The organism is Oceanobacillus polygoni (assembly GCF_008304605.1).
In the GTDB taxonomy this organism is placed as follows: Bacteria; Bacillota; Bacilli; order Bacillales; family Amphibacillaceae; genus Oceanobacillus; species Oceanobacillus polygoni.
The window spans coordinates 57672-115342 of the sequence record NZ_PIJY01000001.1 but is presented as its reverse complement, the minus strand read 5'-3'; the positions used below and the strand labels follow the sequence as shown (position 1 = coordinate 115342).

Annotated in this window: 60 protein-coding genes and 1 riboswitch (1 of these 61 only partly in view); of the genes, 42 read left to right on the top strand and 18 right to left on the bottom strand. The window is 36.9% G+C overall.

All coding sequences use genetic code 11. The annotated features are described in order from the left end of the window. The 6 genes from F1560_RS00600 to fosM form a co-directional block, all read left to right on the top strand. Nucleotides 1-265: the final stretch of an AraC family transcriptional regulator gene (locus tag F1560_RS00600; protein ID WP_149472739.1), read on the top strand. The gene continues 512 nt to the left of window position 1, outside the view; the window shows 265 of its 777 coding nt (coding positions 513-777); its start codon lies beyond the left edge, outside the window; it ends in the stop codon at nt 263-265. A gap of 41 nt (nt 266-306) precedes the next feature. After that, nucleotides 307-1269, top strand: coding sequence for an MBL fold metallo-hydrolase (locus F1560_RS00595; RefSeq protein WP_149472738.1), 963 nt, complete (start codon nt 307-309; stop codon nt 1267-1269). Between the two features lie 84 nt (nt 1270-1353). Next, on the top strand, nt 1354-1740 hold the full coding sequence (locus tag F1560_RS00590; RefSeq protein WP_149472737.1) for an FAS1-like dehydratase domain-containing protein: 387 nt from the start codon (nt 1354-1356) through the stop codon (nt 1738-1740). 295 nt (nt 1741-2035) lie between these two features. Further along, nucleotides 2036-2800, top strand: a complete 765-nt coding sequence (locus F1560_RS00585; RefSeq protein ID WP_149472736.1) for a class I SAM-dependent methyltransferase — start codon at nt 2036-2038, stop codon at nt 2798-2800. A gap of 50 nt (nt 2801-2850) precedes the next feature. Further along, nucleotides 2851-3549: a Type 1 glutamine amidotransferase-like domain-containing protein gene (locus F1560_RS00580; RefSeq protein ID WP_149472735.1), complete on the top strand. Its 699-nt coding sequence runs from the start codon at nt 2851-2853 to the stop codon at nt 3547-3549. Between the two features lie 350 nt (nt 3550-3899). Beyond that, nucleotides 3900-4322 (top strand): FosM family fosfomycin resistance protein, encoded by a 423-nt coding sequence (gene fosM, locus F1560_RS00575; RefSeq protein ID WP_149472734.1) that lies wholly within the window; start codon nt 3900-3902, stop codon nt 4320-4322. 155 nt (nt 4323-4477) lie between these two features. Here fosM and F1560_RS00570 read toward each other — a convergent pair whose 3' ends face one another. Next, nucleotides 4478-4933: a YfmQ family protein gene (locus tag F1560_RS00570; RefSeq protein WP_149472733.1), complete on the bottom strand. Its 456-nt coding sequence runs from the start codon at nt 4931-4933 to the stop codon at nt 4478-4480. Between the two features lie 208 nt (nt 4934-5141). Between F1560_RS00570 and F1560_RS00565 the strand changes: the two genes are divergently transcribed. From F1560_RS00565 to F1560_RS00555, 3 genes are all read left to right on the top strand, one after another. Then, nucleotides 5142-5846, top strand: a complete 705-nt coding sequence (locus F1560_RS00565) for a hypothetical protein (protein WP_149472732.1) — start codon at nt 5142-5144, stop codon at nt 5844-5846. 58 nt (nt 5847-5904) lie between these two features. After that, nucleotides 5905-6561 carry an HAD family hydrolase gene (locus F1560_RS00560; protein WP_149472731.1) on the top strand — a complete coding sequence of 219 codons (657 nt, stop codon included), beginning with the start codon at nt 5905-5907 and terminating at the stop codon, nt 6559-6561. A 98-nt stretch (nt 6562-6659) separates the two neighbouring features. Beyond that, nucleotides 6660-7448 (top strand): GNAT family N-acetyltransferase, encoded by a 789-nt coding sequence (locus tag F1560_RS00555; protein WP_149472730.1) that lies wholly within the window; start codon nt 6660-6662, stop codon nt 7446-7448. 71 nt (nt 7449-7519) lie between these two features. Here F1560_RS00555 and F1560_RS00550 read toward each other — a convergent pair whose 3' ends face one another. Then, on the bottom strand, nt 7520-7993 hold the full coding sequence (locus F1560_RS00550; RefSeq protein WP_149472729.1) for a hypothetical protein: 474 nt from the start codon (nt 7991-7993) through the stop codon (nt 7520-7522). Nucleotides 7994-8415: 422 nt separating this feature from the next. On the opposite strand from F1560_RS00550, the gene F1560_RS00545 reads away from it, so the two are divergent. Together F1560_RS00545 and F1560_RS00540 are read left to right on the top strand one after the other, a co-directional pair. Then, on the top strand, nt 8416-9267 hold the full coding sequence (locus tag F1560_RS00545) for an AraC family transcriptional regulator (protein WP_187773588.1): 852 nt from the start codon (nt 8416-8418) through the stop codon (nt 9265-9267). Nucleotides 9268-9320: 53 nt separating this feature from the next. Further along, the gene (locus tag F1560_RS00540; protein ID WP_149472728.1) at nt 9321-9662 is read left to right on the top strand and encodes a VOC family protein; all 342 of its coding nucleotides are present in this window, start codon (nt 9321-9323) and stop codon (nt 9660-9662) included. A gap of 54 nt (nt 9663-9716) precedes the next feature. Here the strand turns inward: F1560_RS00540 and ymzB are convergent, their stop codons facing one another. Continuing rightward, nucleotides 9717-10067, bottom strand: a complete 351-nt coding sequence (gene ymzB / locus F1560_RS00535; RefSeq protein WP_149472727.1) for a protein YmzB — start codon at nt 10065-10067, stop codon at nt 9717-9719. 198 nt (nt 10068-10265) lie between these two features. Between ymzB and F1560_RS00530 the strand changes: the two genes are divergently transcribed. The 3 genes from F1560_RS00530 (at nt 10266) to F1560_RS00520 (ending at nt 12737) form a co-directional block, all read left to right on the top strand. Continuing rightward, nucleotides 10266-11090, top strand: a complete 825-nt coding sequence (locus tag F1560_RS00530) for a TIM barrel protein (protein WP_149472726.1) — start codon at nt 10266-10268, stop codon at nt 11088-11090. 101 nt (nt 11091-11191) lie between these two features. Beyond that, nucleotides 11192-12106: a VOC family protein gene (locus F1560_RS00525; protein WP_149472725.1), complete on the top strand. Its 915-nt coding sequence runs from the start codon at nt 11192-11194 to the stop codon at nt 12104-12106. A 169-nt stretch (nt 12107-12275) separates the two neighbouring features. Then, nucleotides 12276-12737 carry a VOC family protein gene (locus F1560_RS00520; RefSeq protein ID WP_149472724.1) on the top strand — a complete coding sequence of 154 codons (462 nt, stop codon included), beginning with the start codon at nt 12276-12278 and terminating at the stop codon, nt 12735-12737. A gap of 57 nt (nt 12738-12794) precedes the next feature. Here the strand turns inward: F1560_RS00520 and F1560_RS00515 are convergent, their stop codons facing one another. After that, nucleotides 12795-13943 (bottom strand): NADH-dependent flavin oxidoreductase, encoded by a 1149-nt coding sequence (locus F1560_RS00515; RefSeq protein ID WP_149472723.1) that lies wholly within the window; start codon nt 13941-13943, stop codon nt 12795-12797. A 21-nt stretch (nt 13944-13964) separates the two neighbouring features. Next, on the bottom strand, nt 13965-14720 hold the full coding sequence (locus F1560_RS00510) for an IclR family transcriptional regulator (RefSeq protein ID WP_281292615.1): 756 nt from the start codon (nt 14718-14720) through the stop codon (nt 13965-13967). Between the two features lie 153 nt (nt 14721-14873). Between F1560_RS00510 and F1560_RS00505 the strand changes: the two genes are divergently transcribed. Further along, nucleotides 14874-15818, top strand: a complete 945-nt coding sequence (locus tag F1560_RS00505; RefSeq protein WP_149472721.1) for an aldo/keto reductase — start codon at nt 14874-14876, stop codon at nt 15816-15818. A gap of 94 nt (nt 15819-15912) precedes the next feature. Here the strand turns inward: F1560_RS00505 and F1560_RS00500 are convergent, their stop codons facing one another. Then, nucleotides 15913-16236: a winged helix-turn-helix transcriptional regulator gene (locus tag F1560_RS00500; RefSeq protein ID WP_149472720.1), complete on the bottom strand. Its 324-nt coding sequence runs from the start codon at nt 16234-16236 to the stop codon at nt 15913-15915. 266 nt (nt 16237-16502) lie between these two features. Here F1560_RS00500 and F1560_RS00495 point away from each other — a divergent pair, with 266 nt between their 5' ends. The 4 genes from F1560_RS00495 to F1560_RS00480 all read left to right on the top strand — a co-directional run bounded on the left by F1560_RS00495 (nt 16503) and on the right by F1560_RS00480 (nt 20514). Then, nucleotides 16503-17354 (top strand): VOC family protein, encoded by an 852-nt coding sequence (locus F1560_RS00495; RefSeq protein WP_149472719.1) that lies wholly within the window; start codon nt 16503-16505, stop codon nt 17352-17354. Nucleotides 17355-17369: 15 nt separating this feature from the next. Further along, nucleotides 17370-18416 (top strand): LLM class flavin-dependent oxidoreductase, encoded by a 1047-nt coding sequence (locus F1560_RS00490; RefSeq protein ID WP_149472718.1) that lies wholly within the window; start codon nt 17370-17372, stop codon nt 18414-18416. Between the two features lie 309 nt (nt 18417-18725). Beyond that, a complete protein-coding gene (locus F1560_RS00485) occupies nt 18726-19679 on the top strand; it encodes a WD40/YVTN/BNR-like repeat-containing protein (RefSeq protein WP_187773586.1) in 954 nt (317 codons plus the stop codon). Next, entirely contained in the window at nt 19660-20514 is an 855-nt protein-coding gene (locus F1560_RS00480) for a hypothetical protein (RefSeq protein ID WP_149472717.1), read from the top strand. The genes F1560_RS00485 and F1560_RS00480 overlap by 20 nt, the downstream gene beginning before the upstream one ends. 128 nt (nt 20515-20642) lie before the next feature. On the opposite strand, the gene F1560_RS00475 is transcribed toward F1560_RS00480, so the two are convergent. Further along, nucleotides 20643-21680 carry a YheC/YheD family protein gene (locus tag F1560_RS00475; RefSeq protein ID WP_149472716.1) on the bottom strand — a complete coding sequence of 346 codons (1038 nt, stop codon included), beginning with the start codon at nt 21678-21680 and terminating at the stop codon, nt 20643-20645. A gap of 509 nt (nt 21681-22189) precedes the next feature. Between F1560_RS00475 and F1560_RS00470 the strand changes: the two genes are divergently transcribed. Beyond that, the gene (locus F1560_RS00470; protein WP_149472715.1) at nt 22190-22405 is read left to right on the top strand and encodes a DUF2187 family protein; all 216 of its coding nucleotides are present in this window, start codon (nt 22190-22192) and stop codon (nt 22403-22405) included. A gap of 56 nt (nt 22406-22461) precedes the next feature. On the opposite strand, the gene F1560_RS00465 is transcribed toward F1560_RS00470, so the two are convergent. Continuing rightward, nucleotides 22462-23376: a LysR family transcriptional regulator gene (locus F1560_RS00465; RefSeq protein WP_149472714.1), complete on the bottom strand. Its 915-nt coding sequence runs from the start codon at nt 23374-23376 to the stop codon at nt 22462-22464. 115 nt (nt 23377-23491) lie between these two features. Here F1560_RS00465 and F1560_RS00460 point away from each other — a divergent pair, with 115 nt between their 5' ends. Both F1560_RS00460 and F1560_RS00455 read left to right on the top strand, forming a co-directional pair. After that, nucleotides 23492-24682 (top strand): coenzyme F420-0:L-glutamate ligase, encoded by a 1191-nt coding sequence (locus F1560_RS00460; protein ID WP_149472713.1) that lies wholly within the window; start codon nt 23492-23494, stop codon nt 24680-24682. A gap of 195 nt (nt 24683-24877) precedes the next feature. Then, entirely contained in the window at nt 24878-25219 is a 342-nt protein-coding gene (locus tag F1560_RS00455) for a zinc ribbon domain-containing protein YjdM (RefSeq protein ID WP_149472712.1), read from the top strand. A gap of 81 nt (nt 25220-25300) precedes the next feature. On the opposite strand, the gene F1560_RS00450 is transcribed toward F1560_RS00455, so the two are convergent. After that, on the bottom strand, nt 25301-26284 hold the full coding sequence (locus F1560_RS00450; protein ID WP_149472711.1) for a bile acid:sodium symporter family protein: 984 nt from the start codon (nt 26282-26284) through the stop codon (nt 25301-25303). Nucleotides 26285-26463: 179 nt separating this feature from the next. Further along, a riboswitch (PreQ1 riboswitch) is annotated at nt 26464-26510 on the top strand. Nucleotides 26511-26608: 98 nt separating this feature from the next. Between F1560_RS00450 and queF the strand changes: the two genes are divergently transcribed. The 3 genes from queF to F1560_RS00435 all read left to right on the top strand — a co-directional run bounded on the left by queF (nt 26609) and on the right by F1560_RS00435 (nt 28775). Next, on the top strand, nt 26609-27097 hold the full coding sequence (gene queF / locus F1560_RS00445) for a preQ(1) synthase (RefSeq protein WP_149472710.1): 489 nt from the start codon (nt 26609-26611) through the stop codon (nt 27095-27097). Between the two features lie 322 nt (nt 27098-27419). Continuing rightward, nucleotides 27420-27635: a hypothetical protein gene (locus F1560_RS00440; protein ID WP_149472709.1), complete on the top strand. Its 216-nt coding sequence runs from the start codon at nt 27420-27422 to the stop codon at nt 27633-27635. 42 nt (nt 27636-27677) lie between these two features. After that, nucleotides 27678-28775, top strand: coding sequence for a hypothetical protein (locus F1560_RS00435; RefSeq protein WP_149472708.1), 1098 nt, complete (start codon nt 27678-27680; stop codon nt 28773-28775). A 112-nt stretch (nt 28776-28887) separates the two neighbouring features. On the opposite strand, the gene F1560_RS00430 is transcribed toward F1560_RS00435, so the two are convergent. Continuing rightward, on the bottom strand, nt 28888-29172 hold the full coding sequence (locus F1560_RS00430) for a hypothetical protein (protein WP_149472707.1): 285 nt from the start codon (nt 29170-29172) through the stop codon (nt 28888-28890). A gap of 223 nt (nt 29173-29395) precedes the next feature. Here F1560_RS00430 and F1560_RS00425 point away from each other — a divergent pair, with 223 nt between their 5' ends. The 7 genes from F1560_RS00425 to F1560_RS00395 all read left to right on the top strand — a co-directional run bounded on the left by F1560_RS00425 (nt 29396) and on the right by F1560_RS00395 (nt 36372). Next, on the top strand, nt 29396-29806 hold the full coding sequence (locus tag F1560_RS00425; RefSeq protein ID WP_187773585.1) for a MarR family winged helix-turn-helix transcriptional regulator: 411 nt from the start codon (nt 29396-29398) through the stop codon (nt 29804-29806). Nucleotides 29807-29823: 17 nt separating this feature from the next. Continuing rightward, nucleotides 29824-31041, top strand: a complete 1218-nt coding sequence (locus F1560_RS00420) for an MFS transporter (protein ID WP_149472705.1) — start codon at nt 29824-29826, stop codon at nt 31039-31041. A gap of 113 nt (nt 31042-31154) precedes the next feature. Further along, nucleotides 31155-31700 carry a DUF4269 domain-containing protein gene (locus tag F1560_RS00415; protein WP_149472704.1) on the top strand — a complete coding sequence of 182 codons (546 nt, stop codon included), beginning with the start codon at nt 31155-31157 and terminating at the stop codon, nt 31698-31700. After that, nucleotides 31685-32122, top strand: coding sequence for a GNAT family N-acetyltransferase (locus tag F1560_RS00410; RefSeq protein ID WP_149472703.1), 438 nt, complete (start codon nt 31685-31687; stop codon nt 32120-32122). The genes F1560_RS00415 and F1560_RS00410 overlap by 16 nt, the downstream gene beginning before the upstream one ends. A 427-nt stretch (nt 32123-32549) precedes the next feature. Beyond that, a complete protein-coding gene (locus tag F1560_RS00405; RefSeq protein WP_149472702.1) occupies nt 32550-34013 on the top strand; it encodes an ABC transporter permease in 1464 nt (487 codons plus the stop codon). Nucleotides 34014-34190: 177 nt separating this feature from the next. Then, nucleotides 34191-34862 (top strand): ABC transporter ATP-binding protein, encoded by a 672-nt coding sequence (locus F1560_RS00400; RefSeq protein WP_210095935.1) that lies wholly within the window; start codon nt 34191-34193, stop codon nt 34860-34862. After that, nucleotides 34855-36372 (top strand): PASTA domain-containing protein, encoded by a 1518-nt coding sequence (locus F1560_RS00395; protein ID WP_149472700.1) that lies wholly within the window; start codon nt 34855-34857, stop codon nt 36370-36372. Before F1560_RS00400 ends, F1560_RS00395 begins: the two co-directional genes overlap by 8 nt. Before the next feature lie 154 nt (nt 36373-36526). Here the strand turns inward: F1560_RS00395 and pdxT are convergent, their stop codons facing one another. Continuing rightward, nucleotides 36527-37120 carry a pyridoxal 5'-phosphate synthase glutaminase subunit PdxT gene (gene pdxT / locus F1560_RS00390; protein ID WP_245347790.1) on the bottom strand — a complete coding sequence of 198 codons (594 nt, stop codon included), beginning with the start codon at nt 37118-37120 and terminating at the stop codon, nt 36527-36529. Between the two features lie 24 nt (nt 37121-37144). Further along, complete coding sequence (gene pdxS, locus F1560_RS00385; RefSeq protein WP_149472698.1) at nt 37145-38026, bottom strand: pyridoxal 5'-phosphate synthase lyase subunit PdxS; 882 nt, start codon at nt 38024-38026, stop codon at nt 37145-37147. 120 nt (nt 38027-38146) lie between these two features. On the opposite strand from pdxS, the gene pdxR reads away from it, so the two are divergent. The 3 genes from pdxR to F1560_RS00370 all read left to right on the top strand — a co-directional run bounded on the left by pdxR (nt 38147) and on the right by F1560_RS00370 (nt 41175). Then, nucleotides 38147-39544 (top strand): MocR-like pyridoxine biosynthesis transcription factor PdxR, encoded by a 1398-nt coding sequence (gene pdxR, locus F1560_RS00380; RefSeq protein ID WP_149472697.1) that lies wholly within the window; start codon nt 38147-38149, stop codon nt 39542-39544. Nucleotides 39545-39742: 198 nt separating this feature from the next. Then, nucleotides 39743-40087 carry a hypothetical protein gene (locus tag F1560_RS00375; RefSeq protein ID WP_210095934.1) on the top strand — a complete coding sequence of 115 codons (345 nt, stop codon included), beginning with the start codon at nt 39743-39745 and terminating at the stop codon, nt 40085-40087. A gap of 104 nt (nt 40088-40191) precedes the next feature. Next, the gene (locus F1560_RS00370) at nt 40192-41175 is read left to right on the top strand and encodes a ketoacyl-ACP synthase III (protein WP_245347789.1); all 984 of its coding nucleotides are present in this window, start codon (nt 40192-40194) and stop codon (nt 41173-41175) included. A gap of 52 nt (nt 41176-41227) precedes the next feature. Here the strand turns inward: F1560_RS00370 and F1560_RS00365 are convergent, their stop codons facing one another. The 3 genes from F1560_RS00365 to F1560_RS00355 are packed head-to-tail and all read right to left on the bottom strand — an operon-like array spanning nt 41228 to nt 44796. Next, nucleotides 41228-43114, bottom strand: a complete 1887-nt coding sequence (locus tag F1560_RS00365; protein WP_149472694.1) for a PTS fructose transporter subunit IIABC — start codon at nt 43112-43114, stop codon at nt 41228-41230. A gap of 24 nt (nt 43115-43138) precedes the next feature. Next, complete coding sequence (gene pfkB, locus F1560_RS00360; protein ID WP_149472693.1) at nt 43139-44050, bottom strand: 1-phosphofructokinase; 912 nt, start codon at nt 44048-44050, stop codon at nt 43139-43141. Then, nucleotides 44047-44796 (bottom strand): DeoR/GlpR family DNA-binding transcription regulator, encoded by a 750-nt coding sequence (locus F1560_RS00355; RefSeq protein WP_210095933.1) that lies wholly within the window; start codon nt 44794-44796, stop codon nt 44047-44049. The genes pfkB and F1560_RS00355 overlap by 4 nt, the downstream gene beginning before the upstream one ends. A gap of 389 nt (nt 44797-45185) precedes the next feature. Here F1560_RS00355 and F1560_RS00350 point away from each other — a divergent pair, with 389 nt between their 5' ends. Together F1560_RS00350 and F1560_RS00345 are read left to right on the top strand one after the other, a co-directional pair. Then, the gene (locus F1560_RS00350; protein ID WP_149472691.1) at nt 45186-46214 is read left to right on the top strand and encodes a PTS sugar transporter subunit IIC; all 1029 of its coding nucleotides are present in this window, start codon (nt 45186-45188) and stop codon (nt 46212-46214) included. 219 nt (nt 46215-46433) lie between these two features. Beyond that, nucleotides 46434-48101 (top strand): ribonuclease J, encoded by a 1668-nt coding sequence (locus F1560_RS00345; protein ID WP_149472690.1) that lies wholly within the window; start codon nt 46434-46436, stop codon nt 48099-48101. 206 nt (nt 48102-48307) lie between these two features. Here F1560_RS00345 and F1560_RS00340 read toward each other — a convergent pair whose 3' ends face one another. After that, entirely contained in the window at nt 48308-50002 is a 1695-nt protein-coding gene (locus F1560_RS00340; protein ID WP_149472689.1) for a methyl-accepting chemotaxis protein, read from the bottom strand. A 221-nt stretch (nt 50003-50223) separates the two neighbouring features. Here F1560_RS00340 and F1560_RS00335 point away from each other — a divergent pair, with 221 nt between their 5' ends. The 3 genes from F1560_RS00335 (at nt 50224) to F1560_RS00325 (ending at nt 51821) form a co-directional block, all read left to right on the top strand. Continuing rightward, nucleotides 50224-50502 (top strand): GNAT family N-acetyltransferase, encoded by a 279-nt coding sequence (locus F1560_RS00335; protein ID WP_149472688.1) that lies wholly within the window; start codon nt 50224-50226, stop codon nt 50500-50502. Between the two features lie 4 nt (nt 50503-50506). After that, on the top strand, nt 50507-50737 hold the full coding sequence (locus F1560_RS00330) for an excisionase family DNA-binding protein (RefSeq protein WP_149472687.1): 231 nt from the start codon (nt 50507-50509) through the stop codon (nt 50735-50737). Between the two features lie 175 nt (nt 50738-50912). Further along, the gene (locus F1560_RS00325) at nt 50913-51821 is read left to right on the top strand and encodes an RluA family pseudouridine synthase (RefSeq protein ID WP_149472686.1); all 909 of its coding nucleotides are present in this window, start codon (nt 50913-50915) and stop codon (nt 51819-51821) included. A gap of 36 nt (nt 51822-51857) precedes the next feature. Here F1560_RS00325 and F1560_RS00320 read toward each other — a convergent pair whose 3' ends face one another. Next, on the bottom strand, nt 51858-52844 hold the full coding sequence (locus tag F1560_RS00320; RefSeq protein WP_149472685.1) for a DmpA family aminopeptidase: 987 nt from the start codon (nt 52842-52844) through the stop codon (nt 51858-51860). Nucleotides 52845-52993: 149 nt separating this feature from the next. On the opposite strand from F1560_RS00320, the gene F1560_RS00315 reads away from it, so the two are divergent. After that, a complete protein-coding gene (locus F1560_RS00315; RefSeq protein ID WP_149472684.1) occupies nt 52994-53491 on the top strand; it encodes a peroxiredoxin family protein in 498 nt (165 codons plus the stop codon). Between the two features lie 380 nt (nt 53492-53871). Continuing rightward, nucleotides 53872-55749 carry an ABC-F family ATP-binding cassette domain-containing protein gene (locus F1560_RS00305; RefSeq protein ID WP_149472683.1) on the top strand — a complete coding sequence of 626 codons (1878 nt, stop codon included), beginning with the start codon at nt 53872-53874 and terminating at the stop codon, nt 55747-55749. Between the two features lie 66 nt (nt 55750-55815). On the opposite strand, the gene F1560_RS00300 is transcribed toward F1560_RS00305, so the two are convergent. Continuing rightward, on the bottom strand, nt 55816-57534 hold the full coding sequence (locus tag F1560_RS00300; protein ID WP_149472682.1) for a DNA-binding protein: 1719 nt from the start codon (nt 57532-57534) through the stop codon (nt 55816-55818). Nucleotides 57535-57671 lie beyond the last annotated feature (137 nt).

The window sequence follows — 57671 nt, the reverse complement described above, 5'->3', positions numbered from 1 at the left end:
TGTACTTAAACTTGAGGCGATTAGCAGTGAGCTAGATCTATCAAAATTTCAGTTTATCAGGTTGTTCAAATCTCATACGGGAATAACGCCATACCAATACTTTCTTAATTGCAAGATTGAACGTGCTAAGCAGCTAATAGATAAAAAACGAGATATTTATGCAGCAGTAGCTGAATGTAGTTTTGTTGATCTAACACATTTAAACAAGCACTTTAAAAGTGTATATGGAATAACAGCATTTGAGTATATGTCTTATTTAAAATGAAGGGTTTTTATACATCACCTAAATTTCAGGAGGATGAAGTTATGAAACATCCTAAAATTATTTTCTATGAGCGAAAATTCCCAAGTGCAAATATGATTCTTATCAAAGATCAACTTCCAATCCTTGTTGATACAGGATTTGGAAGTGAGGCAAAAGAAACAGAGCAAATCATTAAAGATGCAGGCATTTCCCCAGAAGGATTACATTTGATAGTGAACACGCATTATCATAGTGATCATGTAGGAGGTAATTCTTATCTTCAAAAAAAATTTAGAGTAAAGATTGCTGCTCATAGATGGGAAGCAAATTTAATTAATACTCGTGATCCTGAAGCTTGCAGTGCTGAATGGTTAGATCAGCCTGTAGAACCTTACGAAGTTGATTTGCTACTTTCTGATAACGATGAAATTTGTACAGGAAACAGAAGCTTTCAAGTCTTGCATACACCAGGTCACACGCTGGGACACATTTCTTTATATGAACCTGAAGAGGAGATATTCATTTGTGGCGATCTTTTTCACAGTCAAGATGTCGGCTGGTTGAACATCTTTAGGGAGGGTGTTTCATCCATTCAGCGCTCTTTAGAAAGTGTAGAGCGGGTGGCCAAGCTTAATATCAGGCAGGTATATTCCGGGCATGGACCACAAATAAAGGACCCGATACGTTCCATACATACAGCAAGAAAACGACTTGAAAAGTGGCTCAAAAATCCAGATAAAGTTTCATGGCATGCTTGCAAAAGGATTTTTGCATTTACATTAATGATGAAAAATGGATTGCAAAAAGATGAAATTGATCATTACTTATTAAATTGTGGCTGGTTACAAGATTTTTCGCGATACAGTTTCAAGCTTCAGGCTGAAGAATTTATCCCAATACTAGTTGATGAAATGATTCGTTCTGGAGCAGCAAGCTGGTATAATAATTACTTAATTGTTACAGCTCCTTATACGGTCCCACAGAAGGAATGGATGGATAAGGACATCAAGCCGAAAGATTGGTAAGCTAAGTTTTTTATAAATCGCTATTTCTATTTACGGGTTATTTTCGGATTATACCATCAAATAATGGCTTAGGGGGAATTTTAATTGAATTTAAAAGTTGGAGATATCATTCGATTTGAACGGGCATTTACGAAGGAAGATGTAGGACTGTTTACGAAAATGTCCATGGACGAAGGGGAACACCATACGCATCCCGATGAGTTAGGGAGACTTGTTGTTCAAGGACTGTTAACCGCTACATTACCAACAAAGGTTGGTGGAGATTACAATGTACTCGCTCGCACCATGAATTTTGAGTTTTTCAGGCCTGTTTTTACAGGAGATACAATAAAGTGTGCCGTAACGATTGAAAAGCTGGAAAAGAAAGATACAAATCGAATGTCGATTATGGCTACCTTCCAATGTTTGAATCAAAATGAGAAACAAGTATTAGGTGGAAATTTTGCTGGAGTAATTTTAACGGAGGATTAGTCGGGGATCAACCAAAGTAATCAATTATTAGTCCGAACGCATCCTATTTCGAATTCATATCCAATAAAATCTCAGGTCTCTTTGATAAGAGTCTGGGATTTTTTATGTTAATAAATATTTTGAAAATATGGTAAAATAAACTTGATTTATGACGATATTGAAATAGTGCACTTAAATAAAACAGAAAAGTTAATCAGACAGGGGGAGGTTACAATTAAACTTGTGGTAAATCGTAAAGTTTAATTGCCATATTAACGTAATCAATAGATGCTAGAAAAGAAAGGAGAACAATAATATGCTAGGTTACTATAATAAAATTTCTTCAGAAGTATACGATATAGACAAATACATAGGTCTTTCATTTGGAGATGTGGAATTTTATAGCGATAGATTAACAACTTGTAAGGGGAACATACTTGAACCAGGTGTAGGGACTGGTAGAATTCTTATTCCGCTTTTAGAAAAGGGGGTGCATGTTGATGGCTTTGATGTTTCCGAAGAAATGCTAAAAATATGTCGTACTAACTGTGAAAAGAGAGGGGTAGTCCCTAAAAAACTATTTAAAGGGAACATGGAGTCAGTTTCATTAGATACACAGTATGAAGCGATCATTGTGCCAACTGGAACATTTCTGCTATTACATAGAAGGGAAGATTCAATAAAGGCATTAAAAAACTTCTATAATCATCTTGCTAATGGAGGTAGGCTAATTTTAGATATCTTTTTACAAACAGATTTGGCGATTGATAAAGTTTCTACAAAAACTTGGGAATCTACTAATGATTATATTATCACATTAGAGAGTAAAGTAGTTGAAGTTGACTATATCAACCAATATTCAATATCTCATCATCGCTACGAAAAATGGAGTAACGGTGAACTCATACAAACAGAATTGGAACGATTTCCACTTCGTTGGTATGGAATTGAAGAATTTAAAATGCTTCTGGAACAAATTGGGTTCAAAGATATAATAATATCTGCGGATTATAAGTACGGAGAATACCCAACTAAATCAAGTCAAATAATTACATTTGAAGCTGTTGTTGATAAGGGGTAACACTTTTAAATTTTGTATGATTTTACCAACAAAGGAATGAGGTTAAATAGATGGGACAATTGATCGCACTTGGAGGTGGTGGATTTTCAATGGAACCAGAAAATCCATTGTTAGATTTATATGTGCTTCAGCAATCAGGCAAGATAAATCCAAAGATTTGCTTCATTCCTACTGCAAGTGGAGACTCAGATAACTATATATCAAGATATTATAACTTCTTTAATAAACAAATTTGTAAGCCATCACATCTTTCATTGTTTAAACCACAAACTAGAGACCTGGAGAGCTTTCTATTAGAGAAAGATATAATTTATGTTGGTGGTGGTAACACCAAAAATTTACTGATTTTATGGAAAGAATGGGGCTTAGACAAGATAATAAAAAGGGCATGGGAACAAGAGATACTATTAGCTGGTATCAGTGCAGGTGCAATTTGTTGGTTTGAAGAAGGGGTTACTGATTCATTTGGAGATGGACTTGAGCCATTGAAGTGTCTAGGCTTCCTAAAAGGTAGCAATTGCCCTCATTATGATGGAGAAATAAATAGAAGGCCTACCTATCAGAAACTTATAGCTGAACGTAAAATAAAACCTGGTATTGCTGTTGATGATGGTGTTGCACTTCATTATATTGACGGGGAATTAAATGAAATCGTTAGTTCAAGACCTAAAGCAAAAGCTTATAAAGTCTATTTTGATAAGGAAATAAAAGAGGTAGAATTGGAGACCAAATTTTTAGGTGCTCATTAATGAATAGGTAGGAGGAGGGGAAGATGAAAAAATACATAAACAAAGTGAATATAATTATATTTTTATTGGGATTTATAACGTATTTTATAATTTCTACGATAGTAAAACTAATATGGTAAGATTTTTTGAAACGTAAAAATTAATATGTTGTTTCAGAGAATGTGTTTCAAGGTTCATTCTTATAGAAGCAGGAAGGCAACAGGGATTTTATTTCATAGAAAAACAGCAGAAAAGAAATTAACAAAAGATGCAACAAAAGGACTTGGATTACTGGGTATGATAAAAAACTCAAAAGATATTTTAAGAATGATGAAGTAAGTTGAACGAAGAGTTTTTCGGGAGTGATAAGGATGTCGATAAAAGGTCTAAATCATTTTTTGTTTTCCGTTTCTGATTTAGAAAATTCTATTTTGTTTTATCAAAAAGTATTTGATGCGAAGCTGTTAGTAAAGGGAAGAAGCACTGCCTACTTTGATTTAAATGGAATGTGGCTTGCTCTCAATGAAGAGAAAGATATACCCCGTAATGAAAAAAACCACTCTTACACACATATTGCTTTTTCAATTGAAGAACAGGAATTCAATAAGATGTGCGACAAGCTAAAAAGATTAAATGTAAACATATTGTCAGGTCGACCAAGAGATGAGCGAGATAAAAAGTCTATTTATTTTACGGATCCAGATGGGCATAAATTTGAGTTTCATACAGGTACATTACAAGATAGATTAGCTTACTATAAGCAAGAGAAAATACATATGGAATTTTTTGAGTGAATGGGTTTGTTATTTAGATTAACTACTAGGGGGGAGAAATATAAGAAAGTTTTTGGTGGTAAATAATAATAAGATAGAACTCTTTCAAAAAGGGGAGCTCCCATTCTCCCCTAAAATAAAAAGCCCAAAAGTGTACTGACTATATCAGTTTTATCTTACGCTGTTTCATTTATCCGGTATGAAGTAGCAAACTGTTGTATATACAAAGATCTAAGGTTATAAGATGCAACTTTCTTTTTCTGCTGCTTGACAATAAAAATGTGGTCATCCTTATTGTCATTATAAACAAAGAAATTAATTTCCTTGTTTCGTCTTTTTACGTTGATAATAAACGGAATAACCTCAGTATCTGGATTTAGATATAATTCTTCATTTCCCTGGAATATAGGATTGCGATTTAGGAACTGGGCTTCATTAAAGTAGTTCGTAAATCTATCTTTTTCTTCCGCTTGTAACGGATTCCCGTTAATTGTTACAGTAATATCTTTTGAATCAAGTTTTGGGTGCAGTTCAAATTTACTTAAGAACCATCCAACCAGAGCACTTGGGGGACACGTTAAAAATTTTAAAATTGCTCCAACTACTATAACAAGAATAGTCGTCCATATCATTTCATATCAACTCCTTAATTAATATATGGTTACTTAATCTACCAACAGGTTCGTTTAAAACATTAGATTAAGGGTATCACAAAATATCGATTTTAAGTTTGACAAACTTTTAACATTTAATTCGAAAGTAAAAGTTAGTCTAACTAAGCCTGTCTGCAGATTGAGGTATATAATGTTTTATGTTGGGATGGAAGAAAGGAATGAGTGAATGAAGCATGTAACAAAGATTCTTTATGACAATGCAGCTCTATTAGTATTGGTTCTATTACTTGTTGGGTGTTCGGACAAAGAAGTAGATTCGGGTTCGAAAGAGAGTTCCTCAGCTGCGGTCCGAGTAGAAGCAACTGCCGAGATAGAAGAAAGTCATCAAGTAGAAGAGTATTCAGAAGAAGAGCTGTTGACAGAAGTAGATGAGGTCACAACGGGTGCTCCAATTGAAATTGAAACAGCTTCAGAAGAAACTAGCAACGAGAATTCAACTATTACAACTGGCAGTGAAGTAGAAAATCCATTGTCGAAATATTCCTCTGCGGAAATCGAGTATGCTCGAGTTTGGTTGCAGCTTGGTCCAAATCAAGAAATAGATGAATTGAATGTCTTACATATTCCAGCTGGTGAACCACTTAATCCTGATGATGATACCGACGTCAGCTATCCAGAGGGTGTCATCCAGCTCAGTGGCTCTCGCTTAGTTGATGGATCAGTAACTTATAGCGGTAATGGGGATGGCACAATTAATGTATATCATGTTCCATTACGTTGGTATGGTGGATTCGCTCCTCCTGATGATTTGGAAAAGGATGAGATTATAGAAGAAATGGAGAATATTATTGAAAATACGGAACTAGTGTACATTGACACAGGTACGGATGAGAAAATCATTGATTTAATCGAGGTATTAAGTATTCATTAATTTACAACAGTATAATTGCTTGAAAGTAATCAGTAATTGTAATGGGAGAGAGAAACATATGTCGAAATCAATAATCTTTGATATGGATGGAACGCTTTTTCAAACAGATAGAATATTAGAGTTATCTCTTGAAGACACGTTTAACTATTTACGAGCACTGAATAAATGGGATGGGGAAACCCCTATTGATAAATATCGGGAAATTATGGGTGTACCTTTACCGGAAGTATGGGAAACACTGCTGCCTGACCATTCCATAGAGGTAAGAGAACAAACGGATGTTTATTTCTTGGAAAAATTAATCGAAAATATTAATAATGGGAAAGGTGCTTTATATCCTAATGTTATAGAAGTTTTCAGTTGTTTGAAAAAGAGTAACTGGTCCATTTTTGTAGCGAGTAATGGGTTAAAGGAATACTTAAAAGCAATTATAAGCTATTATCATTTAGATAATTGGGTTACTGAAACATTTAGTATTCAACAAATAAAATCATTGAATAAGTCAGACCTTGTGCAAGATATTGTAAAAAAATATGATATTTCCAATGCAGCAGTAGTAGGAGATCGTCTATCAGATATAAAAGCGGCGAAAGAAAATGGATTAGTTGCAATTGGTTGTAATTTTGATTTTGCACAACAAGATGAATTGACCAAGGCTGATTTTGTTATCGATGACTTAATAGAACTAAAAGAGGTTTTACCTAAAATATTCTAAGGTCCCGGCTACTACATAGAAGAACAAGTATAGATAGCCACTTGTTCTTCTTTTTCTATTTTTTATAGTGGTAAACCTAAATAAAGGATTTGTTGTAGATGAAAGTGTTAAAAAAGACAGAATATCATCTCGTTCTACCTGTGTTAATAGGGAATTCTAGAAGGTGCCCAACATTTGCTTATTCTGTTGTGGAAAACATAATCCCTGGAATTGTGTATGCAGATGATCAATCTCAACCGAGAACAGTTTTAATTGGAACTAAAAATGGTATATATTTTGTTGTTGGTAATGAACGCAACGCTACATTTAATGATGCATTCTTCGCTTTGTACAAACAGCATACCCGGGAAAGTGCAAGATTCACTTTGTTTTCAGCTTCAAGAAATTGGGACAGGGTCATATATAACCTTCTCGAAGAAAAAATAATTCAAATGAAAAGAAGTTCATTTGAATTTAATCCAAGAAATTACCCAGATATGAAAAATCAGTTGTCTAGTGAATTTATGATCAGAGAAATTAACCAAGAGACCATTAAAATGAGTTCTAATTTTAGTAAAAGTTATTATGATCAGTATTGGAATGGGATACCAAACTTTTTGAAATATGGATTCGGTTTTTGTGTGATAAATAATGATGGGGAATTAGTAAGTGAGTGTACTTCTATTTTTACCGGTCAATCCTTTGCAGAAATTGATATAGTGACACAGAATCAATATGCTGGAAAAGGCTTCGCTTTTATTTTAGGAAAGTTATTTATTGATAAGTGTTTGGAAAGAGGATTAACACCTAGTTGGGATTGTGATGTGAATAATATTAGCTCTATAAAATTGGCTGCTAAGCTAGGGTTTGTTAATCCAGTTGAGTACTCGATATTTGTTGGAAAGTAAATGTATATCAGTGAGTCAAAGATGAATTAATCTGAGAGAAATGGTTTATTAAAGATAACTCTCCATTTCTCTCAAAATGATTCTTCATTTAAAAACGTTTCATCATTTTCTGGCTTTTGATATAAATTAATTCGCTCTTGAACATTATCATTTTCATTAGGGTCCCACCACTCAACAATCATGTAAATATCACTTAATTCATCGAAATCAATGTGTTGGTCACCCTCTAATGTTCCGGTCGTTTGCTCTCTAATATCTGCGCGTCCAGAGACTGAACCAGCATGAATACTATGATCTTCGCCACTAAAAACTGCATATGTATTAAAGCTAAAGGAATCTGTAATATATTCATTTTCTTCCTTCATTATCAGCCTTCCATTTCCGATTTTCACTTCATTAGGAGTTAACATTATTTCATAATCAGTCAATTTCCAAGTTTCACTCTCACCTAACAGGGATAAATAATAATTCGTTTCTGTTTGCTGATCATGACATGCGGATAATATGAATAACAAAGGTAGCAAACAAAATAAAATCTTCTTCACCGAAGGAATCCTCACTTTCTTTCCTAATCATTTTTTTTAAATCCGTATTGGTAATCTATACATTGAATATAGTTTAAATCATTTCGTAAAATCATTCCCAAAATTCTATTTTTACTATAACATAATTTTAAGGGAAAACATGGAAAAGTATGATGAGTAACTTAGTAATAGATTGTTATAAGTTGACTTTAGGGATATTCTTAATAATATTTTAATTCAGACCGAAGAGATTAGAAAACTTCGGAAAAAAGGTACAGATAAGTAAAATTGGCTCTTGATTAAGATAAAGAATCAAGTGATAAGAAGCAATTTGGACTCTATCTTGTGTTGTACTAAATAATCAAACCGACTAAAATGAGCATAAAAAGTCGGGTGTAACGTGAATCCTCCTGTTATGTTATAAGTGAAAGGAAGGTTGGATAGTGGATATGTTAAAAGGGATGAACGATTCATTAAGCTATATTGAAGATAATTTGGATAGTCATATCGATTTAGAAGAAGTAGCAAAAAGAGCTTATTGTTCGGAGCACCATTTTAAACGACTTTTTTCGCTTCTTTCCGGAATTACAATATCAGAATACATTCGTAGACGGCGATTAACACTGGCAGCTTTGGATTTGAAGGATCAGCATGTAAAAGTGATTGATATTGCAATTAAATATGGATATCAATCTCCAGATGCCTTTTCCAGAGCTTTTCAAGGTTTCCATGGTGTCATTCCAAGCTTAGCTAGAAATCCAGAACAGAACTTGAAAGCATATCCAAGAATGTCCTTTCAATTAACGATTCAAGGAGGAGTCGAAATGAACTATCGTATTGTTGAAAAAGAACCGTTTCAAGTTGTAGGTGTTAAGTATTCCGTTGAGATGGCGGATGGAGAACTTTCGCCTGCATATGAAGATATGATAACTGCAATCAGTGACAGCAAGATGAACGAATTGGAGTCCATGTCTGATACGGAGGAACGTTATGGTATTGTACATGTATCAGTGAATTACAATGAAAGTGCTGAAGGAAAGGCAACTTTTGACCAGTATATAGGAGCAATTACAACGAAGGAAGTAACGGATGCGTATTCAACATTAGAAATCCCTTCGCTTTTATGGGCGATTTTTGAAGTGGATGGCGATTGGCAGCAAATTGAAGAACACTGGCAAAGAATATATTCGGAGTGGTTACCTTCATCCTCTTATGAATTGGCAGAAGGTCCTGAAATGTTAGCTAGCAAAGATCGAAAGAGTGAAATCTGGATTTCTGTTAAGAAAAAAGATTGATTTCTACTAGGTAGTCGATAAATGAGTAATCTATCTTCAATTAGAGGTGCTGTATGATATTAAAACATTTAAATCTAACCGTTACGGATGTTGAAGCTTCAAGGCAGTTTTTAGAAACCTATTTTGACATGACTTGTGTAAACAGCCGTGGCAAAGGGTTTGCTGCTATGTTTGACGACGATCAGTTTGTCTTAACACTGATGAAGGGAAAGAATGTTCAGTATCCGAAAACTTTTCATATTGGCTTCCCGCAGGAAAGCAGAGACAAAGTTGACCAAATTAATAAATGTTTGAAAGATGATGGTTATGCAGTAGATCCACCTATTGAATCCCATGGTTACACCTTTTATGTTGAAGCTCCAGGTGGATTTACAATCGAAGTTTTGTCAGAGTAATGTTATTTAGCAACAACACTAAAAGGGCTAATTTCAAGCCCTTTTTACTGTCTATTACGCCAATTCGATTTTATAAACTCCACGATCAGTTGTAATAACAAATGTCTCCCCATTAAATTCATATAGGGAATTATCCTGCAAGGGGATTTCATAATTGGATGATGGAAGTGGTACATTACTCATGGTAGTTAGCGTTCCAATTTGTCCGTCTCCGTTTAAAAGTAAACTATGCTTCGGTACATAATCATCAATTCTGCGCAAATTCTGGTCATAGGAAATGCTCTGCAGATGCAGTACTGTTTGATCGATATCATCCATTTCATGCTTTGTAACTTTAATCGTTCTTCCGCTCCACTGCTGAATGAAAGTGTTAAACTCTTCAACAGATAAAAATTCATGATCCATAGAACCCCTCCTGACTATAAATTCTCCTAACTTCAACGGAAATATACAGAGAGGATTTTTGTATTGTTATTCATATGAAATTATCTTTATATTTAGTATAATTAAAACCGAATACAGCTCTAATGCTAGCCTAATAGTTTTAGCATTTTTTCTTGTTTCAGAAAAGATAATAATATTGGAGGGGAGAGCGAACATAAAATGCATCATCATATAGGACTTTCTGGAAGTACAATTATGACAGATCCTGAAAAATTCCCTTTATTATTCAATAAGGATAATGTAAGTCATATTGAAATTGGCGAATTTCCGAGCAAAGCTTCCTTTCATAATTTCGTAGAGCTGTTGGATAAGGAAAATGTAACATTTGGACTGCATTCTCCATTGTACAGAAATCAAAGTAAATATGATTTGCTGGAAAAGGTAAATTACGAACCGGAACAGGCTTGGAGACAGTTTGAATCAGAAGTTAAATATATGTCCCAATTAGGTGCAGCGTATATTTTAGTCCACTTTCCTTATTTTAAAGAAGAAAAAGATATAGATACTACTGAAATTATTGAAGACGGATTAAAAAAATTGTATCAACTACAAGAAAGATATTCCATACCAATTGTGTGCGAACCGAAATTAGGCCTTAACAGATCAGCGTTTGGGATTAAAGCTCTTGATGATTTTCCAATGGAAATTTGGGAGAAGTATGGAATAAAGCTTTGCATTGATATTGGGGATTACTTATTGGCGACTGGCGATGAAGCAGTGGGTTATATTGATAAGTGGAAAAAACATATAAAGGTAGTTCATTTACACAATGTAGAGTTTTACAATGATAAATATATCTGGGTGCCGGTTCATCCGTCTCAGGAAAATGACAATTCACATTTTAAGGTCAGGGATTTAATTTATAAGCTATCGACAAATCCGGGTGTGTTTTTTATTTTTGAGCATACACCACATACGAATCCAACAGATACCTTTGTCAATGAGGGAATTAATTGGGTGAAGGATATAATAGGTGGTGGCTAACCAAATTATGTTATAGCGATTGCTTTCTCTATTAAGTGCATGAAATAAAGTAGGAAGCTATTGATTGAACTTGTTAAGTAAGTTTAAAGGGAGGAATAACCATGACAAAAACAAATCAAATCATTGTTCCACATTTATGGTATGACAAAGAGGCAAGTGATGCGGCAGCATTTTATACGTCCATTTTTCCAGATTCAAAAATAACGAATGCAACAACAGTTCAAGACACACCATCAGGCGATGCCAAAGTAGTTCCTTTTCAGTTATGGGGACAGAAATTCATGGCTATAAATGGAGGGCCGTATTTTAAATTCAATCCGTCGGTGTCTTTTTTTGTTAATTTTGACCCATCACGAGAAAAGGATGCGAGTGAAAAATTAGAAGAGGCGTGGAATAAATTATCCGAAGGTGGAACAGTATTAATGCCGCTTGATACGTATCCGTTTAGTGAAAAGTATGGCTGGATTCAAGATAAGTATGGTTTGTCTTGGCAGTTAATCCTAACAAATCCAGAAGGTGAGGAGCGGCCTACGATTGTGCCTTCACTAATGTTTACAGGTGAACAATATGGAAAGGCGGAAGAAGCCATTCATTTTTATTTATCGGTGTTTGAGCATGCTAAACAAGGTCTGATTGTGCACTATCCTCAAGGGATGGAGCCTGATAAAGAGGGAGCAGTCATGTTTAGTGACTTCATGCTTGAGAATTATTGGTTTGCTGCAATGGAAAGTGCGAGAGCCCATGAATACAATTTTAACGAAGCGATTTCATTTATGGTTTATTGTGACACACAAGAAGAGGTTGATTACTATTGGGACAAGCTGTCTGCGGTTTCTGAAGCCGAGCAATGTGGCTGGCTAAAAGACAAGTATGGATTATCGTGGCAAATTGTCCCAAGTGACATGGCTAAAATGATGCAGAATAGCAATCCAGAACAACGAGCGAGAGTTACTCAGGCATTTCTTAAAATGAAAAAAATTAACCTTGCGGAGTTGCAGAAAGCATATAAGGGGTAGGTCGAGGAGATTCTGTACCTAGAATTTGGTACATTCATAAAGAAACAAAGTGATATTGGTTATACAGCAAGATGGCAGTCTTGTTTTTTAAAAAATTGAAGCTAGAGCAGAACAATGGTATGAAAGCTAATTGCGAAAAAGACAAGGAACAAGAGGAGAACAACTTATAATGATTAAAGGATTATACGAAGCGCATTTGCCAGTGAGTAATTTAAAAAGGTCAATTGAATTTTACGAAAATCTAGGTTTGGAGCTTGACCATATTGTTGAAGAGAGGCTGGCATTCTTATGGATTGAAAAAGATAAAAGCTGGCTAGGATTATGGGAATCAGAAAACGTACAGCTAGAATACCATCCTTCAATAAGACATATTGCATTCCAAGTTTCATTGGAGGACCTAAAAAAGTCAGTTGGCTGGCTGCAAAGTAAAGGGTGTGAACCAAGGGAGGCATTTGGTTTTAAACCAGTAGAGCCGTTCGTAATGGCGCATGATAGCTACGCTCATGCTAAGATCCATTTCAATGATCCGGATGGGAATAGCTTGGAACTAATATGCAAACTAGAAAATCCTAAAAAAATAACAAAGCGTATGTATTTAAGTGAATGGGAAGAATTGAATGCCCATGCATAGTATTATTTTATAACAAAGTAGCTATGAAGCTACTTTGTTATAAGCCTAATGAAAAAGTTAATACATGCTTTCCTCTATTTCTTTAACCGGAAACCAGCCTTTAACTTCTAAAATTAATTTCCACAACGGTGTTGGGATGACTGCGTTTTGTTGATCATTTTCTGTTAAGTGATGAATAATCGTGTCTCCTTTATCAGCATCCGCTTTTTCAACCCAGTGTGGGTCAATGACAATAGCTCTTCCAAGCGCAACAAAGTCTGTTTTTCCTTTTTCTAACACAAGTGCAGCATCATCCGGTGTATGAACGTTACCGACACCAATTACTGGTACACGCCCGTCAACGTATTCGGCAATTAATTCGGTACGTGATTTCTCACTTACAATGCCACGGCGGGATTTTGCCCATGCATTCGTCGTTGCAATATGTAGATAATCAAGGTCTGCTTGAATTAACGCATCTAATAAAGCAAAGGTTTCCTTCATGGTGATTCCTGGCGTTTCTGGTTCTTCCGGTGAAAAACGATAACCGATTAGGAATGGTTTAGTTGCATGTTTTTGGACGACTTGTTTTACTTCTTCGATTAATTTTAATGCGAATAGGTGGCGATCTTTAAATTCGTCTGTTCTTAGGTTAGAATGTGGTGAAACGAATTGTTGGAGTAAGTAACCTGTTGCTCCATGCAGTTCAACACCATCAAATCCAGCCTCAATTGCACGGCGTGTTGCCTCACCAAAATCTGCGATAATTTCATATACTTCTTCTGTTGTTAATGCGCGTGGTACTTGCTCGATACTATAGAATCCACGATCTCCAAGAGGTGGAACTGCGCTGGCACTCACAGTTTCACCATTTGGAGTAAGTCTTGGTACTGCTAAACGGCCTCCATGGTAAAGTTGAACAATCCCTTTTGCTCCCCCAGCATGGATAACTTCAGCAAGCTTCGTAAGACCATCAATTGTCCCATCGTGATCGATACCCATTTGGCCATCAAAGCCCTTACCATTTTTAGATACATAGGCACAAGCAGTAATAATCGTACCTATTCCATTTGCTCGTTCTTGATAATAATCCAGCTCCTCTTGTGAAACATAGTCATTGCTATCTGCGGAAAAAGTCGTCATTGGTGCCATCATCAGACGATTTCTTACGTGGAGACCATTTTTAAATGTAAAATCTTGAAATAAATGTTGCTCGTTGCGTTTCATGTTATTCCTCCGTTACATAAATTAATGTATATTATCTAAAGCCTCTATTTCCTGTGTTATTGCCTTACTACCGACATTTAATTTTGTAGCAATTTGTTTGACGCTGCTACGTGGTAGTTGAGTTGTTGGTGCCGCAATAGCTAATGCAGCAATGACTTTCTTATTGCAAAATACTGGTACAGCAACGCAACGGAGACCAACAGCTCGTTCTTCGTCATCAAAGGCGTATCCATCTTCATGTATCGCCTTTAAATGATAACGAAATAATTGGGAGTCTTGAAACGTATTGACTGTTGCAGGTTCCAGTGACATTTTATCGAGTAAGGAGGTTAATTTGACCTCATCTAAATGTGCTAAAATTACTTTACCTAAAGCAGATTGATGTAATTTAGAGCGGTTACCCATTTCGTCGTCTGCTGATTGCTGGAAAGGAGCATGTAATACCTGGGTCATAACTAAGTCGGTACCATCTACTTTTCCTAAATACGTACTCATTTGCAGGTTTTCCGCTGCTTGGTAAATGGAACGTAACGATGTCCAGCCCTTTGAGGGACGTTTTTCAGATTCACCAAGAAATATCTTTGGATTAAAGAAATACGCTGTTTGAATTTTATAGATATATTTCATTTCTTCTAAGGTCGTTAATAATCGGAATGCTGTAGACTTACTTAAATGAAGCTTCTTCATCACCTCGGCTAAAGTAATTCCTTCATTTTGTTTAACCAGTTCTAATACGAGAAGTCCTTTTCTTAATGTGGAAACTTGATTTTGTGCGATTTCATCACCCCGTCTTTTGTAGTATAGGTGTTTTGATAGTTTACTACAAAATAATCATAGTGAGTTTCATTATTTGAAACTTTACCGAGTGTATTTGTAGTTTTTACATGCAGAAATTATGCTATAGCTACTCAAATACAAGGAGGAAAAAACATGAATTATACAAAGCTAAAGAAATCAAATTTGGAAATATCGGCCATTGGACTTGGTACAAATGCAGTTGGTGGTCATAATTTATTCCAAAATTTAAACGAACAAGATGGAAAAGATTTAGTAAGGGAAGCACTTAACCTTGGGGTAACATTTATTGATACTGCTGACATTTACGGTCTTGGCCGTTCGGAAGAATTAGTTGGTGAAGTATTAAAAGAATTTGAACGTGATGATTTTATTATTGCAACAAAGGGAGCACAAAATTTTACGAATTTGGATGATGTGAAAGCTGATAATCGACCAGAATACTTGAGAGAAGCGGTTGAAAAAAGTTTACAAAGGTTGCAATTAGACTATGTAGACTTATATTATTTGCACTTCCCAGATAATAAAACGCCTTTTTCCGAATCAATTGGTGAATTAGCTCGTCTAAAGGAAGAAGGGAAAATTCGTTCGATTGGGGTTTCAAATCTATCAATTGAGCAGTTAAAAGAAGCGGATGCCCATGGTGACATTTCTGTCTTGCAATCACCATACAATATGTTAGATCGATCATCTGAGGAAGAATTATTGCCATACACAAGAGAAAATAACATTTCTTTCATTCCATATGGTCCACTAGCATTTGGATTATTAGGTGGAGGATTTACAAAAGAGACTAAATTAGATGCTGCGGATTGGCGTAATTCTATTCCTTTATTCCAAGGCGAACAGTATATTCAAACACTTGATAAAGTAGATGAATTAAACAAGGTTGCTGCACGTAAGAATACAACTTTGCCGAATTTAGCACTAGCATGGCTGCTTGCTCAGGAAGGTGTAGATGCAGTAATTCCAGGTGGTAAACGCAAAGAGCGAATTCGCGAAAATGTTAAAGCAAGTGACATTCGATTATCGAAGGAAGAGCTGCAAGCAATCGGCGAAATTTTAAATAAAAACGAGTAAATAAAAACGAGTAAAGATAAAAGGGTTGTCCTCCAAAATCAGTCAACATGATTTTGGAGGACAACCCTTCCTCGTTAACTGGATATTCAAGCAGTCATACCTCAGATTCGGATTGAAACCAATCTTGTGACCAGTTCTCGATCGTTCGCAATATCGGTTCCATTGAACGTCCTTTTTCTGTTAAAGAGTATTCAATAATCACTGGTGTATCTGGAATAACTTCACGTTTCACGATTTCTTGCCTTTCTAAATCCTTTAAACGGTCGGATAATACTTTACCACTTATGCCGATAGCTGATTGGATTTCACTAAACCGTTGTGTTCCTAGTAATAATTGATAAACTACTAATGCCGTCCACCTTTGACTTAACAATGAGATGGCTTTTTCAAACTTTGGACAGATTGTCGGTTGTGCCAATTATGTTCACCTCGCTTATTTTAAAGTATAACATAAAAAGTTATCTTGTTATAATTATAAAATTTATTACTTGACAATATTTAATTCAAATAATAAACTTAGTTACATAAAGTAATCTAGTGAAAAAGATTAAATAAATGAATAAATTAGAACTAGAGAAGGTTATGGTTAGAATTATCAATGTTTCATTCTAAACAGCAGACGAAGAATTAGGCTTATTTTAGCAAATAAACTATTTAATTGAAATAAAAACGAGGAGGATGATTATGGGGTTCCACACTAAACCAACGACATTCGTTGGTCATGTCAACATAAAGGTAGAAAATTTAGCAAGGTCTTTACAGTATTATCAAGAAATAATTGGTTTCGATATATTAGAACAAACAGCTCATACAGCAAAACTGACAACAGACGGGAAGACGAGCATTTTATCACTTACGCAACCAGAAGATGTTATTCCAAAACAAGGAAGAACGACTGGGTTGTATCATTTTGCACTGCTATTGCCTGCAAAAAAGGATTTGGCTAATATTGTTGTGCATTTTTCTGAAAAAGGTATTCGTTTCGGTTCATCAGATCATCTTGTAAGTGAAGCATTGTATTTACATGATCCTGATGGAAACGAGATTGAAATCTATATTGATCGTGATCCATCAGAGTGGAGCTGGACTGGTGAAGAAGTTGCAATGGCAGTAGATCCATTGGATTTTGACAGGTTATTAAAGAATCGTGTACCAGGTGAAGCATGGGAAGGAATGCCTAAAGAAACACTGATGGGACATATTCATTTACATGTTTCCGAACTGGAAAAGACAGAGGAATTTTATGTGAAAGGTCTTGGATTTGATGTTGTGAATCGCTATGGAAGACAGGCACTATTCCTTTCAAAAGACAAATACCATCATCATATCGGAGTCAATACATGGAATGGAGTTGGAGCACCGAAGCCAGCTGAAAACAGTGTAGGTATGGAATCATATACACTTGTTTTACCGAATGAAGAAGCGATTAATGAAACAGTCGCTAACTTGGAGAAAATCGGTGTTGCGGTAACAGAAGAAGCAGGAAGAAGAATGACGTATGATCCGTCCGGAAATCGGATTGAGTTAACGATCTAAGAGGTGGAAGAGGCATTGTCAACGTTAAAAGAAAATGGAATTGAAATCGGGATTTACACACTTGCGGATATAGGTCCAGATCCAGTAACGGGAAAAACAATTGGTATGAAGCAACGAATAGATGAAATGATTGAGGCAGCAAAACTGGCGGAAGAAGCCGGTCTAGCTATCTTTGGGGTAGGGGAACATCATCGATTAGATTATGCAGTCTCCTCGCCAGCTGTGGTATTAGCTGCGATTGCTAATGCGACAAATCGGATTCGATTAACGAGCGCTACTAGCGTTATCAGTACACTTGACCCTGTTCGCTTATTTGAAGACTTTGCTACATTGGATTTAATTTCAAATGGTCGTGCAGAAATTTTAGCTGGTCGAGGAGCTTTTATCGAATCTTTCCCCTTATTTGGTTATGATACAAATGATTATAATGAGCTGTTTAGCGAACATATGGATCTACTTTTAAAGCTCAATGAAAATGAAATTGTTTCTTGGGATGGAAAGTTCCGTTCATCGTTAAAGAATGCGGAAATCTCACCACGTCCTGTACAAGAACAGTTGCCAATTTGGATTGGAGTTGGCGGGACACCGGAAAGTGCTGCTCGTGCGGGGAGACTCGGTGTAGGTATGGCGATCGCGATATTGGGTGGTGATCCAATGCGTTTTAAGCCGCTGGTTGATATCTATCGCAAAGCAGGCTTGGAGGCAGGGCATTCTCCGGATAAGCTAACTGTTGGTGTCACAGGTCATACTTATCTTGCTGAAACAACAGAAGCAGCCAAGGATGAGTTTTATCCGTATTACGCCAACTATTGGAATTATGTCAATCGTCAGCGTGGGATGGGAACACGAATGTCAAGAAGTGACTTTGAACAGATGGCCAGTCCTGAAACAGCATTATTTGTTGGAGGTCCAGAACAAGTTGTCGAGAAGATCCTTAGGCAGCATGAGTTATATGGACATACACGTTTTCTGGCGCAAATCGATATTGGTGGACTACCGTTTGATAAAGTACAGAAAAATATAGAATTACTTGCAACTGAGGTTATGCCAATGCTGAAGTAGGCAACGAGCTAGGACGTTTCGATAACATAAATATGGCGTTGCTTTTTAAGAAGCTCCTTATAAAAATGGAAAGAGGTTGTTCAGGAAATCGTTAGTAACGATTTTTGATGAACTGCCTCTTTTTTTATGAGGAAATCGGACACAGTAAGAAAACACAAATATTGAATTTAATTGCTTGGTAAATTATTTGGCAAATGTATTCCTAATTTTTATAAGAATTTGTGCTATTCTAGTAATAATTGGAAGTTTGGAAGATATCGTTTGATAACAGAAGACCCTTGAAAAGACTTACTATAAAGGAGTGAATACGTGAAACGTTATCTATTATTAGGAGCGGGTGTGATGGTAATTGCTCTTGTCATAATGGCAGTAATCTATCACCAGAGCTCTAATCAAGTCACGCTCCCACAATCTGCACTGTTAAATAACTCGCAGGAGAATAGCCAGGAAGAATTAGAACAAGCGCAACCGGAGCAAATACAACCCGTTAACATAGACGAAGCCGTTTCGTATTCCTTACAAAACGATCAACTTAACGTTAGCTTTAATAATGGCGAGGATTGGGTTGCGGTTCCGGTTGAGAAGGACCAGCTATTTGTTGGTGAATATAATGGGAACGGACAAGAGCTGATTGAAAATAGCTATGTTCTAATGGAAGATCGAACTGGTTTCCTCTATTCAGAAGGAACCAATTGGGAAGCCCAACAAATCGTATTTCTTTATTCTATCGATCAAGGTGAAACATGGGAGAAATCCGTTGTTTCCGAATCCTTTCTGATGATGCGTTTTAGGAAAGTAGACTTTTTAAACGATGAGTTTGGATATGCGATTATCTCTGGTGATCGAACAATGTCCCAAGAATATTCCGTAGTCTTTCTAACACATGATGGTGGGAAGAACTGGGAAGAAACAACCTATACAGAAGTGACACGCCTCATTTCGGATGGTGGCTTTGTAGATGAGTCTACAGGATTTCTTTCCTTTGGAACGATTAATCCGATAGAACCGACGCTTTATGTTACCGAGGACGGGGGAAATACGTGGAATCAGGCATCCATTCATATACCTGAGAAATATTATGGGGTCTTTGTAATAGCAGAACCGCCAGTAAAAGAGGAAGAGCAGTTAAAGGTATTGATAAATCAAGGGCCGAATGGTGATTATGCAGGTGGTCTCGTCAAAGGGGAATTTATTTCATCGGATAATGGTAAAACATGGAATTTTTCAGAGGAGGTTCCACCAGATGAAGCAGAACACGAGTAAAACGAAAAAAGTCATTGGATGGGTATTATTTCTCGTAGCAAACGGATTTTTCTGTATGCAAATAGGATACCTTGTCTTTCACGAAAGATTCCAAGTAGACTATGTGGATAATCGATTATTTTATATCATAAATATTGTTTGTCTGATTATCCTAACGCTAGCGATCTTGCTGATTCTTCCATCAACTAGAAAATTAATAACGATTATCTCTAGCATTTCGGTACTTCTTATTATCGGGCATGTTGTTCTGCTAATTAGTAGCAACAATGAGATTAAAAATATCACAAGTATATCGCCAGATTGGAAGCATGTCCTCTCCATTAAAGAAAATGTGGAAAGTGGTGAAGCTGTTTATTATCGATCGTATTATGGTATTCTCGCTCGCCCGAAGGAAGTATTACCAGATAAGAAAATAGGTGAATTTCAAGTTGAGTGGTTAGCGGATGATGTTGGAGCAGTTACGTATAAAGCAGCAAATAATACAACGCAGCAGTTCATTGCTACTTATGGAGATCGTGGAAGTGGCATTTCCTATTATTACGTTGGAGCACAAACACATGGCAACTGGCAAGGTGATAACATCGAGCTGGTTAGCGGTCCGGAAGGAATTATGGTGACTGATAATGGTGAAACAGAAATGTTCCAATGGGATGATATTGATCAGTTTGGTACACTTGCAATCGTTTTAAAAAAGAATGGTGAAGCAGCTTGGACGATCGCATTACAAGAAAATTTTCAAGTCGATACAGGAACGGTTGAAGCGAACGAAGGGAATATTCTTTTATACAAAGCAACGATGGAGAAAAATGAGCCGATTGTATTATCGAAATCCTAATTAGATATTGAATCTCCTTTATTCATGCAGCGGGTTGCTGCACAAGCCGTTAAATAATAATGTGATCCCCGTACCTTACTAAGGCGTGGGGATCATGTTTACTTATTTGTAAATCTGCAAAAGATTATTTAAGAGTACTGTATCTCCTTAACTTGTTGAACAGATCGATTGGAGATTTCATTTAAAATATAATGATAATAATCAGCTTTTACGCTTGCAATTTCTCCAGTGCCAAACTCTACTCCAGGTGCAGAGTTTACTTCAAACAAGTAAAGCTCTCCATGCTTATCAATACCAATGTCAATTCCCATCGAGGTAGCCGGCTTTGTTAATTTCTCAATTTTATATGGCAGCGTCTTTCCTACTTGTTTGATGGAATCTCGAATTTCTTTCCAATTCTCTTCATAGTTTGCTTTTAAGAAAGGCGTTAATGAACTAACACTGCCGCCTTGCGCTACATTCGAAACGACCTTTTGGTTTGTTCCGATTCTAACGAGGTAAATAGGGACACTCCATTCGCCATTTCCATCCTTTTCGAGTCGAATTCGGCAATCAAAGGGATCGCCAGCTTTTGATTTAGACTCGATATATTTTTGAAATAGATATACTTTAGGATTGATCCGATCCTCAAAAAATGCTTTTAGTTCTGCCGATGAAATGTGTCTTTCCTGATTCTCATAGCTTATTATATAGCTGTCATTTTTCATGGAGATTAGAAATATTCCCTCACCCTTTTGTCCGTTTTTAGGTTTTGCAATAATTTCTTTGTGTTCATTTAAGAAGTTATAGAAGCCTTCGAAATGATCAACAGGTTGGGAAGGGATGAGTAAGTGTTTAAATTCCCCATCTTTTTCAAGCATATTATATACTTTTTCCTTCGAGCCAAATTTACCGTAGCTTGACAACAGGCTTCTTTCCTTTAAAAATCTGATTTCTTTTTTATATTTATAACAATAGCTGCTTAAATCAATAAATGGGGGGATTGAAACATCTTTAGGAACCCATTCGTTATTCCTAAGCATTTTCCCATGAATAATTTCTTCCTCGATATCAATATCTGTTGGATGACAATAAATTAAGTCAATACCATAATATTTAGCAGCTTTTGATAGTAGTCTTGCGTATTTCGACGGTTTTCTGCGATTACGCATAAAGCAAATTTGCAATGTTACACACGTCCTTTAACTACAGTTGGTTTCAATACATATTTTCTAGAATAGGAATTTACCTTATACTATATACTACCCTTTTCTAGGTTTTTAACAAACAGCTATAAGCTAACAATGTGATGATAATTATTGCAATTTAATGATGTATATTTCAGTGGTTTAACAGAATAAACAGAGTTAGGAAATGAAAGAAAAGTATGGAAAACGGAAATGGAAATATAAAATGTTTTCACAAGTAAGAGAATTTTAGTATTATAGTTAGGTTCATTAACTTGACAGATGGAATAGAACATGATAAACGTGTAGGGGACAATCTTTAATGTGAAGTTTACATAGCACGTTGCAATATCGAAACAGTCTAATTCATCATGTGCAAAGTCTGTTTAGAGGGCTAAATAAGTGAAGATAGTTATAAGATATTGTAAGATAAGCTTAAGTGTAAAAATGAGGTAAATGAAAGTCACTAATTAGTACGATAGTTATGGTGTTTTAAAGGAGGAAATGATATGTCAGAAGAGACTAACGAAGCAAATGTTGATACAAAAAAGAAGGTGAATGAGGGGGATAAAATCCAAATCATAAAAGGGGAACAAAAAGGTAAAACTGGAGAGGTTCTAATGATTCGCGAAAACTCTGTGATTGTCAAAATTGGTAATAATAAGGGAACTGGAGAACCAATTAAAACAGTTGTGAATCATAAAAATTATAAACGAATGAAATAAGTATTTAATGAAAGTGGATCGCCATACGGTGATCCACTTTCATTAAATGAGCTCGATTATAAGGATAATAGTGGACTATATCCAACAGACTTCCCTTGGATAATTTTTACAAATCTTGTAGAAGCCGGGGATAAAGGAACACTTTTTAAAAAACAGATTCCAATGCTTCTATTTGGAATTTCTTCTTCTAAATTCACTTCATATAATAATCCATTATTTAAATAGTTGCGGGAGAATTCTCTTGTCACACATGCAATCCCTAAATTTATTTTGGCAAATTCCAATAATAAATTATGTGAGCCTAATTCCATTTCTGGAGCGATCGTTATTCCCTTTGATTTCAAATAATTTTCCACATATCTCCTCGAATTTGACTTAGGTTCCAGAAATATTAAAGGAAGCTTTACTAATTCATCGAAACTTAACGATTTTGATAATACATATTTAAACTTTTCACCGCAAACAAAGATATCATGGGTGTCCATACAAGGGATTTGCTCTAATGTTGGATCGTTTAAAGGGAAATTACATAGAATAATGTCAACTTCACCTGACTTTAAAGCTGAACAGAGCTCCAAGGTCGTTCCATTAACAATATTAAATTTAATTTTAGGATATTTATGATGAAAGTCTTCTAAATATGGAAGTAAGAAATGCTGGGAAATCGTGTCTCCTACTCCTATCTTTAGCTCTCCTGTCGTTAAATTTTTAAATTCTAATATTTTTTCCTCACCGACATCAATTAAATTAATTGCGGAATTCGCATACTCAAATAAAAGCTCGCCCTCATGTGTCAATGTGACTCCTTTGGGTGTTCGCTTGAAAAGTCGGGTATCCAAATCTCTTTCTAATTGCATGATTGCTTGGCTAACTGCAGGTTGCGTCATATAAAGGCTCTCCGCAGCTTTTGAAAAACTATTCGTTTTGCCGACCCTACAAAATATCTTATATAAATCTAATTTACTTGCCATATAAGTGCTCCTTATATCTGATATTAGTGATATTCATTTTACTTATATCATTAATACCGTGTATATTACAAGTAAAGAGATACATAATGAAATTAACATTGAAGGAGCGATTCTATTGGAAAGAGTAGTTGGAACTGTAGTTAGAGGTCTCCGTTGTCCAATCATCAATCAAGGTGATAATATTGAGGAGATCGTTGTAGATAGTGTGTTAAATGCTGCTGAGGTAGAAAAGTTTCAAATTAAAGATAAAGATGTTGTTGCTTTGACAGAATCAATTGTTGCTCGTGCGCAAGGCAACTACGCTACAATTGAAGCCATAGCAAAGGATGTCCATACGAAATTTGAGGATGATACAATTGGTGTTATCTTCCCAATCTTAAGTAGAAATCGCTTTGCAAATATTCTTCGCGGAATTGCAAAAGGTGCTAAGAAAATTGTATTAATGCTCAGCTATCCTTCAGATGAGGTTGGTAATCACTTAGTGAGTATTGATATGCTTGATGAAAAAGGCGTTAATCCTTGGACGGATGTTTTAACAGAAAACCAATTTCGTGATTACTTTGGATATTTGAAGCATACATTTACGGGTGTAGATTATATTGAGTATTATAAATCACTAATTGAGGAATTTGGAGTTGAATGTGAGGTTATCTTCTCGAATAATCCGAAGTCAATTCTAGACTATACAAAGAGTGTGCTTACTTGTGACATTCACACAAGATTTAGAACGAAAAGAATTTTAGAAGCAAACGGTGGCGAGAAGGTATATAGCCTTGATAATATATTAGCCGATTCGATTGATGGCAGCGGATATAATGAGAAATATGGTCTGTTAGGTTCAAATAAATCAACAGAAGATAAGGTAAAGCTTTTCCCTCGCAATTGTCAGCCGACAGTGGACCGTATCCAAAGCATGTTGCAGGAGAAAACAGGAAAAAATGTTGAGGTAATGATTTATGGGGATGGAGCATTTAAAGATCCAGTAGGTAAGATCTGGGAGCTTGCAGATCCAGTAGTATCTCCTGCTTATACAGCTGGACTAGATGGAACACCGAATGAAGTAAAATTAAAATATCTTGCAGATAATAATTTTTCCGATTTAAAAGGGGAAGAACTACAACAAGCAATCTCTAAATTTATTGATGAAAAAGATGAGGATCTTGTTGGAGCAATGGAAGCACAAGGAACAACGCCAAGAAAGCTTACAGACTTAATTGGTTCCCTTGCTGACTTAACTTCAGGAAGTGGCGATAAAGGTACACCGATCGTCTTTATTCAAGGATATTTTGATAATTATACGAAATAAGTGAATATGGAATTCTGAATAAGCAATGCTAGGCTATTTTCTAGCATTGCTTATTTTAGTTCTGTCATCATTTGAGGTGGGATCCGCGGAACTCTCATTATACAATTTAGAGAAAGTTGTTAATGCCAGGAGTATATGGCATGATAAGTGCATATAGATGATTTCTAGTTATTTTGTGGATGGAGGAATTGGAAGATGATTGAAGTACCAAATTGTCCAAAATGTAATTCGGAGTATACATATGAAGACGGGAATTTTTTCGTGTGTCCAGAGTGTGCACACGAATGGACTTTAGAGGCAGCTGGAGAAAACATGGAAGATGAGAAAGTGATTAGAGATGCAAATGGAAATGTTTTAAAAGACGGTGATACAATCACTGTAATTAAAGATCTGAAAATAAAAGGAAGCTCGTCTGTCGTAAAAGTAGGAACGAAAGTAAAAAATATTCGTTTGGTAGATGGCGATCACGATATCGACTGTAAAATCGATGGTTTTGGAGCGATGAAATTGAAATCTGAATTTGTTAAAAAGGTTTAGGCGAAATTAGAACCTTATCATATTAATGGAAAAAGGACTTAGCTCATAAAAGTAGTAATGAGCCAAGTCCTTTCCATGTTTCTAAACTGTTTTTTTCATTTCTATGATTTCTTTTCCTTGTAATTTTTCTTGCTTCAACGGTTTTCTTGACCAGAAAGTCGCAAGAATCGATCCGTTAATAACGTGGGTTACGACCGCTACTGCCCCGGGTAATGCTGTTAGTGGCATAGTTGGAAAATGCGTATTGGCAAGTGATACACCAAGGCCAGCATTTTGAATGCCTACTTCGAATGAAATAGCGCGTCTCGTATCAGCGTCAAGCCTTAATAGCGTAGCAATGACGTAGCCGAGAAATAATCCAGAAAGGTTATGCAGGATTACCGTGATAAAGACAAGTATTCCTGCTGAAGCAATATTCTCCGTATTTCCAGAAACAACTGCTGCTACTACTCCTGAAACGGCAACAACTGAAATGAATGGCAAGGCTTGGACACTTTTTTCCACTGCCACAGGAAAGTATTTTTGTATGACTATTCCGAGAATAATTGGAATGATAATCACTTGAATAATCGACCAAAACATTTGGAATGGATTAACTGGCATCCAATGTCCTGCCAATAAATATAAAAGGGTTGGTGTCATAATCGGCGCAAGCATCGTAGATATCGATGTCATTGCAACAGACAATGGTACATTCCCTTTTGCAAGGTAGACCATTACGTTTGATGCCGTGCCACCTGGTACACATCCAACAAGAATGATCCCTGCTGCCAATTCTGGCGGGAGATTTAATAGCTTGGCAATGGTAAACGCAATGAGTGGCATGACTGTATATTGCAGCACGACACCAGCGATAACCGGTTTTGGTTTTGTCAAAGCAATTTTGAAATCGACTGGTTTCAATGTAAGTCCCATCCCAAACATAACGATTCCCAGAAGAATACTGATGTAGGAATTGAGCCAGGAAAATTGATCTGGCAAATTAAAGGCAATGATTGCAATAATGATTGTGATTAAAGCGAAATTCTTGTTGGAAAAATTACTGATAAAGTTGATTGCTTTCATGTTGTGCAGACTCCTTTTTTTGTGTAGTGAATTTTTAAAAAATAGAAATTCTACATATTATAACGCTTATTAACAGAAAAATCTATAGAAATAGAAAATTAACCTTAAAACTATCGCTCATGCTGTTTTGTACAAATTGACATATATAAATTTCCTCTATATAATAAGCTCGTAAATATGCGAAAGAGGTTCTTAGCGCTAACCCTCTATAAAAAACTAAGGAATATGATGCGATTGAAGTCGTGTGCCTTAGGGTACACGGCTTTTTTTGGTAGGTCTGCAAAATAGACTTTTGTCTAAAAACAAACAAGTGGAGGTAATTACATGAAGGAACAAGATTTGTCAGGACTGACTTTATTAGGGAACCAAGGAACTTCTTATGTATATGAGTATAACCCGGAAGTGCTGGAAGCATTTGAAAATAATCATCAAGATCGGGATTATTTTGTGAAATTGAATTTTCCGGAGTTTACAACGTTATGCCCAATGACGGGGCAACCCGATTTTGCAACGATTTATATTAGTTACATACCTGAAGTAAAAATGGTAGAGAGTAAATCTCTTAAACTGTATTTATTCAGCTATCGTAACCATGGCGGGTTTCATGAGGATAGTGTAAATGTTATCATGAACGATTTAATCAAGCTAATGGACCCGCGTTATATTGAAGTATGGGGGAAATTTACACCACGTGGTGGTATTTCCATTGACCCATATTGCAACTATGGTAAACCTGGGACGAAATATGAACAAATGGCAGAGCACCGTATGATGAACCATGATATGTATCCTGAAAAAGTTGATAATCGCTAAAATTAGTTTGAGAGAGGGCGGCTGCGAGTCTTCTTTATTTATGAAAATGGTTAGAAAATTAAAATGGTCACAGCTACTAATGAAAGTAGGCTAAGACTAGAAAATATTAAATATAAAACTACCTTGGTGCTCGAACAAGGTAGTTTTTTAATGTATACAAAAAATTAGACTATGTAATCTACCTACTTTGTTCTTGGTAAATCGCCTTTTTTTGAGGTATTTAGAGAAAATGGGAGCAACGTTTAGGTAGGAATACAAGCTATTACGTAAAAAGAACAATAGTATAAATTGTATACAGGCAAAAAGAAGGAAGGTGAAATGATTGAAGGAGAGATATAAGCAACAATTGGTCATGATTGTAACAAACGATAATCATTACGATCTATACGAGGATTCTTTTATTTCGAAATTGAAAGCTAGTAATTCTTCTAAGGTGATAACGAGCTATTTAGCTGCAATTAATGAGCTACTTGCTGAAGGCAATTTGAATGAAGTTGGTTTGGAACGTCTTAAACAGCTTCGATACCTTGTTTCATAACAGGTGTTTCTTTAAATCTCAAGATTAAAGGGTGAGAAAAAAATGCCATGTTTATTTAATGAAGGTCCTGATTTTGGGACAAATTTAAACTTTACCGATGATGATTTTGCAGAAGTAGATTTCACGGAAAACTTTACCTTCTCTTTTTATGGAACTACTTACTCGTCTGTATATATTAATTCGAATGGAAATCTAACTTTCGGAGGTCCGGACACCGCTTACACACCGAGTTTCGATAGATTTATCAATAATTTACCGAGGATAGCTCCATACTGGATTGATTTACATCCATCCTTCGCCGGAGTTGGTGGTGGTGTGTTTTATCAACAATTACCTGATCGATTCATCGTTTCGTATATCAACCTCCCCTATTACTTTGGTGCATTTCATCCTCCTATTAATACATTCCAAGTAGTTCTTTATAACACGGGTATGATTGGGTTTGGTTATGACACACTTGATAATACTTTTCCAGCTGGTGATGCTGACCCCGCATTTCCATTAGTTGGTTTGGCAAGTGGTGCTGGCGGCTCGAGCTCTATATTTGAATATAATCCTCCGGAAAATTTTACCCCACTTCAAACGGTTAATGGACCGAAGGGAGAGCTAAATCAGACACAATTGTTTTGGATCTATAATGGGGATGATTATATCCTTATTGACAGAGTAGTGCCATTCCATTGGAAGGTAGTCGTTCCGTATGGATATACACTTGATACAGAAAGAAGTCTTGAGGTTGTAATTGATCCCTCAAGAGAAAGGTACCTACGTTGTGCAACGGAGCCGATAAAAGTTCCAGCGACAATTCCTGATCCATGTAGCTGTGGAAGTGGAAGTATGACTTGTTTCGTAAGCGTAAATGCGGTAAGAGGGATTGGCGAGATTCCATTAAGAGGCTTAATTCCTATACGACAGCTTGATAACGATGCCACAAGTTATATTTGTAGTAATGATCGTGTGTGTTTTAATAAAATACTTTGCATTGGTTGTTTAAATAGTAGAAGTTTTTGTAACGACCCAGCATTTTTAGATAATGCTACCGTTCAAAATGTTACAATTAGTGATCCCATTACAAAAACATGTTGTGGTGAAACAATTTATGAATTAAGAGGGTTCGTGAAGCTACTCCCATGCTGTTAAAAAATTTAAAGGGGAATCGTCAAAATTAAGAATAATGACGATTCTCTTATTCATTTTTATGTTAGGTTTGTCGCTAATTAGCTTAATCTTTGGCAAGGAACCAATGAAAAAACTAAAAGTTCCTATTTTCTTGGCGTTCTATTTTTTGTAGCTGCTGTCGTAAGTTATGCAGTAATTCCTGTGTTTGTTGAAATTGAGGATTCTGTAGTGCTTGCTCCCCGTATTGATTCTGAGCATGTTGTAACACTTCCTCTGCTTGGCGCAGCTGTTCGTTAGCATGTACATATTGCTGATGGTCTACGCTTGCGTGATCTTTTGCTGATTGAATCGATTCCATAGATTGATGGACAAGCTGAGTAGCTTGTTGAATCTGATCGTGTGGGTTTTGCTGAACCATAAAAAAACCTCCATTCTTTAAATTTAAAAAATAGTTGTGCTGTAGCTCTAATGTGGTGTTGAATATGGCTAAACCACTATTGTTATAATTCCAAAGAAAAGTCGCATTATGTATGAAAGGGTGTTAAATATTTAAAGAATAATTAATAAATCCGTATGCACTAGACTTTCATTTAAAAATGGTATATAGTTACTTAGGTAACTATTTTATGGAGGCGGTCAATTTGTCGCAACGATTTTTCCAATTAAACATGCAATTTACTAGGGCGTTTAGGAAAAAATTAAATGAGCAGCTAGTTGAAGTTGGTTTATATTATTCCCAATGGATTATTGTCCATTATTTAAAGCAGTGGGGATCGGCTACGCTTGTAGAGATAACGAATTATCTGGATGTTGAGAAGCCGACAATATCTCGCACCGTCAAGCGTTTAGAGGAACAAGAATTAATTGAACGAATGCCGAGTCAGGATAAACGGGAGCGGAAGATACAACTGACCGAAAAAGGCTTGGAAATGTATGAAAAAGCTTATGATGTTGTCAATAAATTTGAACAATCATTACTGGAAGAAATACCTGAAACCGAAATGGAGTCAGCATTTCGAACGATTCAACAACTAAGAGATAAACTTAAATAAGGAGAGTATGTATAAGAATGAGTAACAAACCTATGTTATGGACGAAGGACTTTATTATGGTCGCGACATCCAATTTTTTGCTTTTTATATCGTTTTACATGTTAATCGTCACATTAGCTATTTATGCAGTAGATCAATTCGATGCTTCTCAAAGTCAGGCGGGACTTGCATCGAGTATTTTTGTGCTTGGAGCAGTGCTTGTCCGGCCGATTGCCGGAAGAATTATTGATCAAGTAGGCAAAAAGAATCTATTGCTCGTTGGGCTTGCTTTATTTTTTGTGTTTATGCTGTTTTATTTCCCGGTCAATAATTTAGCTGCTTTATTAGTTATTCGATTTATTCATGGATTTGCTTTTGGAATTAGTACGACAGCTACGAGTACAATTGCGGCAGATATTATTCCAATTGTAAGACGTGGTGAAGGGATGGGGTACTTTGCAACAAGTACAAATCTAGCTATGGCAATCGGCCCTTTCCTAGGATTGTATATTAGTCAAAACTTTAACAATCCGATGATTTTTATTGCTACTACTGTCTTCGCAGCTGTTGCATTGATTGCAACGGTTTTCTTACGTGTGCCAAAAGTAGATGCAGTAAAGGTTCCTATTGAAACACAAAAAGGATTCCATCTGAGTGACTTCTTTGAAAAAACGACAATTCCAATCGCTATTCTTGTAGCTACTGTAGGATTTGTTTATTCCAGTATTTTATCTTTTTTCTCCGCATATGCTGCGGAAATCAACCTAGTAGACGCAGCGAGCTTTTTCTTTATCATGTACGCTATTTTTCTGGTAGCATCCAGACCTTTTACTGGTCGATTATTTGACGCAAAGGGCGAGAATAGTGTTGTATATCCATCGCTTTTACTATTTGCTGTAGGTTTAGTTATTTTAAGTCAAGCAAGTGTTGGGATTAGCTTACTCCTAGCTGGAGCAATAGTCGGAGTCGGTTTTGGAACGTTTCAATCAAGTGCTCAAACGATTGCTGTTAATAAGGCAGCAAGACACCGTATTGGACTAGCAACATCTACATTCTTCATGTTTTTTGATTTTGGTATTGGTGTTGGCCCGTTCCTGTTAGGGTTTGTATTACCTTTCATTGGATTTAGAGGATTGTATATAGCAATGGCAGCAATTGTTCTCTTAAGCATTTGGATTTACTATATTGTTCATGGGAAAAAAGCAGCTGAACAAAGACGAATTAAAATGGAAAGTACGGAAATGAAAATATCTTAATGGGTGGAGAGGGAACTCTCCGCCTTTTTCTTTATTTCTGCAGTAAGGTTGTAGTATTCTTTTTAAGAAGATATTTTACAGACGATTCAGTCTCTTCGGGGGGAGGATTGGCTATGTTTCATACAATTTCCTATTTAAAACAGGGAAATACCAGGCAATACCGAGCGTATAAGGCTATAAAACAATTAAATATATTGAAAGACTTAATGGACTATACGCCAATACTTTGTGGAACGATTCCAATTGGTGTGGATGTGAAAGATTCTGACTTGGATATTATTTTGGAAGTGAATGATTTTAATCATTTTAAAACACGTATTATAAAGTTGTATGGGGAACATGAAGCATTTACAATAAAGCAAATTCGGATACGAGATACTCCTGTAATCAAGACTAATTTTCATTATAGCGGGTTTGAATTTGAATTATTTGGTCAGGCAAAGCCAGTTCATAAGCAGTATGCCTACCTACATATGATTATCGAATATCATCTCTTGAAAGAAATGCCGAAGCTTCGGGAAAAAGTGATTCATCTTAAACGTCAAGGAATGAAAACAGAACCAGCCTTCTGTGAGATTCTAGGTATTAAAGGAGACCCTTATGAACGTCTGATTGAAATAGGGATAGAAAAGGGGATAATCGAATGGAAAACGTTGTGATAAAAGAACTGGAAACACAGGAAGATATAGTAGAAGCATATCCAGTTATGCGGGAGCTTCGCACACATCTTAGTAAACATGCTTATCTTGATTTGGTCAAGGAAGCGCGAGAAAAGGATGGCTATATAGTGGTCGCATTGTATGAGCAAGACGACATTGTAGCGGTTGTTGGCTTCAAACCGATGATAACACTCTATTACGGTAGATTTGTTTGGGTTTGTGATTTAGTTACAAGTCAAACGAAGCGTTCTAAAGGATACGGTGAAAAGCTGCTTTCTTATGTGCATGAATGGGCTAAATCAAATAAATATGAATGTGTTGCACTGTCTTCAGGGCTGCAAAGAAATGATGCACATCGTTTTTATGAGCGTACGATGAATTACAACAAGGTGAGTTATGTGTTTAAAAGGGATTTAGAGTAAGTGTATGAGGGAATGTGCGTGTACAATGATCAAAGAATTGAAAGCATTGAATTTCTACTATTGAATAATCAAGCCACCGAATATGTCTTTTAATTTCAATAAATTTTTTGTAGTGGATTAAGAAGGGAAAATATTGAAATAAACAATGAGCTATCTTAGATGAGATTATCTGAGATAGCTTTTTTAACACGATTTTAGTTAATTGAACCAAATTTTGGATATTTTTAAAAGTAGCTGTTGTTTTTATTGTGTATTACGAATATAATACATTTATATTACAATCATACTACATTTAAATACATTTAAATAGAATGAGGTGAAAGATTGTATCCAAGAGTGAACTTGGATAAATGTTAACTATCTATCATACATAAGTAGAAATTTTTGAAGATTAAAAACGGATTGATTTTTAGTGAGGGGGTTTGTAATGAATTTTATTAAACGAGGATTTCTAGGTATTACAAGGAAAAAAGGGAAAACATTAATTTTATTAGCCGTTATTTTTATCTTAGGAAATTTAATATCAGGAGCAGTTTCAATTCAACAAGCAACTGGTAATGTGGAAGCGAATATTAAAGAAAGGCTGGGAGCTGCCGCGACGCTTGAGCTTGATTATGAAGCAGTGGAAGATCTAAGTGAGGCAGAGTGGCTAGAGATTGAAAATATAGGCGTTGATTTGATTAAACAAATTGGTGAACTCTCTTATGTAAAGTATTTTGATTATAGTACATCTATCTATTTAGGTTCAGAGAGCATTGAGAGTTATCAGGGTGATATGGAAGGAGAGATTTTTCACTCAGGACCGAGCATGGACTATAAACTGAACGGAATCAACTATGCTCCTGTGATTGACTTTGAAGAAGAGAAGGGCAAATTAATCGATGGCCGTGTCTTTACACAGGAAGAGGTGGATAATGGCACTTCTGTAGCTATCATCTCGAAAAAATTGGCAGAAAAAAATGATCTGCATGTAGGAGATACCTTTACTTTAGATAATGCAGTCTATGATTATGATGAGGAGACAGGGGAGGAAGAGTTAATTACTTCCCGAGATGTTGTATTAGAGGTTATCGGATTATTTGAGCCCCAATCAGTCAAAGAACAACAGGAAGATAATGCAGATAGCGGTATGTTAGATTGGATGGACATAGAGTATCAAAATACAGTTTATGTTCCGAACGAAATTGTCGCAAGTGAAAATAGATATCATTGGGAAGAATACAGTAAAATGGATGAAGAATTTGCAAAAATGATGGAGGAAGATGAGAACGCCTTCGAATATTTCATGCCAATGTTCTTCTTAAACAGTCCTGAAGATAGTGAAGCATTTGAGGAAGAGGTAGCTCCATTGCTGCCGGAATTTTATAATGTAGTCAATGCTATGGATCAATATGATAGCATTGCAGGGCCGATGGAGTCGATGTCCAAACTATCAAAATATGTTTTGCTTGTTGCAGTAATTGCAACGGTGCTAATAACTGGTTTAGTAGTTTTACTATTCCTACGGGACCGTAAACATGAATTGGGGATTTACTTATCCTTAGGAGAACGCCGGAGCCGTGTTGTAGGACAAATTTTAATCGAAGTGATGGTGGTTGCGGTAATTGGTATCACGCTATCCTTGTTCAGCGGAAATCTCTTAGCTGGACAGGTATCTGATATGATGATGAAGGCTAATGATAATCAAGATGAGTATTATGAAGAGTATATTTATTTTGGTGATACTCAAATAGATTTGACAACAGAAGATGTATTAGACTCTTATGAGGTAAGCCTTAATTTAAGCTATATTCTAGGATTCTATGGAATCGGTCTGTTAACTATTTTAATTTCAACGGTTATCCCGCTAATTTATATTGTAAGGCTAAATCCGAAGAAAATACTGATGTAATAGAGAGGTAGTTCAAAAAGTCCGGTGAAAATGACACTTCGCATTTCTTCGTTGGCTTGCTTTTCCGCTGCTCACGTATTAACTGCATACGTTCCGCTGCTCAGAGCTACGCCGCCTCGAACTGCTCGGTCCTTTTCATCCTCCTTTTTGAACGCTTACTAATAGAGAGGTGAGATTATGATATTAGAAGCGAAAGATTTAAATTATTATTATCAAGATGGTGAAGAGCGTCGTTATATCTTAAAAGATACATCTGTCTCTTTTGAAAAGGGAAAATTTTATACAATATTAGGGCAGTCCGGTTCAGGGAAAACCACCTTATTATCATTACTCAGTGCCTTGGATTCGCCGAATAGTGGGACAGTATTATTTAACGAGGAAGACATTAAGAAAATTGGCTATGAAAAGTACCGGCGTAATAATGTCGGGATTATTTTTCAAAGCTATAATTTAATCCCGACCTTCACAGCTGTGGAGAATGTATTGGTTCCTATGTCGATTACGGAAAATGAAATTCCAGAAGATGCAAAGACAGTAGCCTATAATTTACTAGATTACATCGGCATTGTAAAAAGCAAAGCAGATCGTTTCGTTAATAAGCTTTCTGGGGGAGAACAGCAGCGTGTTGCTGTTGCCCGCGCTCTGGCGACCAATGTGGAATTAATTCTTGCCGATGAGCCTACAGGAAATCTTGATGAAGAGATGGAGCAGGAAATCATTGATATCTTTAAAAAATTGGCACATGAACACGGAAAATGTGTCATTGTGGTAACGCACTCCAATGAAATTGCTTTGCAGTCTGATCAGGCTTTCCATTTGAGGAAGGGTGTACTGTCTTCCTATGAGTGATTTTTTATCAAAATTTAATAAAGACAAGTATGATGATTTGGTGAATGAAAAAGAAGACAAAGAGATAAATGATAAGAAAGAAAAGAAAGTGGAAGAGCAGGAAGACCAAGAACCGGAGCAAAAGCAGGAAAAACAATCTTCTGCTGCGGAAATGGAAGAAGCAGTACCTGAACGCAATACCCCGCTTAAGTCAGATCCGGTTTCTTCTAGAAGCAGCCGACGAGAGGATGCGGAAGAAGAAGTTGAGATTGATCTGGATTATCGAAAGAAGAAGAGACTTCGGATGTGGCTAATTATTTCAGGAGCTGTCTTAGCCTGTATGTTGATTTTCTTCATTTACTATATGCTTGTCCATGTTAAGCTTGAAAAATTTGTGGACAAGCCTGTTGCAGAAGCCCGTGCTTGGGCGAAAGAAAATGATGTAGAGATTGAATTAACACAAGAATACAGTATGGAACATGATGCAAATCAGGTTATTTCACAGAGTGTATCTGAGGGAGATAAAATACGAAAAGGGAAAACGCTTCAATTAACTAGCAGTTTAGGTGCTGATCCAGAAGAGGTTATTCCACTTGTTGATTTTTCAGAAATGAGTCAAACGGAAGCTGAGAGCTGGATTGAAGAAAATAAAGCAGAAAACCTGCAGATTGTCACAGAGTATAATGATGATATTGAAGAAGGTATATTTATTAAGTTTACCATAAAGGATAGTGGAATTGAGGAATCAGAATACCAACGAAAAGACAGTGCTGCCGTCTATTATTCAAGAGGGAAAGAAGTCTTTGAAAAGAATATCACCATACCTGACTTTACAGGAACTACCAAAGAAGAAGTGGAAAAATGGGTAGAAACAAATGAAATTGATATGACGTACGAAGAGGCGGACTCAGACAGTGTCGAAGCAGGAAATATTATTAGTCAAAGTGAAGCCGCAGATGAAAAAATTGCAAAAAGAGATAAGATGAAAGTTGTTGTATCTTTAGGTAAAGCCACAGTAGTTCCGAATTTTGGGGAACTGACTGCGGAGGAAGCTGCAATCAATTACCCAGATATAAACGTAACAGTAAGACAGGCGTTCCATGCAGATATTGCTTATGGAAAACTTATTTCGCAATCTGTTGAGACAGGTACAAAGTTAACGGAAAAAGATGACAAGAATGTAACCGTTACGTATTCACAAGGACGACCATATTTACATGATTTTCGGGGTCAATTAGAAGGTGACTTGCCAAGATTGTTTTATGAGCAATATCAATCGAAAGGTGCCGATATTAATTATATTGCCAAATATGTCTATTCACCAGAAGTAAAGGGAACAGTAGTCGACATGCATAAGTTTAATGAATTTGTCCCAATGAAATTCACAGTGGAGGTTCATATTAGCAATAATACTTCAGCACCGCCTAATCCACCAGCATTTTTCGAGGATGAATCAGACGGACCTATAACAGAGGGCGAACCAGATCAACCTTTGGAAGAAGAGGAAGATATCGGAGATTATGAAAAATAAACATAGTGTAGTATCTAGCTAAGATATAGTGTGTTAACAGGAGTACTAACTTTTTTTATAACATTATATAATTCTACCCTTAAGTACGCTATATTTTTAAAGGCAACATAAAGAAAGGCAAGTTAGATTTGTTACAACCTAACTTGCTTATTTTTTATGAAATGATTAATTCGCTTTCTTGATATTCCGTTACCATTTGGACAAATAGTTCCAGAAAGCGCGTATCGCCAGTCAGTTCCGGATGGAAAGAGCTAACAAGTAAGTGCTCTTGTCTTGCAGCAACAATATGCTCATTATATGTAGCTAAAACTTCCACATGAGCTTCTGCGCTTTCCACATAAGGTGCTCGAATAAAAACTGCTGAAAATGGATCAGCTAATCCTTTAACATCGAGCTTCGCTTCAAAACTATCTCGCTGCCTGCCGAAAGCATTTCGTTTCACGCAAATATCCATTAATCCAAGATGTGAATCCGCTGAAGCCGAAAGCTCCTTAGCAAGTAACACCATTCCTGCACAAGTACCGAAGATAGGCTTTTTACGCTTTGAAAATTCCTTTATCGGTGCTGCAAAACCATAACGATTAATAAGTCTGCTTATCGTTGTACTTTCTCCGCCTGGTAGGATTAAGCCATCGATTTGTTCCAGTTGTTCAGGATGCTTAATTGTTATTCCATGCAATCCTAAAGCAGTAATTTGTTTGATATGTTCATCAACCGCACCTTGTAATCCTAGGACACCAATTTTCATGTCTTTCATCCTTTCCTCACAAGCTTACCTTTCTTGCATTCTCTCTTCGGCAGCAAGTGTAGCAATATCGATTCCTTTCATTGCACTTCCAAGTTCTTGGGAAAGCTTACCGATTAGGTCATAATCATTATAATAGGTCGTCGCCTGTACAATAGCATTTGCGAACTTCTCTGGGTTTTCTGATTTGAAGACCCCAGATCCGACGAATACGCCATCTGCTCCAAGTTCCATCATAAGAGCAGCATCAGCTGGTGTAGCAACACCGCCGGCAGCAAAGTTAACAACTGGTAATTTTCCTGCTTCCTTAATTTGTTTTAAAATCTCATAAGGTGCACCAAGGATTTTTGCTTCTGTCATGAGCTCATCATCGTTCATTAAAGTTACTTTTCGAACCTGTGCATTTACTTGACGCATGTGGCGAACAGCTTCAACGATATTTCCGGTTCCTGGTTCTCCTTTTGTACGAAGCATCGCAGCACCTTCCCCAATTCTGCGTGCAGCTTCACCTAAATCACGGCAGCCACAAACAAATGGTACCGTATATGCGCTTTTCAGCAAGTGAAATTCCTCATCAGCAGGCGTTAATACTTCACTTTCATCAATATAATCTACTCCCATTGCTTCTAAAACACGAGCTTCTACAATATGTCCAATACGCGCTTTAGCCATGACGGGAATGGATACAGCATTCATTACTTCTTCAACGATTCGTGGATCAGCCATTCGTGCAACTCCGCCAGCAGCACGAATATCAGATGGTACTCGTTCTAATGCCATAACAGCAACTGCTCCTGAAGCTTCTGCAATTTTTGCTTGCTCTGCGTTAACAACATCCATAATGACGCCACCTTTTTGCATTTGCGCCATTCCTCTTTTTACCGTTTCAGTACCTAATAATTTTTCCATTTCTTCCACATCCTTTAAATTGTTTTTTTCTGAATTTAGTTTATTATAAAAAGTATGTGGATCTATTGAAAGTGTCAGTTTTTATGAATTTGATAGGGTCAGTAAAAGGAGTGTAGAAATATGGATATGCTTTCCTGTCATTTAAATCGAACGATCGACGTTCCTTTATATGAACAGTTATATATATTTATCAAAACAGAAATTGTTGATGGACGCTTAGAATATGGGAGTAAACTGCCTTCGAAACGGAAGCTTTCCGAATTTCTAAAGGTTAGCCAAAATACAGTTGAAACCGCCTATGAGCAATTAGTGGCGGAAGGATATGTAGATGGAATACCTAGGAAAGGATATTTTGTATTAGCGTACGCTGATTTAGAATATGTTCAGCAGACGGAAGCTTCAACAGAACCAGATGAAAGAGCTGAAGAAACCGTACTTTACAATTTTCACCCAAGCTGGGTGGATACGGAAAATTTTCCGTTTGCGAAGTGGAGAAAATATGCAAAAAACTCGATGGATAAACAGTATCATTCCTTGTTATTACTAGGCGATTCGCAAGGGGAATATGAATTACGCAGGGAAATCGCTCACTATTTATATCATGCACGAGGTGTAAAGTGCTCCCCAGAGGAAATCTTTATTGGTGCAGGAAGCGAATTTTTATTACAACAGCTCATCCTATTATTTGATCAAAAAACAGTGTACGGAGTTGAAGACCCTGGGTATCATGTAATCTCACGAATATTAAGCAACTATCCAAATGAAGTGAATCCACTTGAGGTTGATGAAGATGGAGTGGATGTAGACGCAATAGAAAATAAACGAATGAATGTTGTATATGTAACGCCTTCGCATCATTTTCCATATGGATCTGTATTGTCCGTAAATCGTAGAGTTAAGCTATTGAATTGGGCGGCAGCGGTGGAAGATCGCTATATTATTGAAGATGATTATGACAGTGAGTTTCGTTACAGCGGGAAATCGATCCCTGCGTTACAGGGAATGGACCAGGCGGGAAAGGTAATCTATTTAGGAAGCTTTTCCAAATCACTCATCCCTTCACTTCGAATTAGCTATATGGTACTCCCTAAACCGTTGTTAAGAAAATACAAAAACAAATTGTCATTTTATCATTGTTCGGTTTCCAGGATCGATCAGCATATATTAACCCAATTTATGAAAAATGGGGATTTCGAAAAGCATTTAAATCGCATGCGAAAAATATACCGCCGAAAATTAGAGAAAACATTGGAGATGTTAAAGCCTTACCAGAAGGATCTACAAATTATTGGGGAACATTCGGGACTTCATATTGTACTTGCAGTGAAAAATGGCATGGATGAAGAAGAGCTTGTATATCGAGCAAGGAAAGCAAATCTGAAAGTATATGGATTATCCTCTTATTCGATGGAGAAGCGATATAGTGGTGACCCGAAAATAATTCTCGGTTTTGCAGGAATACCTGAAGAAAAATTATCAAAGGCAATCGAATTGCTGTTAGGCAGCTGGGGGTTTTGATCAAGTTGATAATAAGGTGATTCTCTAATTATATTATATGGGTACAAAATAATGGTCAATTAGAACTTTATCAATGTATTAAAAGGTGACAATATACCTGTGTTTTGCTATACTATTTCTTGTCGTCATTTACAGATAGTAATATTTTCCTTATCTGTCAAATGATCGATTAAGTTGATAAAGTTAGGAGTTTTGGAATTGGAAGAAAAGTATTATGTAAGATTAAATCCGGCGAAAAAAATAATAGATTGTATGGTTAGTGGTACATTTGTACCGGAAGATGCGCAAAGCTTTGTAAAGGATTATCATAATGCTGTAAATTCGATTAACCCAGCAGAATATACGCTAGAATTCGATTGTACGTCTATGTTAGTCGTTTCGACAGATATGGTCCCACATTTAGAAGCGTGCTTCGCTTTATACAAAGAATCTGGATTTCATAAGGTAATTTTCAAAGTACAGGATAATGCTGTTCTGAAAATGCAATTCAGCCGACTTGCAAGAAACACAGGGTTAACAAACGTAGAAGTTACATCATTATAAATTGAATAGAATGACGAGAAGAACAAGGTTTAATTAAAAATCTTGTTCTTTTAAGTTGAACAAACATGAATCGTATTTCGAACAGAAGGGGTCTATTACATCTTATGAATATCAAAATTAAAGAAGTAGGGATTTACCATCCCAAAACATCCGTGAATAATAACTTTTACATCGATCATTTTCAAAAGCAAGGCAAAGATATCAAACGATTTGTCCAACATATGGGAAGGAAAGATCGCTATATCATTAAAACCAAGAATGAGAATGCACTTACGATGGCGATTGAGGCAGCTAAAACAGTTTTAGAAAAAGCGAAGATGTCAGGTAAAGATATCGATATGCTTGTTTTTTCTACACAAACACCAGAATATACTTTTCCAACGAATGCATTATTTCTGCACAATGCTATTGAAGGAGATCAGCACACGATTGTGATGGACTCGAATGCAAACTGTGCAGGAATGACGGTAGCAGTTGAACAGGCGTCACGCTATATGAAAGCAAATCCAAACGTAAAAACAGCCCTCATTGTTGGATCAGATTATAACTCGCTCCTTTGTGATCCAGAAGATGAAATTACATATTCGAACTATGGTGATGCTGCAGCAGCGGTCATTTTAGAGACGACAGAAGAAGATACAGGCTTTATTGATTCGGTTTATGCAGTAGATTCGAAAAGCAGAAATAATATCGTCTATCCAGAACAAGGATTGGCGAATACGCTGCGAGGAGAGGCATCAGGAAAATATATAAAATGGATTCCTTTTGATGGAAGTGAAAGTATGATAAATGTTATGGAATCCTTTGAAACAATCTTTGAAAGAAATAATTTAACGAAAGCAGATATCGACACCTATTGCTTTTCTCAATTCTCGCTTGCAACAATAAAAGAAATCCAAGAAAGATTCAATATTGATGATAAGCAGATTGTTTATGTAGGTGATCGATTTGGTTATACAGGCACAAGCAGTCCGTTTATCGTTTTGCATGAAGGAATTAAAACTGGAAAAATTAAACGTGGAGATTATTTATTATTCTGGACTATTGGTGCAGGATACCAGATTATAACGATGCTATTTAAATATTAAATCGCAAAAAAACCGCATCCTTAAAAAAGTGGATGCGGTTTTTTATTGTAATTTATTTTTTTTGATCAAAAACTGGCTTTTTCCATAAACCAAGCACAACAGCTGACACGACCATACCAATAGCTAGAGAGAGCAGGAAGAATACAGCATTCTCTGCTAAAGGAATAACGAAAATTCCACCATGTGGTGCTGGGATAGCACTATTCCAGAATTGTGTTAAACCACCAGCGATTGCTGCTCCTAGGACTGACGATCCGATTACGCGTAATGGATCTGCAGCAGCGAATGGAATTGCACCTTCTGTAATAAAGGAAATTCCCATCACATAATTCGTTATACCCGACTTGCGTTCATTTTCATTGAACTTGTTTTTAAAGAATGTTGAAGCGAGCGCAATGGCAAGTGGTGGAACCATTCCTCCGGCCATAACTGCTGCCATCAGGCTACCATCACCAGTATCTGAGAAAATTCCAATTGAAAATGCGTATGCAGCTTTATTAAATGGTCCACCCATATCAATGGCCATCATTCCACCTAGTAAAGCTCCAAGAATAACCGCATTTCCTGTTCCAAGGTTTTGGAGGAAATTGACCATTACATGGTTAACACCGGCAAAAATTGGACCGAACACAAAATACATGAGAAGACCAGTGAAAAATAGACCTAAAACGGGATAGAGCAGGATTGGCTTCAGGCCGTCCAGTGCTTGTGGCAAGCCACGTAAACCTCTTTTTAATAGTATTACGATATATCCAGCTAAGAAACCAGCAACTAAACCTCCGATAAATCCAGCTTCACTTTGAACAGCAATTAGTCCACCAACCATACCTGGCATTAATCCAGGACGATCTGCGATACTCATTGCGATAAATCCAGCAAAGATTGGGATTAAGAAGTCGAATGCATTGCCACCAACTTCATTTAAGAAAAGGAAAATTTCACTGTCACTGCCTAAAATACTTTCAACTAGGAAGGAAATCGCTAATAGGATACCACCACCAATAACAAATGGCAGCATATGCGATATTCCATTCATTAAGTCCTTATATACAGTGTTTAGTAAAGATGACTTTTGCTTTTCTTCGTTATCGGAACTAACGTCAGACCCTTTTGCTTGATAAACGGCTGCATCATGATTTACTGCTTTAGTAATGAGTTCTTCCGTTTTCTTAATACCGTCTGCTACAGGTCTTTCCAATACGCGCTTGCCGTTGAACCGAGCCATTTCTACTTTCTTGCTTGCTGCTACAATAACGGCATCTGCACGTGCGATCTCTTCATCGGTTAAACGGTTTTTCGCCCCATCCGAGCCATTTGTTTCTACACGAATGTCGACATTCATTTCAGCTGCTTTTTTCTTTAAAGCATCTTCTGCCATATACGTATGAGCGATTCCGGTCGGGCAGGCGGTAACAGCCACAATGAATGGTTTACCCGAATCTTTATCAACAGCTGAATCGGATGTTGATTCAGCATCATGATCATCTTCCTCTGATTGATCAAAAAGTTGATGAACTTCATCTGGTGAGTTTGCTTGCTTTAGTTGCTGCACAAAGTCAGGATCAATTAATAATTTCGAAAGTGATGCAAGTGTTTGCAGGTGTGTATCATTGGCACCTTCTGGAACAGCAATCATAAAAAATAAATATGCAGGCTGACCATCTAGCGACTCATATTCAACACCTTTTGTACTCTTAGCAAAAAGCACTGCAGGTTCATTTACTGCTTTTGTTTTAGCGTGCGGCATTGCAATGCCATCACCAAGTCCTGTCGAAGATTGTGCTTCTCGATTTAATATAGCTTCTTTAAATTGCTCTGCATCCTGGACTACGCCATTTTTATGGAGGCTACGAATCATTTCGTCAATTGCTGCCTCTTTGGTTGTTTCCCGCAAGTCCATAATCATTATATCTTTTCTTAATAATTCGGTTGTTTTCAAGGTTATCATCCTTTATTAAAATTTTTACACAGGGGAAACTTCTACTTGATTAACTAAAGCGAGGATGTCATTTCGTTTCGCTAGATCATCAGAAAAGGCTGTTGCGCTGCCAGAAGCTATTCCCATCTTAAATGCTCGTTCTGCATCCTTTGTTTTGATGTATTCACCAACAAATCCGGCAATCATGGAGTCACCTGCTCCTACAGAGTTTTTTACAATTCCTTTTGGACTTATTCCTTTATATATGCCTTCTTTTGTGAAAAGGAATGCCCCGTCACCAGCCATGGAGACGATTGCGTGCTGTGCTCCAAGCTCGAGTAATTTCTCACCATATTGCAGGATAGTTTCTTTCGTGTTCATTTTAGTTCCGAATAGCTCTTCCAATTCCTCGAGGTTCGGTTTGACGAGTAAAGGTTTATAAGGCAAGGCAGCTTTTAAATCTTCACCAGTCGTATCGATAATAAACGCTGCATTTGATTTCGTAATTACATCGATCAATAAATGATAGTAATTATCTGGAAGGGAAGGCGGCTTGCTTCCTGATAAAATAACACTATCTTCACTGGAAATATTGCTAATTTGCTTTAAGAGAGCATCCGACTCCTCTGTGGAAATGTTTGGACCTTGTCCGTTAATTTCAGTTTCAAGGTTTGATTTTAGCTTAATATTTATTCTCGTATCATCAAGAATTCGGATAAAATCAGAAGAAATTTTGTCCTTTTGTAACCAATTGGAAATAAAATTTCCGGTAAAGCCCCCTAGGAAACCAAGTGCGGTTGAATGTACATCAAGTTCTTGTAAAATTCGAGATACATTTATACCTTTGCCTCCAGGAAGTTTTAAATCGTTCGTCATTTTATTCAATTTTCCCAATTCCATCTGCTTTACGTTTACGACATAGTCAATAGATGGATTTAAGGTAATTGTGTAAATCATTGCTCCGCCTCCCAAATGGTTGTTTTCGTCTTATAGGGTGCAAGATCCTTATGGCATGAATCGGTTATCAATATAACTTCTTCGATCCCGCATACGTTTACGAAGTGAACTTTGTCCCACTTTGTATGATCTGCAACGACATAAGCTGTCGCAGAATGTTGATGTGCAATTGTTTTTAATGCGGCTTCTTCTGGGTCGGGGGTTGTACAGCCAAATGTTGCATCGATTCCATTCATTCCAAGAAAGGATTTATTGAATTGGTATTTTTGGAGTTCATTTTGACTAGGTGCACCAACAATTGCTTTTGTTGATGGTTTTACCTTACCGCCGAGTAAAATGGTATTGATTTCCTTATCGGTAAGCAGGGATGCATGTACAATTCCGTTCGTTACTACAGTAATATTCCACTTATTTATGAATTCAATCATTGCTAATGTTGTTGTTCCAGCATCTAAATAAATCACATCATTATCTTCAATAAAAGAAGCTGCTAATTTTGCAATGGCTATTTTTTCTTGATTGTTTTTGACGGATTTTTCTTGAATGGATTGTTCGCTATCCAATTGATAGATGCGCTTTGCGCCTCCATGGATACGTGTTAATTCTCCGGCTTCCTCTAAATGTTGCAGATCTCTTCTTATTGTAGACTCTGAACTGTTAAGTGCATTCATTAAATCTTGCGTTTTAACAATATTCGCCTGTTTTAATTCATTTAATATGAATGTATGTCGTTCCTCTGTTAACATATACACCCTCCTAATCAGTATAATAACATCAAAAACGGTCAAAAACAATCAGTCTGATAGCGTTGTCACAAAAATAACAACTTTTCATATGAATTACCTTTCAATTTCGTACTTATTGATTTAATATTCCTAAAAAAATTACTTTTGACTCTAAGTAGAAATCATAATATGATAATAACAATTTAGAGGGAAAAGAGGTTTTTTCAGAGATAGTAAATTTTTAAATTAACTTATTAGAGCATAGACAGGACATCCATGAAAAAGGAAACTGTTTGAGTGGATTTTATTTATATACGCAGACATTTGAGCAATTAATAAGAAAAGCGCTATCGAAATAACTGAATTCTTTATCAACTTGGCGGCAATATAAATTTTGGGGGAAACACATCATGAAACAATCAACGAAGAAATATATCATCGATCGAATGTACAAGGCTTCTATAGGACTTGCGAATGCTGTATTGGTAACACTCGGAATTGGTCTATTAGTTGAAGCTTTTGGAACGATTACAGGTTGGGCTGGATTTACGACAATTGGAACAGCTGCACAGCTAATGCTTGCACCAGCTATCGGAGCTGGAATTGCATATCAGTTAGGTGGAAATACGTTAGTTATCTTTAGTGCAATGGCAAGTAGTACAGTTGGTGCAAACGCCCTGCAGCTTACCGCTGATGGTGGATGGGTACTGACAACTGGACAGCCTGTAAGTGCTGTTTTGGCAGCAGTTATTGCAACTTGGGTTGGTAAAAGAGTAACTGGTAAGACAAAGCTTGATATGCTAGCTATTCCATTTACTGCAATTATGATTGGGGGCGTGTCAGGTGTATTCCTAGCGTGGGTTACGACTCCTGTTCTTATATGGTTAAGTGAAAAGATTGCTACATCTGTGGGAGGATCACCACTAATTGGTTCGATGGTTATTGCACTTATATGGAGTATATTTCTTATGTCACCAGCTTCTTCAGCAGCTATCGCAATTGCACTTCAGCTTGATCCTGTTTCAAGTGCAGCTGCATTAATCGGTTGTACGGCACAGTTTGCTGGTTTTACCGCAATGTCCTTTAAACAAAATGACCTTGGCGCAAACATTGCACAATCCTTTCTTACACCAAAGGTACAGGTTCCGAATATCGTGAAAAACCCACGATTAGTAATTGGACCATTTCTATCATCAATCATTTGTGCACCAATCGCTATTATTCTATTTGATTTCCAAGTTCCTTATCAGCTTGCTGGGCTTGGGCTAAACTCGTTTATCGCTCCACTAAATATTATAGCAAATCAAGGCCCAGGCGCTTTAATTATGTATCTTGTAGTTGGTGTCTTGCTGCCAATCATTATCTCTATTTCGGTCTATCATGGTTTAAAAGTAATTGGTTGGGCAAAAACTGGCGACTTACGAATGGAAGTGCAATAGTATAGAAGAAAGTCTGTTTTAGATCTGAATAGCTATTAATTATGATGAAAGAGTGATAGGTTTCGCAATGGGCGAAGCTATCACTCTTTTCATTAGCAGGTAGGAGTATAAACTTTCTTATAACAAGGTATTTTTTTATTTTAACAGTACATCTCACTGATAAAAACGAACTCCCAAGGGCATACTAAATGAAATGAAATGAAACACGGGAGGGTTACTATGCCAACAAAGGATAATATCGTATCAATCTTTGCCCTTGGTGGCTTAAGTGAGATTGGGAAAAATATGTATGCTATTGAATATGGGAACGATATTGTAATTATCGACTGTGGAAACAAGTTTCCTGATGAGAGTTTATTAGGAATTGATCTAATAATCCCTGATATTTCTTATCTCGTTGAAAATATAGAAAGAGTGCGTGCTTTAATTGTCACCCATGGCCATGAGGATCATATTGGAGGAATCCCTTTCTTCTTAAAAAAAGTAAATGTACCGGTGTATGCGACGCGGTTTACACTAGGTCTTATCGAACTCAAATTAAAAGAACATCGATTTTTACGAGAAAGTGAACTGATTGAGATTAATTCAGAGTCAAACTTCGAAATTGGTGAAATGTGTATTAGCTTTTTCAAAGTAAATCATAGTATTCCGGATTGTTTAGGAATTGTATTTAACACTCCAGAAGGAACGATTGTACATACGGGTGACTTCAAGTTTGATTTGACCCCAGCTAATAATGAGCAATCAGATATTCACAAAATGGCTGCGATTGGCAACAAAGGGGTAATGCTTCTATTATCCGAAAGTACCAATGCAGAGCGTCCAGGTTTTACTCCATCGGAACAAATGGTAGGCAAAAATTTAGAAGCGATTTTTAAAAAAGCAGAACGAAAAATTATTGTATCTACTTTTGCTTCCAATGTTAGCCGTATCCAGCAGGTTGTAAATGCTGCCGAGAAATGTGAGAGAAAACTAGCCTTACTTGGGCGGTCGATGGTGAATGTGGTAAAGATAGCAATGGAACGTGGCTACTTATTGATCCCTAAAGGCATGTTAATTGAAGCACGTGATATCAATGAATTACCTCCTGAAAGGCTGACAATTTTATGCACCGGGAGCCAAGGAGAGCCAATGGCTGCACTTAGCCGACTATCTACTGGAAACTTTCGAGATGCAGAGATATTATCGGAGGATACGGTTATCTTTGCAGCTGGTCCAATACCTGGGAATGAAAAAAATGTAACGCGTATTGTAGACAACTTATATAAACTTGGAGCTCATGTCATTTATGGATCTGGAAGCAGTTCAGGCATGCATGTTTCCGGTCATGGTTATCAAGAAGACTTAAGGCTTATGCTCACCCTCATGAAGCCGAAATATTTTATACCGATTCATGGTGAATATCGAATGCTGCATCATCACCGAATGCTTGCAGAATCTGTAGGTGTAAAGCAAGAAAACACATTTATCTTAAAAAATGGTGATGTTGTAGATGTTGAAAACACGATTGCACGTTGTACTAGAAGCTTACCGAGTGGGAACACTTATGTTGACGGAGTCGATGTAGGGGATATGGAATTTGTATTACGTGACCGCAAGAAAATTTCAGAGGATGGGGTGCTCATGATTATCATTCCGATGAATAAACAGGAAGAAAAGGTCATCGCAGAACCCGAAATCATTTCACGTGGTTTTGTCGATCACAATTTCTCTGAACTTCGAAAGAATATGAATCAAATAACGCTAGAAACAATCCATGAGCTACATGAAGCGAATAGATATTCGTGGAATGTCATGAAAAAACAGCTAAAAAGGACCATAGCAAAATATATTAAAGAACATGCGAGAAAGGAGCCGATGATTGTCCCGATATTGTTGGAGATTTGAATAGGAGCAGGTGGTAAATCAATGGGGGGAGAAGTAAAAATAAAATTCAAACAGCATTAAAGTTGTAAAAAAGTAAAAGCACATAATTCTCCATGATTTTTAAAGTTAAATTGAAAAAAAAGCCAAGAACCCGTGTGGGCACTGGGTTCTTGGCTTAGAATGATTGACTTAGAGTGTATTAAAGAGCCTTTTCCATTTTTTGTTCATTAAGTAGGTTGGTCTATTTCAAATTGTGTTGTAACACGTTCTAATGATTTAGACAATCCGGAAATTGTTAATCCTACCTCATGTGTACGTTGCATTTGTTCGTATTGCTGTTCACTTTTAACGCGCATTTCTTCTGCACTTGCTAACGTTTCCTGAGAAACGGAAGCAAATTCATCAGCTGCATACTCTAAAGCAGGAATTTCATTTTTTAAGCTTTTTAGCTCTAAATTCATACCCTGGAGTTTAGTCCCTACTTCTGTAATTTCCTTCATGAGATTATCTAATGATAATTTTGCATCACTTGCTGTCGTTATATTTGTCCCTATTTTCTTTAGCATTTGTTCAAATTCATCGGTAGCATTGGAAGTAATGCTCTCCATATTGCTAATAGACTGTGTGATTTGTGCCGCTGTTGATGATGATTGTTCAGCAAGCTTACCAACTTCATTGGCGACAACTGAAAAACCTTTGCCAGCCTCTCCAGCACGGGCTGCTTCTATTGTGGCATTAAGTGCTAATAACTTTGTTTGTTCTGCAATCCCTTGAATGAGTCCTACTAGATTTGAAATGGAAATGGAATAGTCATTTACTTGCTTAATCGTCTGTGTTAAATGCTCAAAGTCATTTTCAAAAGTTTGTGTTGTATTGATTAATCGAGATATATGCTTTTCTCCAGTAATTGCTGTAGCCCCCATACGTTCGGAACTACTAAACACCATATCCATATTCGTAATGATATCTTCTGTTTTATTTTTCATCGTAATAAAGCTCGCTACACTGCTTTCTGAGCTGTTCGCAGTTTGCTTTGCACCTAATTTCACAACATTAATGGACTCGGTTAAATCATGGCTATATTGTAGTGCGTCATCAGAGGAATGCTCTAATGTCTTCCCAGTACGAGATAAATCAACTGCAGTTTTCTTTAACTCATTAAACATGGTCGTCATCTGGTGAATCATGGAATCATAGCTTCTATGTAAAGATACAAATTCTGGTATTGTTGTTTTCATCGCAACCGAATGCTGATGGTTTCCGTTACGAACTTCCAGCATTGTGTCTCGCAGGACAGAAAGCGGCTTGGTTAATGTACGAACGAAAAGAATAATTAATATAGTGGAAAGAATAATACTTGTAGCGGTAATTAAAATAGATACAAATCCCATGCTATTAACAGGTGCCATAAATGATTGTGTCGGTACAAGTAATACATAGGTACCGTTAATTTCGTCCATTTGTTGGAAAGTTATCGTGTAAGCTTCGCCATCGATCACACGCTGAAGCTGTCCTTCCTGTGAATCCGAAATTGTTTGAACTAGAGAGTCGGGAATATTTGGTAATGAATCCGCACTGATTGGAAAAGGGGTTACACTATTATCAGTGATATAAAAAAATTCCGATTCCATTCCATCGGTTTCTAATTGGGTCTGTTGAGTACGAATGTTTGCATTCAATTGCTGCATAAAATAATCTTCATCACTCACATAAAGAAAATGGAGATTTGCTGCGATGTAACCAATTAATTGCGCTTCACGAATTAATCGATCCTCAATCGTGTTTATTGTCATTTGTTTCGCTTGTATGTATGAAGTTCCCCCTACCGCAGTAACGGATAAAAAGATTAATGATAGAAACAGTATACTTAATCTAGCATGTAAATTTGTTTTTGTAAGTAAAAGATGGTAAAGCCGTTTCACAGAATAGATGCCTCCTTAAATTCAACAAAGATGAACGGGTCTTTTGGACTGCTACTAATTTAGTATAACAATGTATTGTTAATTTACTGTAAAGTTAATGTAAAGGATTATTTTCCTTTATCTATCAAGGGGTTTAATAGAGTTGATATTATTTCCATCACAATTGTTTGACAAATAAGGTATAATAGAAGTTGGTAGACGTAAATTTGAGGAGGATAAAAATGACTACTATTAATAAAGGTGAAAATAAATTTTATGTAGGAGATAATATAAAAGAACCACTTGCAGAAATTACGTTTATACAAATTGGGGATGCAAAAATTGTAATCGATCATACATACGTATCTGATGAATTACGTGGTCAAGGCATTGCAGGAGAATTAGTAGAGAAGGTCGTTTTATTTGCACGTGAAAAAAATAGAAAGATTACACCATTGTGTCCCTATGCAAAGAAAAAAATCGAAAACACTCCGGAATTTTGTGATGTGCTAGGCGTGTGATTTCATGTACCTGACAATTGAAGAAACTGCAGAATACATATCGATGAATCCATCGAGCGTTACAGCGTTAGTCATGCAAGGGCGTATACGTGCGATTCATGATGGGAAGCAGTATCTGATTAATAAAGAACAATTTACGACACATTTTGAGCAAGTAGAGAAATATAAAAAAATGATTCATGATTATTTAAATGAACCAATTCCAGAAGATATTGATGTGAAAGATGAAGATTAAATGAAGGCAACTTTCAATTAGTGTTAAGTATATGCTACACTTTAATTTAAGAAAAGTGTAGCATATACTTAACACTTTTCTTTTTCCTGATAAACAATAGCAGTTTAGTAAAAAATACGTGTAGCTTAGGTGTACTTTCATATGCCTGGTTCTCAAATCATAGAGGAGTTCAAAAATGACAAAAAGATATGCTTCAAAAAATAAACAGCAATCAAAAGCACTTCAATTTAAAGTGGAGGAAGAAATGGAACTATTACCTTTTTTATTAAAGGTTATGTCAAATCGCAGTCGAAATTCTGTTAAATCGATACTTGCTCGTGGTCAAGTAACAATCGATGATCATATTGAAACAAAGTACAATTATGCACTGCATCCTGGACAAATGGTTACGGTTTTGAAAAATAAAGCTGCCATTAAACAGAACGTATTAATTGGGATGACTATCTTGTATGAAGACGATGCTGTTATTGTTATCAACAAGGAAGCTGGATTGCTTTCTATTGCAACAGAAAAAGAAAAGAAACAAACAGCACATCATCAGCTGATGGAATATGTAAGACAGGAAGATCCGGAAAATCGAATATTTGTTGTGCATCGTTTGGACAAAGATACATCTGGTGTAATGATGTTTGCGAAGAGCGAGGAAGTAAAGCGGACCTTACAAAATAATTGGAAACGGGTCGTCAAGGAACGTTCCTATGTTGCGTTAGTAGAAGGAGAGGTAACGAAGCAGAAAGGATATGTATCCTCTTGGTTGAGGGAAAGTAAAACGCATATGGTCTATTCTAGTCCAACTAAAAATGATGGACAGCATGCGATTACGCATTATAAAGTATTACAATCTAATCAAGACTTTTCTTTACTTGAAGTGCAACTAGAAACAGGCCGTAAAAATCAAATACGTGTTCATATGCAAGATCTTGGACACCCGATTGTTGGCGACAAAAAATATGGTTCTAAACAGAATGTGATTGGAAGAATGGGACTTCATGCGAAGGTATTATCTTTTCAGCATCCAACGACTGAACAATTATTGCTGTTCCAAGCAGATGTACCAAAATCATTTTTGAAGAAGTCGAAGTGAAATAGAGGGTGGATAGCAGAACGCTATCCACCTTTTCTATAATGGGGCTTTGTCGAGTATTCTACCTTTTCTACCCACAGTAGTCTCACCGTGTTCTAGAGAATTCATAATTGCTTCTTCTGTTGCTTCAATAACTCCTTGGAATAGCTGGCCCATTACTGGATGGTCATCGCGAATAAAGGAGAGCGATTCAACGGTATGATTCGAATTGTGATCGTATGTTGCTGCAGTAGAGAAGGCAATAGCGATGTCCCCGCTCCCATGGTCAACGATGCTGCCAGTTCGACCTAGTCCAATTGCAGAACGTCTAGCAAGGCGCTTTAACTGCCGTTCATAAAGTGGTGCATCTGTAGCAATTACAATCATAATAGAGCCATCAGGCGTGTCCAGGTTGGCTTTACTCCAATTGGCAAACAGTGCTTGCTCGCGTTTTCCAAAATTACTTAATACAAGGCATCCGACCGTGTAATTTTTGTTATCTGCTGAAATCGTACGAGAAGCGGTACCGATTCCACCTTTATATTCAAAGCATGCCATGCCCTTACCAGCGCCAACAGCACCTTCTTGAACAGGTTCTGTGCTCGCCCTTTTAATTGCTTGAATGGCGTGTTCCGGTTTTACTGCTTGGAGTCGAATAGAATTTAAATAGCCATCATTACACTCGCCGACAACAAGGTTAATTGTTCCCGTACTTACACCAATATCTTCGTTCTCCTCAAGCATATATTGTAGGGTTCCTTGCATGACGGAGCCCACACTAAGGGTATTGGTAAGCATGATTGGTGATTCTAGTAATCCAAGCTCTTCTAGTTGTACAAGACCGGTTGTTTTCCCGAAACCATTAATCACTGCGCTTGCAGCATGTGTTTTTTTCTTAAATAAGTTTCCTGAATGGGGAAGAATAGCTGTTACCCCGGTGCATATCGTATCTTGATCATCAATTTTCTCGTAAAGTGTTACATGTCCGACCTTCACACCGTCTACATCTGTAATACAGTTTAATTTTCCTTTTTGCAGCTCCATATGTTCTCTCCTTCCCTAAACTAACACGTTTCGTATTCATCACTCTATATGTATTATATATCAAATAGACCAAAATTATCGATAAGCATGCATGTTAATCAGCTAACGATGGAAAGCTAAAATGATTACTTATGGGTGGTGGTAACAAGATGAAAAGAATCGTTTCAACACTATTGTTTATTGCGGTATTTTTTTCAGCTGCAGGATTGATTGCGGCGGAGAATATTGGTACGGAGGTTGGCCAGAAGGCACCTGACTTTAAATTGATGACAAATGAAGGGGAGACGGTGCAACTATCTGACTTTAAAGGAAAACGTGTACTGCTTAATTTCTGGGCGACTTGGTGTCCACCGTGTCGGGAAGAAATGCCTGATATGGAACGATTTTATAAGGACAAAGATGCGGTAGTACTTGCTGTTAATATAACGAATATGGAAATGAATAGAAAGACGGTCGCTGAATTTATTGCAACGTACGGACTGACTTTTCCAGTGCTGATGGATGAGGAAGGACAGGTATCCAGCTTATACAAAATAAGTCCGATTCCTACAACCTATCTGATTGATTCTAACGGGGTTATCAGGCAGCGTGTGTACGGACCTTTGAATTATGAACAAATGATTACTGAATATGAAAAAATGGACTAAGGAAATCGGCGTCATACCCGATTTCCTTTCCTATTTTACAATGATAATTTGAATAGGATATGCAGTTGTTTTTTTAACATGGAAAATTAAGCTCTATTAGGCTAAACTATTAGATAGGCTAGTAAAGAAATTCGGGGGAGATTATCATTAAACTATTACTTGGACAGCTCGTGATGATTGGTGTCATCTGGATAGGGATGGCCACATTCTTTTCGGAAATGAATGAAGGAGCTAAGCTTATTTTTTATTTAGTTACATCATGGCTTTTATTATTAATCGTTATTATTGTGAAAGCTTGGATAAAGCAGTTGATACGGAAAAGAAAGTAACATGGAATGAAAACGCGAATTATAATTGAAAAGCGTGAGGAAGGTTAAACAATGCTTATTATAGAAAATTTACATAAATCTTATGGTGATAAAGTTCTTTTTGATGACATCAGCTGTACCATTGCTGATAATGAGCGGATTGGATTGATTGGTGTCAATGGAACAGGGAAATCAAGCTTTTTGAAAGTGATTGCTGGAATAGATTCACCGGAAAAAGGAAATTTGAAACATGCAAAAGATTACCGAATTGAATATTTAGCACAGGATCCAATCCTTGACCCTAATCTAACTGTTATTGACCAGATTTATTACGGGGAAGCGACGATTATGAAGCTGATGCGTGCATATGAAGCAGCATTATTAAAGCTACAGGAGGATGCGGAGAATAGTGCATATCAACAGGAATTAATGAGGCTTCAGCAGAAGATGGATGAAGCGGAAGCATGGGAAGCGAACACTGCAGCTAAGACGATATTAACCAAGCTCGGTATAACGGATTTTGGCAAAAAGGTAACGGAGCTTTCGGGTGGACAACAAAAGCGTGTCGCTATTGCAAAGGCTCTTATTCAGCCAGCTGACTTACTGATACTAGATGAGCCTACCAACCATTTGGATAATGAAACCGTAGAATGGCTCGAGAAATACTTACAATCCTATAAAGGATCTCTGCTCCTTGTTACACATGATCGTTATTTCTTAAATCGGGTAACGAATCGAATCTATGAGCTGGATAAAGGGAATTTGTATATATACGAAGGAAATTATGAAATGTTTCTGGAGAAGAAAGCAGAGCGAGAGGCGCTTGAGGTTAGTAATGAGCAGAAGCACCAGAATACATTGCGTCGTGAATTAGAATGGTTAAAACGGGGAGCAAAGGCAAGAACAACGAAACAAAAGGCACGAATCGAGCGTGCAGAAGAAATGAAAAAGGAAACGTTTGATACGAAAAAGGATCATTTAGCGTTTCAAGTAGGTTCTACACGATTAGGTAAAAAGGTAATTGAGCTGAAATCTATTGGGAAGACCTATGATGTTACAACGCTCTTGCATGATTTCAGTTATCTCGTAGTTCCAGGAGAGCGTCTCGGCATTATTGGTGCCAACGGCTCTGGAAAATCTACGCTGCTTAATATAATGGCAAATCGAGTTGAGCCGGATGAAGGTGAAATTGAAATCGGTGAGACGGTAAAAATTGGCTACTATACGCAGGGTGATGAGGAACTAGATGGAAGTATGCGGATGATCGATTATATTAAAGAGGTCGCAGAAGTAATCCATACAAAGGACGGCCAAGTCATAACAGCTGAGCAAATGCTGGAACGCTTTTTATTTTCCCGGGCAGAACAATATAACTATATTCGGAAATTATCTGGTGGGGAAAAACGCAGGCTTTATTTGTTGAAAGTGCTTATGACTGAACCAAACGTTCTCTTTTTAGATGAACCAACAAATGATTTAGATACACAGACACTTAGTGTTTTGGAAGAATATTTGGATCATTTTCCTGGTGTGGTGATTACGGTATCCCATGATCGTTACTTTTTGGACCGTGTTACGGATCGTTTACTTGTCTTTAAGGGGCAAGGGAGAACAGAGCTTTTCCAAGGCAATTACAGTGCCTATTTAGTACAACGTCAATTAGCAACAAGCACAGTGCACAAGACTGAGAAAGCAATCGAAAAACCGAAGAAACAAAAGAAAAAGCTTTCTTATAATGACAGGCGGGAATGGGAACATATTGAGGATCAGATCATGGAGCTGGAAGGAAAGGTAGAAGCGTTGCAGCAGGCCATTATCGATGCCGGAAGTGATTCCGAACAAGTACAGAAATTATATGGAGAACAGCAAGAAACAGAAGCAGCGTTAGAAAAGAAAATGGAGCGCTGGGAGGAACTCTCCATGTTAGTTGAGGAAATGGAGAATCAATAAGTTCTAGGAATGCTGTGACTATATAACAAAGCAGGGTGTACCCGAAAAGTCGGGACACCCTGCTTGTTATTGTAAACCATCGATTTCAATAGCTTCGACGATGGCAGTACCGTTATCCAGCATATTCGCTTCAAACTGTACATGATCACCTTGCTGTAAGAAGACTGCTAAAGGAGCCTTCGTTGAGCTCAGTGTGTAAATGGTTGTATCATCAGTTATTAAAAATTGAATCAGTTGTCCAGTTGTTTGGGTTGTAATAACAACACGTTCAATCTCACCACTTACGTTTTCAAGGCCGGCTGCCTCACCAGTAGCTTCCACATTACTAGGATCTTGAGCAAGTGCTATTCGATAGGCATCTAGCGCTTGTCTTGCAGTATCACCGAAAACAACAAAATCGGAATCTGCAGCTTTAATATAGGCATATTGTTTAAATAACCCATTCGGGTCTAGTACATTGACTACCCAGGTTGGATTTCCGTCGATATTATACAAAATCGGCATGGAGCCTTTCCAGTTTTTCTCCGGGAATTCCTTATCAACGATTTCTCTTGCACCTTTACTATCCATGATGCCATTATTTTTCTCGCCATTGTAATACACCAATTCACCTGTACGAGCATTGATTAATGTGTAGCCTAAAGCAGAATCAATATTTTCCTTAGGAGAGGACATATCCGTGAAATAATGCATGTTCCCTTGTTCATCAAAAATCGGTGTTACATTGCTTTCGGTTCCAGATTCGTTTGGTATTTTTACATCCCTTTTCCCGAAAATAGAATTCAGCCACCCATGGACGTATTTTCCAAAATACTCATTTTGATCAGAAGCCATTTCGGAGCTAATCGAACCATCGATAAATTCAGGTGCATCGGCTGTCATATAAAGTGATACTTCGCTTGTTACCGGGTCAACAACTGCGACATGCAGCTTGGACATGTTTGGTTTGTTTGTAAATCCAATGGGTTTATATAACGTCTGGACATACCATGGTTTACCTTCTTCATCTACCTCGATTTGGGCGTTGCCACTTTGGATGTAATTTGGATATGCCCCATAGATCGTTCGTTGGATATTATGTTGGAAGTAACTGGAGTTCGTATACTTCATTTTACTTTCAATAAATTTCGGCTGGGCATTGATATCTGTCGCAGATATGGTAAAATAACCTTCTGTTTCTTTACCGCGGAAATAACGCCAGAAACCACTAAATTCAACTGGAGCAATGAACACGATATCGTCATTTATCATCTGTACTTGTAATTTACCGAGATCATAGAACTGTGTGTTTGGAACAACACTCATCGCTTTTTGAACCTTATTACGTGCAGACTCTGGTGACACAACAATTGGTGTAGCATCTTTATCGAGTGGCTTTGCCTCTTCCATTTCTTGTTTCTTAATGGAGTCATAACTATTATCTAGAGCAGAAATGCCAAGGATAAAAAATGTTGGAACTGCAATGATTGCTAATACAATAATTCCAGATGAAACGATATCGATTGGACGACTTGCTTTTGTAAATGGCTTGCTCATCGTCAACCCATATAAACCTAGTGTTCCAATAAAAGCGACAATTAAGTTTGCAATCGTCATATTTGGAATGGTGATAGTAGGCATGAAAATATAGACGATGATTGCTGTAATAATGAAAAGACTAATTAAAGTAAGTCCAGCAGCTTTGATTGTCGTTTTCCGTTGTTGCTGATTTTTAAGGATAAAGTAAACAGCAATGATAATATATAGAATGAAAGTGAGAATCGTAGTTGTTAAAATTCCTGTCATGTTTGCATTTCATCTCCTATGTTCGTTTCTAATTGGTTATACGAATTAGAAAGGTGGTTTGTTTCATAAAATAAGAAAAAAGTGAAAAAGAAAGAACAGAGGTTTAAAAATGTACTCCCTAAGGGAAAATAATCATA

What these genes read in the sequence shown, in the direction of transcription:
- F1560_RS00595 (WP_149472738.1), top strand. Translation starts at nt 307, where the DNA reads ATGAAACATCCTAAAATTATTTTCTATGAGCGAAAATTCCCAAGTGCA.
- F1560_RS00585 (WP_149472736.1), top strand. Translation starts at nt 2,036, where the DNA reads ATGCTAGGTTACTATAATAAAATTTCTTCAGAAGTATACGATATAGAC.
- F1560_RS00580 (WP_149472735.1), top strand. Translation starts at nt 2,851, where the DNA reads ATGGGACAATTGATCGCACTTGGAGGTGGTGGATTTTCAATGGAACCA.
- fosM (WP_149472734.1), top strand. Translation starts at nt 3,900, where the DNA reads ATGTCGATAAAAGGTCTAAATCATTTTTTGTTTTCCGTTTCTGATTTA.
- F1560_RS00570 (WP_149472733.1), bottom strand. Translation starts at nt 4,933, where the DNA reads ATGATATGGACGACTATTCTTGTTATAGTAGTTGGAGCAATTTTAAAA.
- F1560_RS00565 (WP_149472732.1), top strand. Translation starts at nt 5,142, where the DNA reads ATGAAGCATGTAACAAAGATTCTTTATGACAATGCAGCTCTATTAGTA.
- F1560_RS00560 (WP_149472731.1), top strand. Translation starts at nt 5,905, where the DNA reads ATGTCGAAATCAATAATCTTTGATATGGATGGAACGCTTTTTCAAACA.
- F1560_RS00555 (WP_149472730.1), top strand. Translation starts at nt 6,660, where the DNA reads ATGAAAGTGTTAAAAAAGACAGAATATCATCTCGTTCTACCTGTGTTA.
- F1560_RS00540 (WP_149472728.1), top strand. Translation starts at nt 9,321, where the DNA reads ATGATATTAAAACATTTAAATCTAACCGTTACGGATGTTGAAGCTTCA.
- ymzB (WP_149472727.1), bottom strand. Translation starts at nt 10,067, where the DNA reads ATGGATCATGAATTTTTATCTGTTGAAGAGTTTAACACTTTCATTCAG.
- F1560_RS00530 (WP_149472726.1), top strand. Translation starts at nt 10,266, where the DNA reads ATGCATCATCATATAGGACTTTCTGGAAGTACAATTATGACAGATCCT.
- F1560_RS00525 (WP_149472725.1), top strand. Translation starts at nt 11,192, where the DNA reads ATGACAAAAACAAATCAAATCATTGTTCCACATTTATGGTATGACAAA.
- F1560_RS00520 (WP_149472724.1), top strand. Translation starts at nt 12,276, where the DNA reads ATGATTAAAGGATTATACGAAGCGCATTTGCCAGTGAGTAATTTAAAA.
- F1560_RS00515 (WP_149472723.1), bottom strand. Translation starts at nt 13,943, where the DNA reads ATGAAACGCAACGAGCAACATTTATTTCAAGATTTTACATTTAAAAAT.
- F1560_RS00505 (WP_149472721.1), top strand. Translation starts at nt 14,874, where the DNA reads ATGAATTATACAAAGCTAAAGAAATCAAATTTGGAAATATCGGCCATT.
- F1560_RS00495 (WP_149472719.1), top strand. Translation starts at nt 16,503, where the DNA reads ATGGGGTTCCACACTAAACCAACGACATTCGTTGGTCATGTCAACATA.
- F1560_RS00480 (WP_149472717.1), top strand. Translation starts at nt 19,660, where the DNA reads ATGAAGCAGAACACGAGTAAAACGAAAAAAGTCATTGGATGGGTATTA.
- F1560_RS00470 (WP_149472715.1), top strand. Translation starts at nt 22,190, where the DNA reads ATGTCAGAAGAGACTAACGAAGCAAATGTTGATACAAAAAAGAAGGTG.
- F1560_RS00465 (WP_149472714.1), bottom strand. Translation starts at nt 23,376, where the DNA reads ATGGCAAGTAAATTAGATTTATATAAGATATTTTGTAGGGTCGGCAAA.
- F1560_RS00455 (WP_149472712.1), top strand. Translation starts at nt 24,878, where the DNA reads ATGATTGAAGTACCAAATTGTCCAAAATGTAATTCGGAGTATACATAT.
- F1560_RS00450 (WP_149472711.1), bottom strand. Translation starts at nt 26,284, where the DNA reads ATGAAAGCAATCAACTTTATCAGTAATTTTTCCAACAAGAATTTCGCT.
- queF (WP_149472710.1), top strand. Translation starts at nt 26,609, where the DNA reads ATGAAGGAACAAGATTTGTCAGGACTGACTTTATTAGGGAACCAAGGA.
- F1560_RS00435 (WP_149472708.1), top strand. Translation starts at nt 27,678, where the DNA reads ATGCCATGTTTATTTAATGAAGGTCCTGATTTTGGGACAAATTTAAAC.
- F1560_RS00430 (WP_149472707.1), bottom strand. Translation starts at nt 29,172, where the DNA reads ATGGTTCAGCAAAACCCACACGATCAGATTCAACAAGCTACTCAGCTT.
- F1560_RS00420 (WP_149472705.1), top strand. Translation starts at nt 29,824, where the DNA reads ATGAGTAACAAACCTATGTTATGGACGAAGGACTTTATTATGGTCGCG.
- F1560_RS00415 (WP_149472704.1), top strand. Translation starts at nt 31,155, where the DNA reads ATGTTTCATACAATTTCCTATTTAAAACAGGGAAATACCAGGCAATAC.
- F1560_RS00410 (WP_149472703.1), top strand. Translation starts at nt 31,685, where the DNA reads ATGGAAAACGTTGTGATAAAAGAACTGGAAACACAGGAAGATATAGTA.
- F1560_RS00405 (WP_149472702.1), top strand. Translation starts at nt 32,550, where the DNA reads ATGAATTTTATTAAACGAGGATTTCTAGGTATTACAAGGAAAAAAGGG.
- F1560_RS00400 (WP_210095935.1), top strand. Translation starts at nt 34,191, where the DNA reads ATGATATTAGAAGCGAAAGATTTAAATTATTATTATCAAGATGGTGAA.
- F1560_RS00395 (WP_149472700.1), top strand. Translation starts at nt 34,855, where the DNA reads ATGAGTGATTTTTTATCAAAATTTAATAAAGACAAGTATGATGATTTG.
- pdxT (WP_245347790.1), bottom strand. Translation starts at nt 37,120, where the DNA reads ATGAAAATTGGTGTCCTAGGATTACAAGGTGCGGTTGATGAACATATC.
- pdxS (WP_149472698.1), bottom strand. Translation starts at nt 38,026, where the DNA reads ATGGAAAAATTATTAGGTACTGAAACGGTAAAAAGAGGAATGGCGCAA.
- pdxR (WP_149472697.1), top strand. Translation starts at nt 38,147, where the DNA reads ATGGATATGCTTTCCTGTCATTTAAATCGAACGATCGACGTTCCTTTA.
- F1560_RS00370 (WP_245347789.1), top strand. Translation starts at nt 40,192, where the DNA reads ATGAATATCAAAATTAAAGAAGTAGGGATTTACCATCCCAAAACATCC.
- pfkB (WP_149472693.1), bottom strand. Translation starts at nt 44,050, where the DNA reads ATGATTTACACAATTACCTTAAATCCATCTATTGACTATGTCGTAAAC.
- F1560_RS00355 (WP_210095933.1), bottom strand. Translation starts at nt 44,796, where the DNA reads ATGTTAACAGAGGAACGACATACATTCATATTAAATGAATTAAAACAG.
- F1560_RS00350 (WP_149472691.1), top strand. Translation starts at nt 45,186, where the DNA reads ATGAAACAATCAACGAAGAAATATATCATCGATCGAATGTACAAGGCT.
- F1560_RS00345 (WP_149472690.1), top strand. Translation starts at nt 46,434, where the DNA reads ATGCCAACAAAGGATAATATCGTATCAATCTTTGCCCTTGGTGGCTTA.
- F1560_RS00335 (WP_149472688.1), top strand. Translation starts at nt 50,224, where the DNA reads ATGACTACTATTAATAAAGGTGAAAATAAATTTTATGTAGGAGATAAT.
- F1560_RS00330 (WP_149472687.1), top strand. Translation starts at nt 50,507, where the DNA reads ATGTACCTGACAATTGAAGAAACTGCAGAATACATATCGATGAATCCA.
- F1560_RS00325 (WP_149472686.1), top strand. Translation starts at nt 50,913, where the DNA reads ATGACAAAAAGATATGCTTCAAAAAATAAACAGCAATCAAAAGCACTT.
- F1560_RS00320 (WP_149472685.1), bottom strand. Translation starts at nt 52,844, where the DNA reads ATGGAGCTGCAAAAAGGAAAATTAAACTGTATTACAGATGTAGACGGT.
- F1560_RS00315 (WP_149472684.1), top strand. Translation starts at nt 52,994, where the DNA reads ATGAAAAGAATCGTTTCAACACTATTGTTTATTGCGGTATTTTTTTCA.
- F1560_RS00305 (WP_149472683.1), top strand. Translation starts at nt 53,872, where the DNA reads ATGCTTATTATAGAAAATTTACATAAATCTTATGGTGATAAAGTTCTT.
- F1560_RS00300 (WP_149472682.1), bottom strand. Translation starts at nt 57,534, where the DNA reads ATGACAGGAATTTTAACAACTACGATTCTCACTTTCATTCTATATATT.